The following is a 41,539-nucleotide window of genomic DNA, read 5'->3' on the forward strand; positions in this document are numbered from 1 at the left end:
CCCCTCGCCCGCGCCCGCGCCGTCCCCTGCGCCGTCGCCCTCACCGGCCCCGGCCCCGGCGCCCGCGCCTGCTCCCTCGCCGGCGCCTGCACCTGCGCCGACACCTTCTCCCGCACCCGCGCCTGCGCCGGCCCCTGCACCCACGCCGGCGCCTGCTCCCGCACCGGCACCGACGCCTGTTCCGGCGCCTGCCCCCGCGCCGGCTCCTGCGCCGGCGCCCGCTCCCGCACCGGCCCCTGCCCCTGCACCCGCCACGCTGGCCTGCACCGACCTCGCGCTGTGCGACGACTTCGAGTCGACCAGCGCCGGCGCGGTGCCGAACCCGGCGCTGTGGAGCGTCGGCGGGCCGAACTGCTTCGACAACAGCGGCAAGGCAACGATCGACGGCGCGGTCTCGCACGGCGGCAAGCAATCGGTGCGCATCGACCCGGGCAGCAGCTACTGCGGCCATGCCTTCATCATCAACACGAAGGCGGCGACGATGGGCTCGGTCATCTACGGCCGCTTCTACATCCGGCTCGCGACGGCGCTGGGCGACCCGCACGTGACCTTCATGTCGATGCACGACGCGATCGAATCGGTCGACGGCAGCATGCAGGACCTGCGCATGGGCGGCCAGAGCGGCATCCTGATGTGGAACCGCTCGAAGGACGATGCGACGCTGCCGTCGCTGAGCCCGACCGGCATCTCGCTGAGCGCGAAGCTGCCGGCCGCCACCTGGACCTGCATCGAGTTCGGGCTGAACTCGGCGATGGGCACGATGCAGACCTGGGTCAACGGCACGGCCGTGGCCGCGCTGCAGCTCGATTCGATGCAGACCGCGGATGTCGACCAGGCCTGGCTCGCGAGCCGGCCTTCGTGGAAGCCGCAGGTCACCGACCTGAAGCTGGGCTGGGAGTCGTACGGCGGTACGGGCAACACCGTGTGGCTCGACGACGTTGCGCTGCACACCAGCCGCATCGGGTGCGGATCATGACGATGTGGCGTTCGATGTGGCGTGGGTTGATCGGCAGCGCGGTGCTGCTCGCGGCGCCGGCCTTCGCGGCGGACGAGTTCCTCGACCCCGCGCAGGCCTTCCGCACCAGCGTGCAGCTGCGCGATGCGCAGACCATCGAGCTGCGCTTCGACGTGGCGCCGGGCTACCACCTGTACCGCGAGCGCATCACGGTCGGCGAGGCGGTGGCGGCTGCGCCCGGCACGGCCGCGCTGGCCGAGCCGGTGCTGCCGCACGGCAAGCAGGAGTACGACGAAGGCTTCGGCAAGTACGTCGAGACGCTGCGCGGTGCGGTGACGGTGGCGCTGCCGCTGCGCAGCGCGAGCGGCGATTTCGGCGTGGCCATCAGCTACCAGGGCTGTGCCGACAAGGGGCTGTGCTATCCGCCGCAGAACGCCGGCATTTCGGCGCGCGTGAAGGACGGCGCGCTGCAGCAGGTGGCTTGGCTGCCTGAGGGCCTGCCGGCCGCGGCAACGCCGGCTGCCGCGACTGTCGCCACGGCAATGCCATCGGCTGCCGCTCCGGTGGCGGCGACCGGCTCGGCCGGTGCACGCGTCGAATCGGCGCTGCGCTCGGGCAGCCTGTTGACCGTTGCCGGCGTGTTCCTCGTCGCCGGCCTGCTGCTGTCGTTCACGCCCTGCGTGTTGCCGATGGTGCCGATCCTGTCGTCGATCATCGTCGGCAGCAGCGGCCCGGTGTCGCGGGCACGCGGCTTCGGCCTGGCGCTCGCGTACTCGCTGGGCATGGCGCTGGTCTATACCGCACTGGGCGTGGCCGCCGGGCTGGCCGGCGAAGGTTTGGCTGCGGCGCTGCAGAACGCGTGGGTGCTGGGCGCCTTTGCGCTGCTGCTGGCGCTGCTGTCGCTGTCGATGTTCGGCGTGTACGAACTGCAGATGCCGAGCGCGATCCAGGAGAAGCTGAACGCCGGCGCAGGCAAGCTGCGCGGGGGGCAGCACGTCGGCGTGTTCGCGATGGGCGGGCTGTCGGCGCTGATCGTCGGGCCGTGCGTCGCGGCGCCGCTGGCCGGCGCGCTGGTCTTCATCAGCCAGTCGCGCGACGTGCTGATCGGCGGTCTCGCGCTGTTCAGCCTGGCGGCCGGCATGAGCGTGCCGCTGCTGCTGGTGGGCGTGTCGGCCGGCTCGCTGCTGCCGCGCACCGGTGCGTGGATGGAAGGCGTGAAGCACCTGTTCGGCGTGCTGCTGCTCGGCGTGGCGCTGTGGATCGTGTCGCCGGTGCTGCCGGCGGCGGTGGTGATGGGCGTCGTCGGTGCCGGGTTGCTGGTCGGCGCGGTGTGGCTGTTCGACGGGCGCGGCGCGCAGCCTTCGGGCAGGCACCGCCTGCTGCGCGGCGTGGCGCTGGTGCTGGGGCTGGTCGGCGTGGCGCAGGTGGCGGGAGCGTTGTCGGGCGGTGGCGATCTGCTGCAGCCGCTGGCGGGCTTCAGCGCCGGCGGCCCGCGCGGTGGTGCGACCCAGGCAGCGGTCGACGGCCCCGCCTTCAAGCGCGTGCGCAACGTGGCCGAGCTCGAGGCGGCGCTGGGCAGCGCGAGCGGCAAGACGGCGATGCTGGATTTCTATGCCGACTGGTGCGTCTCGTGCAAGGAGATGGAGCACCTGACCTTCAACAAGCCGCCGGTGCAGGCGCGCATGAACAACGCGCTGCTGCTGCAGGTGGACGTGACGGCGAACAGCGCCGACGACAAGGCGCTGCTGAAGCGCTTCGGGCTGTTCGGGCCGCCGGGCATCGTGTTCTTCGACGGCGCAGGCCGCGAGAAGGCGGGCACGCGGGTGGTCGGGTTCCAGCCGCCGGCGGAGTTCGGCGACGCGCTCACGGCGGCTGGGCTATGATCGCGCCCTTCTTTTCACCCAACGCCTCTGTGCAGCTGGAGTTCAACATGCCCCGCGCCTCCGTCACCGCCTGACCGACGACCCGCTCATGTAGCCGCATCCCCCGCGGCCATCGTCGTCGGTTCATTCCCCTGAACCCTCGGAGACGACGATGAACCTCCACTCGCTGGACCTCACCAAATACCCGCGCACGGCGCACCTCGAAGGCAGCCGCCTGCAAGACGGTGACGACGCGTCCGACCAGATGCCGCTGCGCGCATTGGCCGGCCGCCACGTCGTGATCGAGGAGAAATTCGACGGCGCGAACTGCGGCCTGTCGTTCACCGACGGCGGCGAACTGCTGCTGCAATCGCGCGGCCACTACCTGACCGGCGGCGGCAGCGAGCGCCAGTTCAACTGGCTCAAGCCCTGGGCGCATGCCCACGCAGACCGCCTGCTGCACGTGCTCGAAGACCGCTGGCTGCTCTACGGCGAGGCGATGTACGCGAAGCACTCGGTCTGGTACGACCGCCTGCCGCACCTGCTGCTGGAGTTCGACCTGCTCGACCGCCGCAGCGGCCGCTTCCTGTCGACCAAGCGGCGCCACGAGATGCTGGCCGGGCTGCCGGTCGTCTCGGTGCCGGTGCTCTACGCGGGCCCGATGCCGACCGATGCGAAGCTGCTGCGCAAGCTCATCCAGCCCTCGCTCGCGAAGAGCTCCGGCTGGCGCACACGCTTCGAGCAGCAGGTGCAGCGCGAAGGCCTGCCGCTCGGGCTGACCTGGCAGCAGACCAACGACAGCGATGCGTCGGAGGGCCTGTACCTGAAGGTCGAGAACGACGACCACGTGGAGGCGCGCTACAAGCTCGTGCGGCATGATTTCCTGCAGACCATTCTCGACTCGGGCTCGCACCACCTGCAGCGGCCGATCCTGCCGAACCTGCTGGCCGACGGCGTGGACGTGTATGCGCCGCGCGTGGACGTCGACTGGGCATCGCTCGGGCTGCGCACGATCACGTCGATCGAAGCGCTGAAGGCATTCAAGCCCACCCAGGCGAACGGAGGCTGAGCCATGGACTGGAAACAATTGCAGGCCCTCATCCCCGCGCCCGGGGCAAGTTTCGACTGGGCCGCCTGGTGCGAGCTGATCCCGGGGCTGGTGGCGTTGGAGCAGACGCCGCAGGACCCGCGGCACCATGCCGAGGGCAACGTCGGCATCCACACGCGGATGGTGCTCGATGCGCTGCTGGCCGATGCCGCCTGGCAATCGAACGAAGCCGAGCGCCGGGCGGTGATGTTCCTCGCCGCGCTGCTGCACGACATCGCGAAGCCGGACACCACGGTGATCGACCCGGTGACCGGCGCGATCGGGCAGCCGGGCCATTCGCGGCGCGGCGCGGTCGACGTGCGCACGCTGCTGTGGCGCGCCGGCGTGCCGTTCGCGCTGCGCGAGGCGGTGTGCCGCATCATCGCCGTGCACCAGGTGCCGTTCTTCGCGTTCGCGAGCCGGCGCGGCGAGACACCGGAGTACATCGTGCGCCGGCTCTCGTGGGAGCTCGACGTGAGCGAGCTGGCCGCGGTGGCACGCGCCGACATGGTGGGCCGCCGCTGCGAGGACCAGGCGGGGCACCTGGCCGACATCGAGCTGTTCGGCGAGCTCGCGCGCGAGCAGGGTTGCTGGGACCGGCCGTGGGCGGCCGCCGATGCGCACACGCGCCTGATGTATGCGCGTGGCATGGCGATCGACCCGGCCTATGCGCTGCACCGCCAGCCGGGCAGCGAGGTGACGGTGATGTGCGGCCTGCCGGCGTCGGGCAAGGACACCTGGGTGGCAGCGCATGCGGGCAGCCTGCCGGTGGTGTCGTTCGACGATGCGAAGGCCGAACTCGGGCTGAAGCATGGCGAGAACGACGGGCGGGCCGCGCACCACGCGATCGACAAGGCGAAGTCGCTGCTGCGCGATGAATCTGCTTTCGTCTGGAACGCGACGCACCTGTCGAACGACATGCGCGGCAAGACGCTGGACCTGCTGTACGCCTACGACGCGCAGGTGCGGCTCGTGTACCTGGAGGCGCCGCAGGCAGTGGTGCTGGCCCGCAACCGCCAACGCGACACGACGCTATCGAACAAGGACCTGCTGCGCATGCTGCACCGCTGGGAGGTGCCGATGCCGTGGGAGGCGCATCGCGTCGAGTACCTGGTGGACGACGGCAGGGCGGCGGCGGGCAGAATCCGCTGAGCAGGTTGTCGATTCCGGCCGGCCTCGTTCGTCGCCTTCAGACATCACCCTCTCACGGAGACCCTCATGTCCAGACTCAGAGTCGCTGCCTTCTCGGTGTCCCTCGACGGCTTCGGTGCCGGCCCCGACCAGAGCCTGCAGGCGCCGCTCGGCGTCGGCGGCGAAACGCTGCACGAGTGGTTCTTCGGCACCACGACCTTCCAGCAGATGCTCGGCCAGGGAGGCGGTGAGGCCAATGTCGACGACGGCTTCGCGAAGCGCAGCTTCGAGAACGTGGGCGCGTGGATCCTCGGGCGCAACATGTTCGGCCCGGTGCGCGGGCCGTGGCCCGACGACCAGTGGAAGGGCTGGTGGGGCGACACGCCGCCGTACCACGTGCCGGTGTTCGTGCTGACGCACCATGCGCGCGCGCCGCTGGAGATGAAGGGCGGCACGACCTTCCACTTCATCACCGGCGGCATCCACGAGGCGCTCGAGCGTGCACGCGATGTGGCGAAGGGCCAGGACGTGCGCGTCGGTGGCGGCGTCGCGACGATCCGCCAGTACCTGCAGGCCGGGCTGATCGACGAGATGCACCTGGCGATCTCGCCGACGCTGCTGGGCCGCGGCGAAGCGCTGCTCGCGGGCATCGACCTGACGGCACAGGGCTTCCGGTGCACCGAGCACGTGGGGACGGCGAAGGCGCAGCACGTCGTGCTGACCAAGGGCTGATTCGGTGACGCGGGTTCGCCAGGGATTGCTGTTCGCGCTGCTGGCGCTCGCCGCGCTGCGCGTGTCAGCCTACGACGCATCGGACGCCGTGCAGGTGGCTCGCGGCACGCTGCCGCTGATCCTCACCGTGCCGCACGACGGTGGTGACTATGTCGGGCATGTACCGGCGCGGACGAAAGGCGCACTGTCGCGCGATGCGGGCACGCGAGAGCTGGCCGAGCGCGTCAGCGATCTGCTGCAGAAGCGGCTGGGCGCCCGGCCGTACCTCGTCGTGGCGCGGTTCAACCGGAAGTTCGTCGATGCGAATCGCGCGGAAGCGGACGCGCTGGAGTCGCCCGATGCGCTGCCGGCCTGGCAGGCGTATCACGAGAACGTCGCAGCGTTCATCGCGGAGCTGAAGACCAAGTTCCCCGCGGGCGCGTTGCTGGTCGACGTTCACGGCCAGTCGGATGAGCCGGATGTCGTGTTCCGCGGCACACGCGCCGGCCTGACGGCGCGGGCCCTGCTGCAACGCAGCGGCGCCGACGCGTTGCAGGGGCCGGGCAGCCTGATCGGACGACTGGCGGCGCGGGGCTATCGCGTGGTGCCGGAGATCGGCGCCGCGCCGTTGCGCGAAGACCCGCGGTTCAACGGTGGCTACACCGTCTTCACCTACGGCAGCCAGCACGACACCGGCATCGATGCGATCCAGCTGGAGTTCGGGCGGAACCTGCGGTCTCAGCCCGCACTGCCGGAGGCGTTGGCAGACGCCATCGCCGCCTTCCTGGTGGACTACGGCTACCTGCCGACGAAGCCCTGAGGCTTGCATCCTGTTGCAACAACCGATGCCCTGATCGGCGAACCGTCAACGGGTCGTCAATTCTCCTGACACCGCGCCTCACACAATGGCGCATGACACGCCGACACCTCACTCCTTCCAACGCGGCCAGCGCATTGCTGTGCGCGCTTGTCTTGTCTGCTTGCGGCAGCGGCGACGACTCCGACACGGCGGCACCGCCTGTGGGTGCACCGGCACCGGCTCCTGCTCCGGCACCATCGCCTGCACCATCGCCTGCACCATCGCCTGCACCTGCACCTGCACCTGCACCTGCACCTGCACCTGCACCTGCACCTGCACCTGCACCTGCACCTGCACCTGCACCTGCACCTGCACCTGCACCTGCACCGGCTCCGGCACCAGCTCCCTCCAACAAGAGCGCCGGATGTGGCAAAGCCGCCCAGTTCGCGAGCGGCAAATACACCCTCACTTCAGATGGCGTGACGCGCGAGTTCTGGGTTCGGGTTCCGTCCGGCTACAAGAGCGACAACGCCTATCCGTTGATCGTCGGCCTGCATTGGCGTGACGGCAGTGCCACCGACGTCTACAACGGAAACAGCTGGGCCAGCGGCAAGCCCTTCTATGGCTTGACGGAGCTCTACGGAGAGAGCGCGATCTTCGTGGCGCCCGCAGGCTTGGACGCCGGCTGGGCCAATCCGAATGACCGCGACATCCGCTTCGTCGGCGCGATGGTCAACCAGCTCAAGCAGGGGATGTGCACCGACACGAGCCGCACGTTCGCGACTGGCTTCAGCTTCGGCGGAATGATGTCGAACGCGATCGGTTGCCAGATGGGGGATGTCTTCCGCGCCGTGGCGCCGATGTCGGGATCCGTCTGGAGCGGCTGCGCCACGTCATCGAACAAGACCGCGGCGATCCTGCTGCATGCCAAGGAAGATTCCGTCGTCGGCTACCAGTTCGGCGAAGAGGCGCGAGACAAGTACATCGCCAAGAACAGCTGCACGCAGGCCACCACCAAGATCGGTGTCAATGGCTGCGTGATCTACCAGGGGTGCACCGACAACAAGCCGGTGGCCTGGTGCGGGTACACCAACGGCGGGCACTGGCCGCCGGGGTTCGCCGCGACGGAAATCAAGTCGTTCTTCGACCGCTTCTGAAACGCCGGGGGCGCGGCACCTGGCTGCGCCCCCGGCCGGGCAGGACGGGTAGCTCGCCTACCAGCCCACGCCGTAGTAGTCGTACACGCGGCGGCCATAGCTGTCGTCGTAGGTCGGCTCGTCGTTCTGCGGATAGCGCGGTGCGCCTTCGAGCTGGCGCTCGGACAGCGGCACGACATAGCCGTCGAGGTTGGTGTCGTACTTCAGCATCGCCCACGGCACCGGGTAGCGGTCGGTGCCGACTCCGAGGAAGCCGCCGAACTCGAGCGCGGCATAGCGCACCTGGCCGGAGCGCTTGTCGATGATCAGGTCGTCGATCGAGCCGAGCTTGTCGCCGTTGCTGGCGTAGACGGCGGTGCCTTCGACCTTGTCGGAAGAGATGACGGGATTGCTCATGAGAGTCTCCTTCACTGCGCTGCCGCGGGCGACATGCCCGTGGCGTGAACCTCCATTGGTCCATGCGCGACCCTTGCCGAACATCAGCGCAGGCGCGGCCCGGCTGTAGGAATCTTCCTCCCGGCGTGACCAAGGTCACTGGCTGGCCTTCTCCGCCTCAGCAGAATCCGGCTTCGTGAAGACGCAAACGTCTGCGCACAGAGAGGGGCGTATCTGCATGCTGAATGACCAAGCGGCGCACAGCCGAACTGCCGCGTCGGTGGGCGGGACCGCGGTTGAACATCCTGCACCGCCCACGGACAGCTCGGATGCCCTGATGCGCCTGCTGGTGCGTGAGCCTGCCGCTGCTCAGCCCATTGACTACCACGGCGTGGTCGTGGGTCGTCTGTTGGGTCTGATCGACGCAGGGCAGGTGCCCCTGGTGGCACTGGCCGATGCGCAGGCCCAGGCAGCCATGCCGGCGCGTAGCATCGTCGACCTGCACCACAACCACGTCGGCGGCAGCGTGCTGCTGATGTTCGAGCAAGGCGATCGCACGCGCCCGATCGTGATGGGGGTGCTGCGCGAACCGCGCGCCGATGGCGTGTCGCAGAGGCCACCCGCCCTCGAAGTCAGGTACGACGGCGGACGCGTGCTGCTGGATGCCGACACCGAACTGGTCTTGCGCTGCGGCAAGTCCCACCTCACTTTGCGCCAGGACGGCCGCGTTGAACTGCACGGCGAGACCATCGTCACGCGCGCTGCCGGCGCCAACAAGGTGCAGGGTGGGTCGGTGCAGCTGAACTGACAGGCGCCATGCGCAACGGCTTCAGCCCGGCAGAGGTTTCGTCCCTGCAGAATGCGCCCGTGCTCGCGGAGCACGCCGACGAAGCTGCATTTCTCTGGCGGGCGCGCGAACGTGCAGCCCTGGGCCCGCACTACCGCTTCGGGCAGTTGGCCCAACTCGACGAGCGCGTGCTGGCACACCTGCAGGGCTTGCACGTCGCTGGCGCGACCGGACAACAACTGGCACTGCACGCGCTGGGCGATCTCGATGCCGGCACGCTGTTCGTCGCAACGCATCTCGCTTTCGGCCGCCAGGATCCCGACGCCATGGCACACACGCTGTCGATCGCCAGCAGCGATCCAGCCTGGGCGCAGCCGTTCGTTGCGGCGCTGTCGTGGCTCGACCCGGTGGCGCTCGAGTCGCTGCTGGATCGCATCGCGTTGTCGCCGGTGGCCGCGCATCGCGCCATCGCCCTGGCGGCGCGGGTGGCTCAACGCGCGGTCGTGCGGCAGCAACTCGTCGCGGCGCTCGACGATCCGCATGCGGGCCTGCGCGCCCACGCGTTGCGTGCGGTCGGCGAATTGGGCCTGGTCGAGTTCCAGGCCCGGATCGAGACGTCGGCCGCGGACCCGGACGCCGCCTGTCGTTTCTGGACCGCGTGGTCACGTGCACTGGGCGGCGACGAAGATGCGGCCGAGCGCGCTTTCGAGGCCGGCATCGAGGCGCATGTGCCTGGTCCGGCCCTGGAAGTCTCGATGCGTGCCGGCCGTGCCGGGTGGGCTCGCGAATTGATCCGCCGCCTGGCGAGCGACAGCGGGACTCAGCGACAGGCCATCGTCGCTGCAGGCGCCCACGGGGACCCGGCCACCGTGCCCTGGCTGCTTCAGCTCTGCGACGAAGACGCGTTGGCGCGTGCCGCGGCGCAAGCGCTGGCGATGATCACCGGCGTCGACCTGGAAGACCCTCTGTTGCGGCGCGACGCGCCCACGTCGGAAGAGGAACACGCGGACGATGCCGATGCCTGGTGGGCCAGTGCCGATGCGTTGCGCCGCTGGTGGCGGGTCGAGTCGGGGCGGTTCCGTGCGGGTGTCCGGCACCTCGGGGGGCGCCCCGTCAGCGAAGAGGCCGCCGTGCAGCTGCTTCGCGACGGAACCCAGCTGCAGCGCCGCAGTGCGGCGCTCGAAGCCGCCCGGCTGCGCCGGGGCACCGCCGTGTTCCCCGTGACCGCGCGTGCCGACTGGCAACACCGGCGGCTCGCCGCATGAAGTTCACCAATGTGACGGCGTTCCCTGCCACCTGGACCATGGGCTTCCAGCGCGATGGCCGGGAGTTGCTGGTTGCGATCGTGAAGGCCACGTTCCGGATGCCGAGCCGGCAGGGTGAGGGGGCGACGGTTCATGACGAGCAGCAACCGCTCGTGCGTGCCGACGAGTTCGTCGACGAGCCCGGCCTCAGCGCGCCGCTGCGCGAGACCGACTTTGCACACATGAAGCCGGCCTGCGACGTGTTGCTGCTCGGCCATGCCCGCGCACCGGGCGGCGGCATGGCCAGGCGCCTGGTGGCCGGCCTGCGCGTGGGAACGATGAGCAAGCAATTCACCGTCGTCGGCGACCGGCAATGGCGCAAGAGCCTGCTGGGCGTCGTCAGCGCGAGTGAAGCCGTGCCCTTCTCGGCGATGTCGGTGGGCTACGAGCGGGCCTTCGGCGGCATCGACAACACGACCCTGGCGCGCACCGGGCGGGTCGACACGTTCATCGCCAACCCGGCGGGCCGCGGTTATTGGCGGCACACCGACCACATCGACGGCCAACCCCTGCCCAATACCGAGGAGACCACCCGCCCGGTGTCGCAGCATGACGGCGACTACCGGCCGATGGCACTCACGCCGATCGGCCGCCACTGGGCGCCGCGCCACCGCTACGCCGGCACTTATGACGATCGCTGGCTCGACGAGCAGGCACCGTTCTGGCCGGATGACTTCGACGAACGCTACTTTCAGGCCGCGCCCGCAGACCAGGTCATTGCACATCCGCAGGGTGGCGAGGAGGTCGTGCTGCAGCACCTCACTGCGGACGGCCTGCGCGCATTCCAGCTGCCGCGGCTGGCCGTGCCGGTCACCTTCGTTCCGCATCGCGGCCGCGACGTCACGCGCGACGCGGTGCTCGACACCATCGTGCTCGAACCCGACGAGGAGCGCTTCACGCTGACCTGGCGTGCGAGCATCGCCCTCGGCAAAAGCGTGTTCGACGTGAAGGAAACCATCATTGGCGAGATGACGCAAGCCTGGCATCGCGCGCGGCGCTTCCCGGACAAGACCTACCACCGCAGCCTGGCGGATGCCGTGGCCGCCAAGCGTGCGAGGGCGCGCCGATGAACCTGCAACTGTCGCTGCGGGCCTCCGGGCTGGTCACTGCGCTTGGCTACAACGCGCCGTCGACGCTGGCGGCCTTGCGGGCGGGGATCAGCGGTGTGCGCACGCAGGCGTGGGCCGACCTCGAAGGCGGAGAGCCCTACCGGTGTGCGCGCGTCGATCTGCCGCAACGCTGGGGCGGCGTGGCGCTGCTGGCCGACCTGCTGAGCCCGGCCATCCACGAGTGCCTGCAAGGGAGCGGCGCCGGCGGGCTGGCCGAGATTCCCCTTCTGGTCGGGGTGTCGCACCCCTCGCGACCCGGGCGCGCGGCGCAGATCGAGACGCAACTGCTGGCGGCGCTGGCGGAACGCCTCGAGACCCGCCTGCACCCCGATTCGCGAACCTTCGCTGCCGGCCAGACCGGCTGCGCGCAGGCCCTCGCGCATGCGCGCGAGCTGATCTCGGGCGGGCGCGCGAGCCACGTGCTGGTGGCGGGGGTCGACAGCTACATCGATCGCGAAACGCTGCGGGCCTACGATCAACAGCGCCGCTTGTTGTGCACCGGCAACTCGAACGGCTTCCTGCCGGGCGAGGCCGGGGCGGCGGTACTGGTGTCCGCACATACCGCCGGTGCCGCAGAGCCGTATGTCGCGAGCGGCGGCCAGGCCGTGGAGGCGGCCACCATCGAGAGCACCTCGCCGCTGCGCGGCCAGGGCCTGGCGCAGGCGGTGCGCCAGGCCATGTCCAGTGCCGGCGCGACGATGGGCGACATGGCGTTCCGCCTGAGCGACCTGTCCGGCGAGCACTACAAGTTCAAGGAAGCGCTGCTCGTCGCGATGCGCCTGGACCGCAGCGAACGGGCCCAGCCGCTCCCGATGTGGCACCCGATCGAGCATCTGGGCGAAGTCGGTGCGGCCATCCTGCCGTGCCTGCTTGCCTGGGCGGCCCACGCGATGCGAGAGGGCTATGCCCCGGGGGGGCGCGCGCTGTGCCACGTCGGCAGCGACACAGGCGAGCGAGCCGCACTGGTCGTGCGAGCGGCGTGATGCAGGAAACCGGAACGCAGCAAAGAGACAGGAGCGAGCCAGCATGAGTGCGAATGTTTTCGCCAACGGGCGAGAGATTTCCGCGGAGAAGGACGACACGCATGTCTCGGGTGCCATGCCCGATGTCTGCCTGTCACCGCCCGGCCCTCCGGCGGGTCCGATCCCGATCCCCTACCCCAACTTCGCGCAAGCCAGCGACACCTCGCAGGGATCGCGCTCGGTCAAGATCAAGGGCGGACAGGTCGGATTGAAGAGCACGTCCAACTATGCGAAGTGCAGCGGCGACGAGGCGGCGACGCGCTCCTTCGGCATGAGCGTGACCGATCACTGCCTGCAGGGCAAGACGATCTCCCAGGCTTGGTCGTTCGACGTCAAGATCGAGGGCAAGAACGCCGCGCGCCTGCTCGATCTGTCCACCAGCAACAATCGATGAGGGAGCCCGAGCGATGAGCATGTCCATGATCCTCTATGGGGGCGCCCCAGCCTTGGCTGCGCCGGTCCCCACTTGCAGCGAGCTCCAGAAGCGCAATCTCGACGAGCGGGCCCATTTCATCGCAACCAGCCCCCCACGCGTCAGCAAGCCCAAGGCGGACGGCAGCAAGCCGAAGAAGACGCCGTGGGAGATGGCCAGCGGCTCCGGCATGACCTATTCGTCGGCTCACAGCACGGTGCCGGGTGCCTCAGGCACCAGCACCTACACCAGCAACAAGCTGTCGGACACCTACCTGCACCAGACCGGACTGGGGGGGACCAGCGAGCAACGCAATGGCCTCAACCAGGAGATCCGCGAGAGCGAGAGTCCGGAGCATGCTGCGGCCAAGCAGAAGGCCGGTGCGCTCTGCGATGAGTACGTCCACCCGGGTGGCGGCAAGGGGGCGCATGCGGAGTGCAAGATATTCAATGAGCTCACCAACGCGGTCACCAAAGGCACCCTGCGCGGCGGCAAGGTGCTGCTGAGCATTGACTGGCGCTCGCAGGGCAACGGCGGCATCGAGTACTCGGGGATGCCGTGCTCGGACTGCTACAAAATGCTGTGCCACGCGGCCAACGAGTGCGGCATCGACATCCACATCTGCGACTACAAGAACGAGCCGGTGGTGATGCGCAAGACCGACTGCGACAAGGCAGGTGGCCACCGTCGCCTGGCCAAGTTGGTCGATGGCAGGCCGACCGGCGGAAGAATGGATGTGCCGCCGGGCGTACCACCTCGAAGAATCCTGATCGCGTGAATGCCATGAACCTCCCAGACCACCTGCTGCAAACCGGTATCGATCAGCTCCCGCTCGACTACAAATGGGACGTGAGCATCGGCAACAGATTCCAGGGCGCTCGCTCCGAGAGCAAGCCCAAGCTCGCCGAGGCCATCCGCGCCATCAGCACCAAGGCGTCGTACGGGCTGGTGATCGCCGCGACCGAGTGGGTGGCCGTGCGCCTGTCACGGCATATCGACGTTTCGGACTCACTGCAGCGCATCGAGGCCTCCTGGGCCGCGATGATCGATGCACGCTATGCGAATCTGCCGGAGCCCGATGAACCCGATGTCGATGCGCGCTTCGTGCTGACGGGGCCGCTGTGGACCTCGGCCGCGATGATGGGCGACTGCTTCGAGTACGGCATCGTGCCGGATGACAACACCATCTTCTTCGACACCAGCATTGGCGTGTGCATGCTGGTAGAGCATGTGTGCGGCCGTTCGCCGGCGTTCAAGGCCTGGTTGCCCGAGACCTTGAGGCGGCTGCAGCAGCAGCACCCGGATGTCGCGTTGCCGGTGTCGGCCCAGCCGCCCGCTGGCGTCGACTTCTTCCGCCCCGCTGGCGCCGGCTCGTTCATTGCAACGCTGTCACCGCAACGCAATCCCTACCTCAGGTCGGCGGCTGAGCTGCAGGCCGATGGCGTGGCCAACCCATATCCGGGCGTCTCTTGAACCGGCCAGACTGGATCGCGCTGGACGAATCGTCCCGGCACAGCCTGCGCTTCATCTGGGACGATGCCCGTGCCGATGCCGACTTTCGTGCCGACGACACGGCGCTGCTCGATGCGGCAGCGCTGCTGTCGATCCGCGCACGCATGGCCTTGGCCGTCGGCCTCTATGAATGGCTGGTGTGGCGCTTCGACGGCCTGCACAACCGAGCCGAGCCGAGGCAGGTGCTGCAGGCGGCGTGGTGCGGTACGGTGGATCCGCGCTACCTGAAGTACTTCGAGTTGGTGCGCCAGGACTGGACCGGGCCGATTGACGGTGCGCTGTGGTGCGGCATGACCCACCTCAGCCATGGCGTGAACAACGGCCATGCTTATGAGGGCGATCTTTACGCCGCGCTGGGTTTCCTCTACCGGTTGGCGGTGCACGTGCTTCCGCTGCGCAATACGCTCGATCGCTGGCTCGAGCCGGTGCTGGCCCGGCTGGCGCAGCAGCATCCGGTGCAGCCGATCGATCCGCTGGCTGACTTGTTCGATCAGCGCATCGCGGAGCAGCTCGGTCCGCTCGTGGGGCGCGCTTCACTTGACCCGTCGCTGCCTCTCGACGTCCCGCGCGATCGGCAGTTTCTGGCCGGCTGCCTGGCCGATGCGGCCGCACACGGCAATCCCTTTCTCTCGTCCCCACAGGACTTGATCGACCTCGACTTCGCAGGGGAGTACTACGCCCTTCCCTGAACGAGGCTGGAAGGATGCAACGGGTGCGCCGATGTCAGCGGCGCACCCATTCCCTCAGAGACTCACCAGCCGAAGCCCAGCGTGTACTTCCCGTTGGTCGCGCCGGTGCCGCCGCTGTAGAACTTCACGCGCACATAGCGCGCCGACGCCGCGGTGCCGGTGTTGCTGACGCTCGCTGCATCGACGGCGCCCGACCCCTTCTCGCTCGCAGCCAATTGCGTGCCCGACGAGTTGTAGATGTAGAGGTCGTAGTCGCTCGACGCGTTGGGCGTCAGCGTGGCGGTCAGCGTCTTGCCGGCCGGCAGGTTCACGAGGAAGTAGTCGCCGTCGGTCGACGCACCGATCGCGCCGTTCCACGTGCCGGCCGCGGCCACCGTGTTGGCGGTGCCGATGTTGTCGTTCGGCTCGGTCTCGTTGTTGCCCGGCGTGACCACGCTCGCGATCTTCAGGAACTGCGCCGTCACCGGCCCCCATTGGCCCGATGACACCTTGGCGCGCACGAACACCAGGTGCTTGCCCAGCGCCAGGCCGGTGGTGCTCAGCGTACCGCTGAGCGACTCGGTGGTCTGGTTGAAGCTGCCGTCGGTGGGCGTGAGCGGGATCGCGACCGCACCCGACACCCAGGGCGGCGTGTCGATGTAGGCCTCGGCGCCGGTCACGTTGAGCACGGTCTCGGTGCCATTGCTCTGGTTGAAGCGCGTGTCGGTGGCCGAGGCCGTCAGCGCCACCGGCGTGCCGGCGAGCACACCGCCGCCGCTGGCATCGCTGCCGAGCGTCACCGTGGTCACGTCGGCGCCGGCCGGCGTCTGGTACGGCGCGCGCACCACCTTGGCGGCATAGATCAGCGCCGGCAGGTTCTTCGGCTTGGTCGTGCTGTTGTACGTGGTGCAGCTCTCGAAGAAGCTGGAGCCCAGCTCGATCGTGTAGGCCGCCACGCCGAGCTCGCCGTAGCTCGGGCCGTCACTGGTGCCGTCGGTGGCGTAGAGGCCGATCGACTGCTCGGGCGTGTAGCCGTTGAAGTACGCGAGGCGGCGGCCCAGCGTCTGCAGCGCGGTGGCGTTGGCCGTCGGCGTGCTCGTGGTGCCCCAGGGCCACAGCACCAGCTGGCTGTAGCTGTGCACGTCGATGTGGATGCCCGACGTGTCGACCGGTGCGCCATCACCCGGGTTCGGGCCGCGGCGATCGGGGTAGATGCTGCGGATGTAGTTCTGCACCGCCTGCGTCTCGGGCTCGGAGCCGGCCGTGGGGCCGCGGTAGGTGAGGTCGCACTGGCTGCCGCTGGAGCCCGAGCCACCGGTGCTGTTCCAGCCGAACGTGAAGTTTCTGTTCAGGTCGGCACCGCGCGTGTTGCTGGTGGCGCCGCAGTAGGCGGTGTTGGTGTTCTTGCGCCATGAGAGCCCGCCCTCGGCCTTCTTGCGGCCATCGGGGTTGGTCTGCAGCAGCAGGTGCACCTCGTGGTGGTCGACGATCCAGGTGGCATCGGGATCGGTGCCGTAGCCGTTGAGCAGCCAGCGCGCGAACTCGAGGTTGAGCGGCGCGGTGGTGTATTCGCGGGCGTGGATGGCGCTGTTGACGAACAGCTTGGGCTTGGTGCCGCCGACGGCGCTGTTGGTGATCTTCAGCACCCGCATGTCGTAGCCGCCGGAGCCGACGGTCTTCTGCCAGGAGTCGCCGATGTCGATCCAGCTTGCGAGCGTCGGGTAGGTGGTGGTGAAGGCCGACGCGGCGGTGAAGGTTTCCTCCACCGTCTCGTAGCAGCTGTAGCCGGGGATGGCCTGGATGGTGGCATCGGCCGCGGCGGCGCCGGTGATGCCGGTGCTGTCTGTCGACGCGCCTGGGGCCGTGGTGCGGCTCTTGGCGTCGGCGGCGGCCTGGATGGCGGCCAGGAAATCGTCGCGGCGCTGGATGAACTCGGGCGCGTTCTCGATGCGGAAGCCGAAGCTGCGCAGTGCGGCGATGTCGGCGGTTTCGAGCTCGAGGACGAGGAAGCCTTGCTCGTAGTTGGATTCGAGCAGGTTGGCGTGGAAGGTGACGGCGGCCTTGCGCAGCATGGCTGCGTCGGGGTAGAAGGCCTTGTAGATGTTGGTGCGCTGCTTTTCCTGCTGTCGCAGCAGGCGCATTTCGGTGGCGGAATCCTGCGGTGCAACTTGCCCGGGAAGGCGTGCAGGGGACGAGGACTGCGGGGATGACGATTGAGAGAAAGCTGACGGTACTGCGGAAACTGCAAGGAACAACGCGGCAAGTGCCGCCCGCGATTGCGGACGTACGTTGGTCATGGAAAGCTCCCTTGTGGTTTACGGTACCAGCCCAGCTGCGTGGGCTGGATCGGCGCACGCTCTCGGCTGGGGATCACCCATCGGAGCGCCGAATGATTCTGGGGGACTTCTCCCTGTTCTGCGAGGGGAGTAACAAGATGAACAAGGTTATTTATTGGGTGTTGGCAATGGCCGCGTGTTGCGGTAATTCGCGTGCGTGCGAAGGCAACGATGCGCAATGGGCGAAGGAATTTGCTGCATTGCGAACAGTGCGCGGGCACTTTGATGGTGGAAGCTGGGCAGCGGATGTGGACCGCTGGCAGGGGCGCAAGCATCAGCTGATGCAATGCCTGGCTGCTGGGTTGTCAGCAGCGGGAACGCCGGTGGAGCGGGTGCGGGAGCGGATGGGGGAGCCGGATGCGCGGGTGAATTGCCCGTCGGCGGAGTGCGAAGGGGTGCTGCGGTTGATGGAGGCGCGGGCGGAGGGGGCACCATTGGTGGCGACGGCGCGACAGCTGTGGGTCTACCAATGGCGCGGGCAGCACGACCGATTGGTGTTCTCGGTGATCGCGGGCAAGGTATCCGATGTGGCGTGGGCGTACGCGCTGGAGTGACATCAGGGGAGAGTCAGATGGACATCGAACCGCAAGTCCGCCGCTGCAATGATCGGATCGATTTCGATGCATTGCTCAGGCCGCAGCTGAAGTGCTACGTCTACGTGCTGCGCGACCCGCGCGACGGTCAGGTGTTCTACGTCGGCAAGGCAGGCGGCTCAGGCGAAGGAAATCGGCGCGTGCTCGATCACTTCGAAGAAGCGGAGAAGTTGCTGGCAGTCGACATCACGACGCTGCACGGCGCCAAGCACCTTCGCATCATCGACATCTGGCGCGCAGGCCGGGCAGTGGAGTGGGCGATCGTGCGCTGGGGCATGGGGCCCGAAGAGGCACGGCATGTCGAAGCGGCCTTGATCGACGTGATGCAGAGCCTGCCGGGACAGTCGGTGGGTGGCGGAGCGCTCACGAATATGAAGCGTGAATGGACATCGCTGGGCTGGTTGACGCCGCGGGACGTTGCCGACATGGCGGCTCGGGCGGTGGCCCCGCAGTCGAACTACAGCATGGTGTTTGTCTTCCCGATCCCAAAGAGTCTGAAGCGCACGCCGCCACCGTCGCTCTATGAGATAACGCGCGAGGCATGGACCGTGGGGCCGGAGTTCCGCAATGCCGCAACGGCACTGGCGGTCGGCATAGCGGATGACATCGCACGCGCGGTGTTCGAGATCCATCACTGGGAACTTGCCAAGTCGATGCCGGGCAAGCGCGCCTTCGTCGGCGCCGAATTGCCTGGGCACGAGTTCGTCGACAAGAACTTCGCGGCTGTCATCAGCCCTGCGAAGGGGTATTGGATGCGGCCCGGGTACCTTGTCGTGGAGTTCAGGCCCGGGGAATTCCGCTACTTGCGGGGGCACCGGGATCGGCAGACATGGCGAGCACTGGCGTAGAGGACTTTAGGCTGCCTCTACCCGCTCGCAGTAAGCCGCGAAGGTGCGTTGCCACGCGGGCCGGGCCATGCACCGGTCGCGGTACGACACGAGCTTCGGATACGGCGCGATCAATGACTCGTCCTTGATGCCCGACGAGAGCACGTGCGTCATCAGGATGTCGGCGACGGTGAAGCTCTCAGTCGCGACGAACTCGCGGTTGGCGAGCCAGCGCTCCAGGTTGCCCAGCACCCGGTTCGCCCAGCCGACCAGGAACTCGCGGTGCTTGCCGCAGCTGCCATCGGCCGACCAATCGAGCACCACCAGGCTGAGCAGCGGCATCTCGACCGAGTTCATCGCGGCGAAGCACCAGCGCATCACCTGCGCCTCGCCGGCGCGGTCGGCAGGGATCAGGCGGCCGGACTTCTTGGCGAGGTAGAGGACGATGGCGGCGGATTCGGACAGCCGCAGGCCGTCGTCATCGATCGACGGGATCTGCTCGAAGGGGCTGAGCCGGCGATAGGCCTCGGTGTTCAGGTCGTGCGCGGGGTGGTCCATGCCGGCGATCTCGAACGGGAGCTGCATCTCTTCGAGCGCCCACAGCACGCGCAGGTCGCGGGTGTGGCCGCGGGCGAGGGCGTTGACTTTGGAGAAGCCGTAAAGCTTGAGCATGGGGGCCGTCCTTCGCTGAGGGTGCCGCGGAGGGTAGCGGCATGACATGTGGGATGCGCGAACCCCTTTTGCGACTGCCGGAATGGGCAGCGGCAAGGCCGAGTTCAAAGCGGAATCGAAGCCGCAGATGGCGGCGCTGCTGAAGCAGCAGGCGGCGGCGGGTGTTCATCGCCGGGCACACCGACAACCAAGGCGGCGCGGATGCGAACGTGGTGCTGTCTCAGCAGCGGGCGCTGGCGGTGGTGAGCGCACTGGTGAAGGATTTCGGGATCGATGCGAAGCGGCTGGAGGCCAAGGGCGTGGCGAGCTTTGCGTCGGTGGCGAGCAATGGGAGTGAGGAGGGAAGGGGGAGGAATTGGCGAGTGGAGATGGTGGTGCAGTAGCGCCGAAGTGAGCAAAGCTGCGCTACCGATCCTCAATYGCCATGACGGTGCCAGCGGGCCCTTCTTCGTCGGTAGCTAGACTCCGATTTATCACCATATAAGCGTACGCACCTTGAATATCGCTGGCGACTCCAATCACCTGCCATACTGGCATTAAGACAATACAGACCCCATACTAGCGAGAGAACATTTTCTTCAATCGCGAGACGAGGAGAGCCTCCGACTTTGTTTCACACTCCCAAATAACTTCGACCCGCCAACCAAGTTCTTCGAGACGGATTTTTGCCGTCAAGTCCAATTTTTCATTACGCGCAAACTTCTCCAACCAAAATTCTGTCCGAGTCTTCGGAATGCTGGCTTTTGGACACCCTTGATGAGAGTGCCAAAAACATCCATGAACAAATAGTGCAATCTTCCACTTTGGAAACACCATGTCCGGTACACCAGGCAGATCGCGCCGATGCAATCGAAAGCGAAGGCCAATGGCATGAGCGGCGCGCCTAACGCGAATCTCCGGCGATGTATTCTTGCTTCGGACAYGCGACATCAGCCACGATCGACGCTCCGAAGTCAATCTATCCATGCCTAATTCGATCCCACCGCCGATTTCATCCTAAATTTCTCGGCGATCACTGAGAATATTGCTTTTGAAATTATCGGAGACACACTGTTGCCGATCATCCTGAAAGAATGCCAAACCGTCGGGTGGAATCGATGCGAATCCGGAAATCCCTGCAGTCGAGCACCCTCACGAACAGTAATAACACGATTTTCGTCGGGATGTAGTGGCCGGACAGATTGAAAAGACCCTCTATCCGCTCCAGTTCCTGCTCGTAGAGTTGGGCATTGACTATCCCAGTGCAGACGAGGATGACGACCGATCACATCGAACTCCCCCTGTGCAACCTTCGAAAATCTTGTTTGTACTTTAGAGGTGTGGCGGGTAGGTCGGTGGCTCGTGAATCGCCCACCCTTTGACCTCAGCATCGAAGAATATGAGGAATGCCTGCCTGGCTTGGTTATTTTCCAAGTATCAAATCCATCTTCACAATCGCCGATAAATCCTGCGCCAACGAGGTCACCTATCGCAGCCCTGACTGTCACGGCCGGTCGTCGCATGCGGTCTATGTCGCCCAGGGAAATCTTAGCCCCCTCTTTTTTTAGAGTGCCGATGACAAACAATCGCTTTCGATTAGTTGCCGCACCGAAATCAGCCGCATTCAATATTATCGGACCAAGGAGATCATAGGCATCAGATACCAATGCGAGCGCAGAATCCAACAACTCCCTCGCATCGGAATATGCTAAGCCACGAACGTTCTCCATCACAAAGAACTTCGGTCGTATTTCAGAAATCACTCTGAAGTAATCAACCACAAGTTGACGACGGGGATCTTTCGAATTCCGCAAACCGATATCACTAAAGCCTTGACAAGGAGGCCCGCCTATTATTCCGTCAATTTTCTCACCGGCCTCTTCCAGTACATTTTCTCGCGTCAGCTTGGAGACGTCGGCTAGGAGCAACTTCGATTGAGGGAAATTAAACGAGTAGGCAGAAGTCAGGATGGGATCTATATCGAATGCAGCGGCAACATCGAAACCCGCCTGCCTGGCTCCAAGCGAGAATCCACCACACCCAGAGAACAAATCAACCAGAATCATTTATTTAATACCCAACAAGCCAATGTGAATCAGGATACAATCTGCGCAAAAGAGGGATATTCTCTATAATATCTCTGAAAAGCAATAAGCTGCTCCTCTTCCAGATCAAAACCCAGCGCCTCGATATCAGCGCGAGTCAATTTTGTTCGGCAAGGAAGTTTTGATTGAAGGGCAACTGCCTCTCGAATGGTGAGATGGGGTGCCTGGATTTGGCCCGCGGGTCTGCCTGGCCAGCCAGCACCATTGACCTCGTCACGAGCCGTCCTCGCTGCGCCCTTGGCCGGAAGCACGCCACCAACGGTAACCATTGGTGCGTTATCTCGATAGATTGCCCGAAACGAGGGCACGAAGCCTCCGGGGCGAGAGATATCGGCTGCGACAGAGGTCATAAAATCAAGACAAAGATTGGCGAGAGTATCTTGCATCGCATCATCCTTGCAAGCGAGCTTTGAAAGATCATCTGGTACGGCGGCGCCCAATATATCACGCAACCTTGCCGGCCTATCTGGAGGATTGCCATACTTTTTCTCCAGCCCACTAAACGTAACGGCGAGTATGCTATTGGCCGGAGCATTCTCTATGACAGATCGCAAGTCCCCACACACGGACTCGTTTAGCTCGTAGTCGTAGTCGAGCCATATAAACCAGGGTCGACCGCGAATTTGAGGATCCTCATACAATTTCGGCAAGACATCGAACGAGAATCCATGCTTTACTCGAACGGTGGCATACGGCGCGTTGAAAACTGCACGCTTGTAGCCTATCTCGTTCGATTCTATGGACACCATATCTTCAATTTGGAGCAACCTATGCGCAAGAAGGAAATCCGCGAACCAGATTGACCCAAACCCGACGTATACCAAACGCTCGAGATCGAGAACGACTTGGAGCCTGCGGACACCTTCAAATACCAACTGTCTTTGAATACTCTTGCTGGGGCGCAGACTGTAGTTAATGGAATCGAAGGATGGCATCACTCCTCTCCCACCAAGTCTTTGAATGAATACTCGAACGACTTGATGCCGACCTCCCTATAGCTCATGTTGATACTGCCGAACTCTTTGGCAAGCTTCTTAAGCCGAGCTACTGGAACCGTATAGGCAACATTTGCGGGTGATGGCGTTGCAGGCGCAATGCTTGTCAATCTTGGAAGAGATACTGTCGCTCGCTTTGCCACCTCGTAGATTCGTATGGGCGCGGCAGCCGCTTCTCTTGCTTTCGCCTCCTCCAACGATTGCTTGCGCTGGTTCGTATATGCAATCCATTTCTTTGTAACCTCTCGCATTTGAGGACGGGCGTGCCTGAATATCTCCGACGATATATCAACACTTCTCTTTGTAGTCGTTAAAGGAAGTGCCGCTGCGTTCTCGGCAGTGAATAATATTATTCCCATAAATCCAGAGTATTGGCGATGCCATTGCGGCCAATCGTCACTACCCCACCCTGATATTGTTGTTTTGTCAGCCGCAAGTACTATGCGGCCATTGCAGACAACATACCAACCAAATCGCTTATCGCCTTCATCCTCGTTGTCCGGTTCAGAAGTATCTGGTGGCGGCGCAGCCATCCCGGCCAAAATCTCGACACTTACAGAATTTCCGTCAATCTCATCGGTGTACTCCATCCTCATGGGCACGAATTCGTCGCTGCGGCGCAACTCGATAGGCCAGTTGGTGATTAGCGTACCATTGAGGGATATTTCCAGTCCGCGGTTCAGATGAAGTGTATAGTCGCGAGCTATCGTTCGACGGAGCTCCTGTATAAAAGCTGGGCTACCGAACGACTGCTTCGCGCCCGCGGTAAGGGATTCAATAGATATTTTTACACCGGGACTACTCAGTGGCTCATCGTTATTAATATCAAAGTCCCACGGAGGCGTACTCTTTGCAACCCACTCATTCACGTTGATCGGAACGAGAAACGACTCCCTAACCCCCGCATCGGTGTCGTATGTACTACGGATGGTTATGTCTGAACCGAGCTTAAACACCGCCCTCTTCATGCCGATTCCGTAGACACCGATACTGTAATTGTCGTGCCCGTCTTCGATATGCCGCCCGAAGCTGAATGCATGATTAATAGCATCGTCAAGCGTCATGCCGCCGCAATTATCTTCGATATCGAATCTGTCCGCGCCAGCGACTATTGATATGGAGTATTTTGAAAGGTCCGCACCTTCGGCCAGCCCCATTGGGCGACTTCCTTCGCTGCGCCAGGCTCCGTCGACGCTATTGTCAATGAGATCCAAAATGCAATCTTCAAGAGTTATATCTCTAGTGATCATTCGAACGAAAAACTCTTTCGTTGGATTCGCCGCAGCCTTTCCCTTGCTTTCAGAAATCATTTCTCCCCCTTACCTAGATTGATATTTGCGAGGCGAACACCTCACCCCGTCGGATACTAGCAGCGGCTGGTTCGGCTTGGCTACGGGGTCATCTCGATGTTCCATAAACTGTAGGAGGAGAGTGCTGAGTTGTGCTTCGACTGACCGCGGCCGCCCCGCGCATGAGGATGCGAACGCGGCGTTGCGGGCTGCACTGCGCATCGGCTCGGCCGGCCTGGCTTCTTCGCACCGGCGCATGAAGATGTCACGCCCATTCACGTAGCCACACTCATTGCATGTCACAGCTCGCGCAATTGAGGCAAACAGCAACGCAGCTACCGGTGAAAGGCATATTGGCTGCTTGGTGTTCACGTTCAATGTGGAGGTGTCGACAAACATCGATCATTCGTAGTTGAGATCCGCACTGTGTGACGTGAAGCGACAGATGCCATAGGTCCTTGCATCCACGTCACCGCCGTGCGCCGGTTCGCGCCCACTCTCCCACCCGTTCCGCCTCCTCCGACAGCAGCCGCAACGCCGTGACGCTCAAGCGCCTCAGCGAATCGTGTCGGCACCGATCGATCAGCGGTGTGTGATCGTCCATGCGCAGCCAATCATCGAACTCGGCAATCTCCAGCAGCGCTCGAACCCCATCGGCAACATCGATCGTCTGCCCAATCAATTGATTGAGGTGACGCGCCTCGATGGGCCGATCGTCCGTCGACTCATCGGTCCACCGAAATTCCTCGAACTGCGAGGGAAAGGACGAGGGAGACTCCTCGTCGTCAGCGGCATCGATGCTCATGCGTATTGGCTCCAGAAGTTGAATGCGCGCGCGTGATGAAAAAGCCGCCAGTGGGCGGCCTCACGCGGGTATCTTCCGAGACGCCAATCTCGACCCAGGCTCTCGCCGGGGCGCGGCCAATGTAGCACGCGCCCTGCCGCAGAATCGGCCCGATGCGCCGCCTGCCACGTCTCCTGCTGATCGCCCTGGCGGCCGCGCCGCTGCTCGCTCTCTTGCTCATCTTTGCAGCCTGGTGGCTCACCCTCCCCACCACCCCCGACCCCTTCTACAACGCCACCTACCGCGTCCCCTTCCGCCCCGGCACGCTGCTGCGCCAGGAGCCCTTCACCCGCGGCGTGCCCGAAGGCGCCGTCGCGTGGCGCATCCTCCACGCCACCACGCGCGACGACGGCTCGCCCGCCCTCGCCAGCGCCATCGTGATGGTCGCGCGCAATGCACCCGCCGGCCCGCGCCCGGTCGTCGCGTGGGCGCACGGCAGCACCGGCATCGTGCGCGGCTGCGCGCCCTCGCTGCTGGGCGATCCGTTCGCCCACGCGCCCGCGCTGCAGCCGCTGCTGGCCCAGGGCTGGGTCTGGGTCGCCACCGACTACGTGGGCCTGGGCGCCGCCGGCATCCACCCCTACCTCGTCGGCACCGGCCAGGCCCGCTCCGCGCTCGATGCGGTGCGGGCCGCGCGGCAGATGGCGGGCGTGGCGCTCGCCGACCGCACCGTCGCCTGGGGCCATTCGCAAGGCGGCAACGCTGCGCTGTGGGCCGGCATGCTCGCGCCCACCTACGCGCCCGATGTGCCGCTGGCCGGCATCGCCGCCCTCGCCCCGGCGAGCGACCTGCCGGCGCTGATGAGCGCCGTGCAGCACACGCCGCTCGGCCGCATCACCTCGTCGTACGTGCTGCAGGCCTACAGCGACACGTATGGCGACGTGAAGTTCGACGCCTACGCACGCGGCTGGCCGGCGCTGGTGGCGCGCGACATCGCGTCACGCTGCATCGCGGGCGGCAAGGCGGCGTTCACCGCGCTCGAGGCAGTGGCGGCCGGGGGCAGCATCTTCTCCACGCCGCCCACGGGTGGCGCGCTGGGCCAGCGGCTGGCCGAGAACACGCCGCTCGGGCCGTGGGTGCAGCCGGTGCTGGTGGCGCAAGGGTTGGCGGATGAGGTGGTGCTGCCCGAGCTGCAGTCGCGCTTCGTCACAGCGCGCTGCCAGGCGGGGCGGGTGATCGACCACCGGCGGTATGCGGAGCGGGATCACCTGTCGCTGGTCGCGGCCGATTCGCCGCTGGTGAAGGATTTGATGGCGTGGACGCAGGCCCGGTTCGATGGCACGGCACCGACCCCCGCCTGCCGCAGCACCGATCAGTGAGCCGGCAGCCGCCTGCGCCACACCTCCAGCAACGCCACGCCCATCGCCAGCGCCAGCGGCCCGATCACCAGCCCCGTCGCCCCGAACGCCACCAGGCCCCCGACGATCGCGATGAACGCCGGCAGCGTGTGCAGCCGCAGCTGACGGCCGATCAGCACCGGGTACAGCAGGTTGTCGACCAGCGCGACGACGATCGATCCCCACAGCGCCAGGATCAGCGCCTTCTCCCAGCTGCCTTCCAGCAGCAGCAGCCCCGCCGCCGGGATCCACACGATGGCCGCGCCCAGCACCGGCAGCATCGAAAGCACGAACATCACCAGCCCCCACAGCACCGGCGCCGGCAGCCCGAGCCACCAGAACATCAGCCCGCCCAGCAGCCCCTGCGCGGCCGCCATCAGCACCGTGCCCAGCACGCTGGCACGCACCACCTCGGCCACGCGCTTGAAGATGCGGCTCGTCTCGCGGCCTGTCAGCGGCAGGATCGATCGCAGCCAGCGCAGCGCCAGGTCGCGGTCGCGCAGCAGGTAGAACAGCGCGAAGAAGGTCACCAGCAGCTGCACGCTGCCCCACAGCGATCCGGTCAGGAAGCCCTGCAGCCGCGGTGCCAGCTGCTTGGCCATCTCGTCGCTCGAAGGCATCTGCTTCGTCGCCCAGGCCACGGCGCGCGCCAGCGTGGGCCTGTCGCGCACCAGCTCGTCGATGCGCTGGCGCACTTCGTCCGAACGCAGGTGCTCCCAGCCCTCGCGCGCCTTGTCCACCACCACCGGCGCCACGGCCGCCGCCGGCACCAGCAGCACGGCAGCCAGCAAGGCCGTCGTCAGGCCGGCGCTCAGGTTCGGGCGGCTCTCCATGCGCCGGGCAATGCGCCGGTGCAGGCCGTTCGCGACGATCGCCAGCGCCACCGCCCACACCAGCGCCGACATGAAGGGCTCGGTCATGCGCCAGCACAGCAGCAGCACGATCAGCGTGATGACGGCCAGCGCGAAGACCGAGACGCGGTTGCGGGTCAGGCCGGCTCGGGGTGGCGCGTCGGCGGGATGCTCGGGGGTGTCGTTGTCGGGATCGGGACGGTCCATTCAGGGGCGCGGGCAATCGGTGTTCCTGCCAGCCCCATGAGCAGCCTCGTGTTCGCTGCCCTGCGCAGCGTCGGCGAGCAACACGTCACGCCGGAACGCATCGAGCACTGCGCAAGACCTTGTCCGCCGCGGATCGAGCTCGGTTGCTGAAAGACCTGCCGCTCGCTCCCGCGTGGATGCATCCGCATCTGCGGTTCATCACTACTCAATGACTCGAAGGCAACTGCTCAGTAAGCCAACGTGCAATGTGCGTTGATTCCGTCATAGATCAACACGCCACGATCCAAGACGTTACGCCCGATCACGCCGTCATAAGGAAGGCCGTCAAAGGGCTTGTTGCTCCGACTGGTATCAGCAGAGGATCGTGCACCCAGAACGGCAAAGTCGCGTTCGGTCCCGACATGATCTTCAACTCAAGGTCGAACACCGGCACACGATTGAGGCTGCCCATGGACTGGCTCAGATGAAAGGTGAGAGGGGCAAGGTTCCAAGCCGCATCGATATGCCGACAGTCAACGCAAGAGTTTTCTGCGCCTGTATCCAGCAGCATGCGGATGCGAGCTTCCACAGGTGGATTGAGCAAGCTCGCGGTCGCAAGACGATGGCGCGAGCTGGGCAACAGCGCAACGTGGACAATCGCCCCGAGTGTCGACTTCGGGAACGCGGTGGCAGGCATGCAGACTATGTGCGCTGGATGAGCTCCAGATCGCTGCGAAGCACTTCCTTGACCAGAAAGTCACTCGCGCCGAAGCGTTCATATCCCGCCGTGATGGCTGCGTCTTCCGACTCCAGCACGTCGACGATTTCGGCTTGGCGGATCAACGCGTACTTCCCCTCATCGTTTTGAAGAAGGCGGGGAAGTTGTTGCTCATAAGCAAGCACATTTCGCTCGAACAGTGTCATCGTTTCTCCTGGTGGGGCAGGTACCGGCATTTTGCGTTGCGTTCCATGGCATGGCAACAAGGCCGGGGCCGCAGGCCCGTGCCATCTTCACGACACAGCTCGCGCCATCCACCGCACCCACCCCCTCGCCTCCCCCAACCCCAACACCTCCCGCACCCCCGGCTCCATCGTCGCCAGCATCCCCTGCCGGAACGCCCAGCGCGTGCCGAAGGGCACCGTCAGCTTCACCACATCCCGCAGGCACAGGCGCGCCAGGCGTTCGCCTTCGGGCGTGCGCGCCATGCAGCGCGCCTCGTACTCGCGCTGCAGCTGCTGYCACTGCGGCAGCGTCTCGGGCAGGTCGCTCATCCCCATCTCCAGCCCCACGCGCTGCCAGAAACCCAGCAGCAGCGCCGTCTCGTGCGCCTCCAGCTTCACCCGTGCATGCCGGTCGTTCCAGCGCAGCGGCTCCAGGAAGAACGTCGCCAGCACATAGCGGTAGTCGCTCGCATCCGCCGGCACGTGGCGGTGCACATCTCGCAGCCGCTGCACCGCCGCCTGCCCCGCTTCGCTGTCGAAGCCATGGCAGATCAGCTCGCGCAGCGTCTGCCGCGTGCGCGCCAGCCGCGCCTGCGTCTGCGACACCAGCTGCGCATGCCCGTACAGCGTGGTCACCAGGTGCGCGATGCCCATCATGCGGATCAGCGCCAGGTAGGTGCCGATGCGAAACGTCAGCCGGTGCCGACCGTAGTACAGCGCCTCGATCCCCGTCATCAAGCCCCGGCCTCCCCCGGCTCGGCCAGCGCGATCCGCGTCTCGAACTTCGAACAGTTCATCGCGAAGGTGCTCTTGAAATTCCGCACGTTGTTGTTCGACGAGAACACCTCGCGCGTGAACGCGTGGTACCGCTCCATCGACGCCGAGTTCACGATCAGCAAGAAGTCGAACTCGCCCGACACCTCGTAGCAGGCCATCACGTCGTCCTCGGCGGCCATCTTCTTCTCGAAGTTGCGCAGCAGCGCATCGTTCTGCTTGTCGAGCTCGACCGAGACGAACACCGTCAGCGGCCGCCCCACGCGCTGCCGGTCGACGATCGCCACCTGCTTCATCAGCACGCCCGAGGCCTTGAGCTGCGCAATGCGCCGCTGGCACGTGGCCGGCGAGCTGTGCACCCGCTCGGCCAGCGTGCGCATCGGCAGCGATGCATCGTCTTGCAGCAGGTTCAGGATCTGGGTGTCGAGTCGGTCCATTCACCCATTCTCGGCCAGCAAAACGGGACAAACGCATCACGCCACGCTGAATCGCGGTGAATCCGCTCACGCGCTGCTGCCGACAATGCAGCATCCGCCTCGCCCGGAGCCCGCGATGTCCATCCCGTCAGCCACCGAGTTCGAAGCCCAGTTGCAAAGCTGGCGCCACCACCTGCACCGCCACCCCGAGACCGGCTTCAACGAGCGCCGCACCGCCGACCACGTGGCCCGCGTGCTCGAGCTGCTGGGCATCGAGGTGCACCGCTCCATCGGCGGCACCGGCGTCGTCGGCACGCTGACGGTCGGCCGCGGCACCGGCGCGATCGGCCTGCGCGCCGACATGGATGCCCTCGCCCTCACCGAAGCCGCCGAGGGCCGCGCCCACGCCTCGCTGAACCCCGGCTGCATGCACGCCTGCGGGCACGACGGCCACATGGCGATGCTGCTCGGTGCGGCGCAGTTGCTGGCCCAGCGGCGGGATTTCGACGGCACGGTGCGCTTCATCTTCCAGCCCGCCGAAGAGCACGGCCGCGGCGCGGCGGCGATGATGGCCGACGGCCTGTTCGAGCGCTTCCCCATCGACGAGATCTACGGCGCGCACAACATGCCCGGCCTGCCGGTCGGCCACATCGCCACGCGCGTGGGCGGCATCATGGCCAGCGAAGACAACTTCGTGATCCGCATCACCGGCCGCGGCGGCCACGCGGCGCGCCCGCACATGGCCGTCGACCCGCTGGTGATCGGCGCCGAGATCGTGCTGGCGCTGCAGACCATCGTCGCGCGCTCGGTCGATCCGGGGCTGCCGGCCGTCGTCTCGTGCACTGAGTTCGTCACCGACGGCATCCGCAATGCGCTGCCGACGCACGTCACGATCAAGGGCGACACGCGCAGCTATGCGCCCGAGGTGCAGGCTCTTCTCGCACGGCGCATGCGCGAGCTGTGCGAGGGCATCTGCAGCGCCCACGGCGCACGCTGCGAGGTCGACTACACGCACGAGTTCGCGCCGACGGTGAACTGGGCGCAATGCGTGCCGGTGGCCGTGGCCGCCGCTGTGGAGGTGGTGGGCGCGGACCGCGTCGACGACCAGGTCGCGCCGATGATGATCTCGGAAGACTTCGGCGCCTTCCTGCGCGTCGTGCCCGGCGCCTTCGTCTTCATCGGCAACGGCGATGGCGACAGCCCCGGCGCCGTGCCGCTGCACAACGCGCGCTACGACTTCAACGACGCGCTGCTGCCGATCGGCGCGCGCTTCTTCGCGGAAATCATTCGCCAGCGGCTGCCGCGGCGGGAGGCCTGATGCTGTTCCTCAACCCACGGGCCGAACGCCGGCCGTATGACGACGCGCTGCGGGCGATCCTGAATATCAAGTCAGGGCGCGAGGGCCGGCGCTGGCTGCGCGCCTGGTCGCTGTTGAACGAAGGCGCCACGCCGCTGTGGCCGCTACCGCGGTTGGCCGCGCAACTGGGCATCGCCCACCTCGCGGTGAAGGATGAATCGACGCGCTCGCCGCTCGGCAGCTTCAAGGCGCTGGGCGCACCGCTCGCGCTGCTGCGCTTGATCCTGCGGCGTTGGCCCGATCGCGGCTGGCAAGCGGCCGACCTGCTGGCCGGGAAGCATGCCGAGGCGCTGCGCGAGCTGGTCGTCATCAGCGCCACCGACGGCAACCACGGCCGCGCGCTCGCGGCCGCCGCGCAAAGCATCGGCTGCCGCTGCGTGATCGTGCTGCACGCCCACGTCAGCGCCGAACGCGAGGCGCCGATCGCCGCGTTCCGCGCCGAGATCGTGCGCATCGCCGGCGACTACGACGCCTCGGTGCGCGAGGCCGCACGGCTGGCCGCGGCGAACGGCTGGACAGTCGTCTCCGACACCTCGTACGACGGCTACGAAGAGATCCCGCGCGACGTGATGCAGGGCTACGGCAGCATCGCCGACGAGGTGCTGGAAACAGGGGGGCCGCCATTCACGCACGTCATCGTGCAAGGCGGCGTCGGCGGGCTGGCCGCGGGCATCGTCAGCCACTTCTGGGAGCGCTTCGGCGCGCAGCGGCCGGTGTTCATCGTCGTCGAGCCCGAGCAGGCCGATTGCCTGCTGCAGAGCGCACGCAGCGGGCAGCCGGCGCGCGCCAGTGGCTCGGTCGATTCGGTGATGGCGGGGCTGGCGTGTGGCGAGACCTCGCCGCTCGCGTGGCGCTTCCTGCAGCCGGCCGTCGATGCCTTCATCACGGTGAGCGACGACGCGGCCGTGCAGGCGATGCGCACGCTCGCCGAAGGCAGTGCCGGCGATGTGCCGGTGCTCGCCGGCGAATCGGGCGCGGCCGGGCTGGCGGGCTTGATCGCCGCGGCCGGTCAGCTGGGTCTCGACGCGAACGCCCGCGTGCTGCTGCTGAACACCGAAGGCTCGACGGCGCCGGGTGTGTACGCGTCGCTCACCGGCCGCTCGGCGGGCACGGTGCTGGCCGCGCAAGCCGCCTGGCGCTCGAACGACGGCATCGACGAGGCCGCGCTGATCGAGCGCATCGAGCAGCACGCGCGCATCGGCGCGATCGACGGCGGCGGCGTCTGCCGCATCGCGCTGACCGATGCCGACCGCGCAGGCCGCAAGCAGCTGGTGCGCTGGATGCAGGAAGCCGGGCTCGAGGTGCACGTCGACCAGATCGGCAACCTGTTCGGTGTCCGCGCCGGCACGCACGACCTGACACCGGTGATGACCGGCTCGCACATCGACACCGTCGCCACCGGCGGCCGCTACGACGGCATCTACGGCGTGATGGCGGGGCTGGAGGTGGTGCACTGGCTCGACGCGCACGGCATCCGCACGCGCCGCCCGCTGGTGGTGGCCGCCTTCACCAACGAGGAGGGCGTGCGCTTCATGCCCGACATGATGGGCTCGCTGGTGCATGCCGGCGGGCTGCCGCTGCAGCAGGCGCTCGACACGATCGGCACCGATGGCGCGCGCCTCGGCGACGAGCTGCAACGCATCGGCTTCGCCGGCGCGATGCGCTGCGGCACGCTGCGCCCGCATGCCTTCGTCGAGCTGCACATCGAGCAGGGGCCGGTGCTGGAGGCCGAAGGCATCGCGATCGGCGCGGTGCACGACCTGCAAGGCATCTCGTGGCAGTCGATCGCGATCCAGGGCCAGTCGAACCATGCCGGCACCACGCCGATGCACCTGCGACGCGACGCCGGCCACTGCGCGGCGGCGATCGCCGTCTTCGTGCGCGAGCTGGCGCTGCGCTTCGGCGGCTCGCAGGTCGGCACCGTCGGCGCGATCGAGTTGCACCCGAACCTGATCAACGTGATCGCATCGCGCGCCACGCTGACGGTTGACCTGCGCAACACCGACGAAGCCACGCTGCAACGCGCCGAGTCCGAGCTCGCCGGCTTCATGCAGCGGCTGGCGGCCGAACAGGGTGTGGCGATCACCGCGCGTTCGCTGGCCCGCTTCGAGCCGGTGCGCTTCGACGAGCACCTGGTGGGCCTCATCGAGCACGCCGCCGCGGCCCGCGGGCTCACGCAGCGGCGCATCACCTCGGGCGCCGGGCACGACGCGCAGATGATCGCGCGCATCGCGCCGTCGGCGATGATCTTCGTGCCCAGCCGCGGCGGCATCAGCCACAACCCGCGCGAGTTCACCGCACCCGGGCAGCTGCGCGACGGCGCGAACGTGCTGCTGGATGTGCTGCGGGCGCTGGCCGATGAGGCCTGACCCGCGCCAATCCGTTCGCCCTGAGCCTGTCGAAGGGCCTGCGCGCATGGCACCAAGGCTTCGACAAGCTCAGCCCGAACGGATTGGGCTCAGCCCGAACGGATTGGGCTGAGCGCGAACGGATGGCGGCTCAGCGCGGCACCAGCGTCGTCCCGGTGATCTGCTCCTGCGCCTCGACCAGCGAGGGCACGAACTTCGCGCCGTGGCCCAGCGCGCTGGCCAGCGTCAGCGACTGGTGCACCGCCTCGCCCAGCCAGGCCGGCACCGTCAGGCTCTCGGCCAGGTGGGTGTAGTAGCGCAGGTCCTTGCGCGCGTTGTCGAGCTCGAACGACAAGCCCTTCACGTCGCCCTGCAGCGTCTTCGCCATCGCCTGGAACAGGCCGGAGTTGACCGCACCGACCGTCGTCACCGCCACCAGCTGCCCCAGGTCGACGCCCGCGCGCCGGCCGACCGCAAACGCCTCGGCCGTCGACGTGCAGATGGCCTGCGCCATGAAGTTGTAGAGCAGCTTGACGACATGCCCCGCGCCCGGCGGGCCGACATGGTGCAGGTTCTCGGCAAAGCAGCGCAGCAGCGGCTCGATGCGCGCAAAATCCTGCGGCTCGGCGCCGACCATCACGGTCAGCCGCCCGGCTTCGGCATCGGCAGCCGAACGCGCGAGCGGCGCATCGATCAGCAGCACCTGCTGCGCGGCACAGCGCTCGCGCAGCGCGGCGGTCGAGGCCGGCTCGCTGGTCGAGCAATCGATGACCACCAGCCCCGGCTTCGGCCGCGCGAGCAGCCCGCCGTCGCCGGCGAACAGCCCCTCGACCTGCGGCGTGCCGGTGACGCAGATGAACACCACGTCGCAGCGCGCGGCCAGCTCGGCCGGCGTGTCCACCTGCACCGCGCCGCGCTCGACCAGGTCGGCCACCCGATCGCGGTTGCGGTGCACGGTGAGGTGCAGCGCATGGCCCTTCAGTTGCAGGTTCTTCGCCATGCCATGGCCCATCAGGCCGCTGGCGCCGATGAATCCGATCTTGCTCATTCGCTTGTCTCCTGGTGTCTTGTGGATGGGACTGTTGGCAGAATCGACCGCTCATGACGCGCCGCCCCGAACCCCCGCCGCTGCCCGCCGAGGCCCAGGACGTCGCCCGCCTGCTCGGCGAAGACATCATCTTCGGCCGCCTCGCGCCCGGCAGCCGGCTGGTCGAAGACCCGCTGATGGCGCGCTTCGGCGCCACGCGGCATGGCGTGCGGCGTGCGCTGGCCGAGCTGGAGCGCATCGGCATCGTGGTGCGCGAGAAGAACAAGGGCGCGAGCGTGCGCGCGCTGGCCGCCACCGAGGTGCGGCAGATCTACGAGGTGCGCGAGCTGCTGCAGCGGCAGGCGGCGCTGCGCATCCCGCTGCCGGCCGATCCCGCGCTGGTCGCGGCGCTGGAGGCGCTGCAGCAGCAGTTCATCGCGGCGCTGCGGGCCGGCGACCACGGCACCGTGCACCGCATCAACGACGAGTTCCACCTGACGCTGTTCGGCGGCTGCGGCAACCCGTACCTGATCGGCTCGATCCGCCACTACATGTGGCTGAGCCTGCCGGTGCGGGCGCAGCGCACCGCCGCCGCCGGGCACGCCGAAGCCGCGGCCGACGAGCACCTGGAAATGATCCGGCTGCTGAAAGGCAGCGACAACGCGGCCCTGGCGGAGTTGTGCGTCGCGCATCTGCAGCTCGCGAAGCGGGATTACCTCGAAGCGGCCGATCACCAGCGGTGATGGACCTGGGCTTTTGCGTGCTTCTCGTAGATCGAATCGACAGCTTTCATCGTCTCGGCTGACAGTGCCGGCAGGTCGGCCGCGCGCATGTTCTCCTCGATCTGCTTCGGCCGGCGGCCGCCCGGGATCGCACACGTCACCGCCTCCTGCATCAGGATCCAGCGCAGCGCGAACTGCGCCAGCGACTGCCCTGCCGGCACCAGCGGGCGCAGCGCCTCCACCGCCGCCAGGCCGCTCTCGTAGTCCAGCCCCGAGAAGGTCTCGCCCTTGTCGAACGCCGCCCCTTCGCGGTTGAAGCTGCGGTGGTCATCGGCAGCGAACTGCGTCTGCCGCGTGAGCCCGCCCGACAGCAGCCCCGACGACAGCGGCAGCCGCGCGAGGATGCCGACGCGGCGCGCCAGCGTCTCGCGGAACAGCAGCTCGGCCGGCCGCTGGCGGAAGATGTTGTAGATGACCTGCACCGACTGCACGCCGGGGAAGTCGATCGCCTTCAGCGCCTCCTCGACCTTCTCGACGCTGACGCCGTAGTGGCGCAGCTTGCCGGCGCGCACCAGGTCGTCGAGCACGCCGAACACCTCGGGCAGGTAGTACACCGGCGTCGGCGGGCAGTGCAGCTGCAGCAGGTCGAGCGCCTCGGTGTCGAGGTTGCGCAGGCTGCGCTCGACGAAGGCCGTCAGGTTCTCGCGGTTGTAGCCCTCGGCCACGTGCGGGCTGAGCCGCCGGCCGGCCTTGGTGGCCACGTAGAACGGCTCGCTGCGCTCCTTGCGCAGCCGCGCGATCAGCCGCTCGCTGTGGCCGTCGCCGTACACGTCGGCGGTGTCGAAGAAGTTCACGCCCAGGTCGAGCGCGCGGTGCAGCGCGGCCATCGATTCGTCGTCGTTCACCTGGCCCCAGGTGCCGCCGATGGCCCAGGCGCCGAAGCTGATCGTCGACACCTTCCAGCCGGTGCGGCCGAGTTCGCGGTAGTTCATGGAAACGTCTCCAGTGGGTTCCTTCCGGGATTATCGATAATTTTTCAATTGCGAACCTTTCTCATCGCGGGTCGCCGGCGATTTATCATCCGCGGTGTCGGCGAATGTCGCCATCGTTTCATCAATCGCCAGCCATCGCGCTCTCGCACGGATCTCCGTCCTGCCCGTGGGTCGCCCAGCCAGCACACTGCCCGCGACCGGGCCCCGGAGTATGTTTTCCATGGCAGTTCAACCCTTCCTGCGGCCGATGGCCCGCCCGCTCACGGCCGTCGCGCTCGCCATCGCGGCCTGGCCGTTCGCCGTGCGCGCGCAGCAGGCCGATGCGCCGGCCGCAGCCGCCCCTGAAGTCACGCTGGAGCCGGTGCAGATCAGCGGCAACTGGCTGGGGAGCGGCCTGCAGAACAGCGTGAAGAGCTTCGCCGGTGCACGCACCGTCGTGAAGAAGGAAGAGATCGAGCAGACCGGCGCCGTGTCGATCGGCGAGGTGATGCGCCGCATCCCCGGCGTGCAATCGACCGAGAACTCCGGCAGCGCCGGCAGCGCGATCTCGCTGAACATCGGCGTGCGCGGCCTGACGGGGCGCTATTCGCCGCGCTCCACCGTGCTGCTCGACGGCATCCCGCTGGCGGTCGCGCCCTACGGCCAGCCGCAGCTGTCGTTCGCACCGGTGAGCCTGAACAACATCGAGTCGGTCGACGTGGTGCGCGGCGGCGGCGCGGTGCGCTACGGCCCGCAGAACGTCGGCGGCATCATCAACTTCAACACCCGCTCGATCCCGGCGACCGAGGCGCTGAGCGGCGATGCCACGGTGCGCTACAACAGCTTCGGCGAAGGCGGGCACAACACGCAGTACAGCCTGTTCCTCGGCCGCGAGCTGGACAACGGCCTCGGCCTCGCGCTGCTGTACTCGGGCCTGGACGGCAGCGAATGGCGCGCCGCCAGCGACGAGAAGGTGAACGACCTGGCCGTCAAGTTCCGCCAGCCGCTGGACGGCAAGGCCGAGGTCTACGGCAAGCTGTCGTACTACGACGTCACGTCGCGCACGCCCGGCGGCCTGACGCCGGCGCAATACACCGTGGACCCGTTCCAGAACACCCGCCCCACCGACTACTGGAGCGGCGTGCGCAAGGGCATCGACCTGGGGTACCTGAACCCGCTGTCGGCCACGCAGGAGGCCGAGGTGCGGCTCTACTACAACGAGAGCTCGCGCGCGAGCGTGCTGATCAACGCCGCCGGCACGGTGCTGACGCACCAGCCGCGCAACTACCGCGTGCTGGGCGTGGAGCCGCGCTACACGCAGCGCCTCGCGTTCGGCAGCGTCGCGCACGACGTGACGGTGGGCTACCGTTTCATCCGCGAGCGCGGTGACGACAACAGCTTCACCGCGCCGCTCGCGAGCGGCGCGGTCAGCGCGACCACCCGCTTCGAGAACGAGACCGATGCGCACTCGGTGTATGTCGACGACCGCATCGCGATCGGCAGCTGGCGCATCACGCCGGGCGTTCGCTTCGAACACATCAGCACCACGCGGATCGACGGCACCGGCAAGACCTTCGAGACCGACAACGACAAGGCGCTGCCGTCGCTGAACGTGGCCTGGCTCGTGACTCCGGAGTGGACGCTGTTCAGCAACTACAACACCTCGTTCGGCCCGGTGCAGAACATCCAGCTGAACTCGCAGACGTCGAACAACCCGCTGAAGCCCGAGGTGGCGAAGACCTTCGAACTCGGCACGCGCTGGAAGAGCGCGACGCTGAGCGCGGAACTCACCGCCTTCCGGCTGCGCTTCGACAACCAGATCCAGCAGGTCGCCGGCACGACGGCCCCGAACGTCGTCTTCCAGAACCTGGGCGCCACCAAGCACGACGGCATCGAGACGGCACTCGACTACAGCTTCGACAAGGACAGCGCCCTCGCCGGCCTGAACGTGTTCGCGAACTACACGCACACCCGCGCGCTGCAGGAATCGGGCGACACGGCCGGCAACGAGGTGCCGTTCTACTCGCGCGACACCGACACCGTCGGCGCCCGCTACCGGCTGGCCGCGTGGTCGTTCAGCCTGTCGAGCACGCACCAGAGCTCGCAGTTCTCGGACAACGCCAACACCTGGAACGAATCGGCCACCGCCGGCACGGGCCTGGTCCCCGGCTACCGCCTGTGGAACGCGCAGGTCGGCTGGAAGCTGCCGACCGCCACCGCGATCGACGTGCAGCTCGGCGTCAACAACCTGACGGACAAGCGCTACTACACGCGCAACGTCGACGGCAACGCCGGCCGCATGGTGGGCGCACCGCGCACCACCTGGGTCCAGGCGCGCGTGGCGTTCTGATGTCCGCCGCCGTGCAAGTGCCGCAGGCGCCGTCGCGGCGCCAGGGGTTGCGCCGCGTCTGGCTGCGGCTGCACCGCTGGCTCGGGCTCAGCGTCGGCTGGGTGCTGGCCATCGTCGGTCTGCTCGGCGCAGTGCTGGTGGTCGCGCAGCCGGTCGATCGCTGGGCGCACCCGAACCTGTTCCAGGCTGAAACCCCTGGCGGCGCCGCGGTGCCGCTGGAGCCGATGCGGCAGCGGCTGGTCGCGGAGTTCGGCAGCGCCAGCGTGCTGACCTTCCGCCCGCCGCACAGCGCCGACGAGACGCTGTGGGTGCTGGTGCGCGGCAAGCGCTGGAGCGGCACCGTGTACTTCGACCCGTCCACCGGCCGCGAGCAGGGCCGGCGCGGCGACAGCGAGGGCTTCGTCGGCTTCACGTTCAAGCTGCACAGCTCGCTGCTGCTGCAGGACACCGGCAAGGCGATGCTCGCCTGGGGCGCGCTGGTGTACCTCGCGATGCTGGTGACCGGCGTGGTGCTGTGGTGGCCGCGGCGCTGGCCGCCGTCGTGGCGCATCGAGCTGCGCCAGGGCGTGCTGCGCGGGCTGTTCGACCTGCACCGCAGCGGCGGCATCGTGATGGGGCTGGTGATCGCGGTATCGGTGGCGAGCGGCGCGTACATGGCCTGGCGGCCGCTCGGCGAGTTCGTCACCTTCCTGGCCGGCGGCACCTTCGCGCGCCCGCCGGTGCTGCCGAAAGAGCCGAAAGACGCACCGGGCGGCCCGCCCGCCACGGTCGACGAGCTGGCCGCGCAAGCGCGGCGGCAGTTCCCGAATGACCCGATCGGCTACATCCAGCTGCCCGGCCCGGACCGCCCGGTGCGCGTGCGCATGCGGCTGCCCGACGATCCGCACCCGAACGGGCTCACCTCGGTGTGGCTGCACCCGCACACCGGCGCGGTGCTGGCCGTGCAGCGCTGGAGCGACCTCGATCCCGGCAGCCGCGCGGTGGCCTGGGTCTACCCGCTGCACGTCGGCGAGCTGGGCGGGCTGCCGCAGCAGGTGTTGATCTTCTTCAGCGGCCTCGCGCTCGGCGGCCTCGGGCTGACCGGCGTGTGGCTGTGGTGGCGCCGCCGGCCTTGACCTCCCTGCGGCTCGTCAGCCGGCGCTGAGCCGCGCAGCGGTCATTTGTCTGGGGTGTCCTCGGCGGCTTCTGCATCGTTCCTGCAGAACTGTTCGCTAGCGTGTCCGGTTCCGACTTGGACACGAAGGCGCACGGACATGAGCGACGAGATGGAGACCCAGCTGATGCGCTGGCCCTTGCGGCTGCTGCTGCAGGGGCTGGACGCACGCGACGAGGGCGCGGTGCGCCGCTGCCTGGCCCATGCCACGCGCCAGCTGCAGCACCCGTGGCAGGTGGTGCACGACGGCGACGCCGAGGTCGTGCTGGTGGCCGGCCTCGAGATCGACACGGTGCGCGGCATGCTCGAGCCGCCGCTGGTGACGCTGCACCTGGCGCCGCCTGCGCAGGATGCGCGTGCGCTGGCGTGGCGCACCGGCCGCGCCCCCGGCACGGTGCTCGCGAGCCCGCTGCAGCCCGACGCGCTGGTCGAGGCACTCGAATGCGCCGAGCACCGCTTCGCCGGCGAGGCCCCGGCCACGTTCACGCAGTTGTCCGCCGGCTGCCGTTTCCGGCTGCGCCGCTGGCCGCCCAGCGGCTTGATGTGGGAGGACAACGACAACCTGCGCCTGGCGAGCTTCATGCTCACGCGCTCGCTCGATCTCGAGAAGCTGATGCGGCTGAGCAATGTCGCCGCCGACAAGTGCGTGGCCTTCATCACGCGGATGGCCAACGCGAACCTGCTGCACCTCGAGCCGGTGGGCGCGAGCGGCGAGCCCGCCTCGCCTTCGCCGGCCGCGGCGCCGTGCGCCGAAGCCCCGGCGCGACGCCCCACCCGCGCCTCGGGCGGCCTGCTGAACGCGCTGCGCCGGCGCCTCGGCCTGGCCAGCCGCTGAACCCCAAGGAGACATCGATGCAGCACTCGGACATCCCGCAGATCGCCCTCCCCACCCTCACCTTCGAAGCGCCGCGCCCGCCGCGCGATCCGGTCGCCCTGGCACTCGCAGGCCTGTGCCGGCAGGCAGGCGTCGAGGGCTGCGCCCTCGTCGACGCCTCGACCGGTACCGTGGATTCCACCAGCGGCCGCACCCGCAGCGGCGGGGTCTGGGAATCCGCCACCCGCTACTGGCAGCTGTACCACCGCCAGCGGCGGCACTTCGCGCCGTGGGGTGGCCTGCGCTCCGCGGTGTTCGTGCATGCCACCGGCTCGATCGCCGTGCTGCCCTGCTGCGACGAGCCGCCGCTTGTCATCATTGTGTGCGCCCACTCCGGCAGCGTCGACTGGCCCGAGTGCGAGCGCCTGACCCACGCGCTCGGCGCGGCCTTGCGCTCGCTGCTCGACCGGCCGCTGGTGCAGATCGCCGCCTTCTGAACACCCCGTTCATCGTGATTTCGATATGCCTCAATTCGAAATCACGATGAACACGTACCAATTCATGCCACCTCACGCAAGCATTGCAAGCGCGTGAAACCGGTTCCAGTCCGACACGGGCTGCCCTCCTACCATCCGGGCGAACTTCAGCCCCCTCAGGAGGACAACCCATGTTTCCGTTTCGAAGCAGCAAGCTCTGCCTCGCGCTGATCGTCGGCGCCGGATTCACGCAGCTCGGCCATGCGGCCGACCTCGCCGCCGGCCGCTACACCGTGCGCTCATCGTTCAGCGGCCTGTGCCTGGCGGTCGACGGCGGCTCGACCGCCGAAGGCGCGAACGTCGTGCAATCGACCTGCGACACCTCGCCCGCCCGCCAGTTCGACCTGCAGCGCGACAGCCAGGGCTACTACCGGCTGGTGAACGTGAACAGCGGCAAGGTCGTCGACGTGCAGGACATCTCCACGGCCAACGGCGCCAACGTGCACCAGTGGACCTGGCTGAACGGCGACAACCAGCGCGTGACGCTGCAGGACCTGGGCAGCGGCAAGTACTACGTGCGCTTCAAGCACAGCAACAAGTGCATGGACGTCGGCAATTCGAGCCGCGCGCCCGGCGGCAACATCGGCCAGTGGGAGTGCAACGACGGCGAGAGCGAGAAGTGGACCTTCGTGCCGGTGGCCGGCGCGCCCGCTCCGGCCCCTGCGCCCGCCCCGGCCCCGACGCCGGCCCCCGCCCCGTCGTCGCGCTACAGCGTGCGCTCCAACTTCAGCGGCCTGTGCCTGGCCGTCGCCGGCGACTCGACGGTCAGCGGCGCCGACATCGTGCAGATGTCGTGCAACAGCTCGCTCGGCCGCCTGTTCGACCTGGTGCGCGACACCGAGGGCTACTACCACCTGACCAATGCGAACAGCGGCAAGGTCGTCGACGTGCAGGACGTGTCGACCGCCGATGGCGCGAACGTGCACCAGTGGCAGTACGTCGGCGGCGACAACCAGCGCTTCACGCTCGACAACCTCGGCGGCGGCCTGGTGAACGTGCGCTTCAAGCACAGCAGCAAGTGCCTGGACGTCGGCAACTTCAGCAAGGCCGAAGGCGGCCACATCGGCCAGTGGAGCTGCAACGGCGGCGAGACCGAGAAGTGGACGCTGGTCGCGGCCGCCCCGGCGCCGTCCCCGGCGCCTGCGCCGGCCCCTGCGCCCGCTCCGGCACCTGCCCCAGCTCCTGCCCCCACGCCGGCTCCGGCGCCCGCACCTGCTCCGGCAC

General features: G+C 67.2%; 43 protein-coding genes and 1 pseudogene. 28 read left to right on the top strand and 16 right to left on the bottom strand.

Features of this window, described 5'->3' with window-relative positions:
• The 6 genes from AC1DXV_RS05815 to AC1DXV_RS05840 form a co-directional block, all read left to right on the top strand.
• On the top strand, positions 1 to 976 hold a 976-nt coding region (locus AC1DXV_RS05815; protein WP_477932823.1), incomplete at its 5' end, for a hypothetical protein.
• Positions 973 to 2,838, top strand: a complete 1,866-nt coding sequence (gene dsbD, locus AC1DXV_RS05820) for a protein-disulfide reductase DsbD (RefSeq protein ID WP_477932825.1) — start codon at positions 973 to 975, stop codon at positions 2,836 to 2,838. The genes AC1DXV_RS05815 and dsbD, both read left to right, overlap by 4 nt.
• Before the next feature lie 151 nt (positions 2,839 to 2,989).
• The gene (locus AC1DXV_RS05825; protein ID WP_477864740.1) at positions 2,990 to 3,886 is read left to right on the top strand and encodes an RNA ligase family protein; all 897 of its coding nucleotides are present in this window, start codon (positions 2,990 to 2,992) and stop codon (positions 3,884 to 3,886) included.
• Positions 3,887 to 3,889: 3 nt separating this feature from the next.
• On the top strand, positions 3,890 to 5,056 hold the full coding sequence (locus AC1DXV_RS05830) for an AAA family ATPase (protein WP_477864739.1): 1,167 nt from the start codon (positions 3,890 to 3,892) through the stop codon (positions 5,054 to 5,056).
• A gap of 66 nt (positions 5,057 to 5,122) precedes the next feature.
• Positions 5,123 to 5,767, top strand: a complete 645-nt coding sequence (locus tag AC1DXV_RS05835) for a dihydrofolate reductase family protein (protein ID WP_477864738.1) — start codon at positions 5,123 to 5,125, stop codon at positions 5,765 to 5,767.
• Between the two features lie 4 nt (positions 5,768 to 5,771).
• Complete coding sequence (locus AC1DXV_RS05840; protein WP_477864737.1) at positions 5,772 to 6,566, top strand: N-formylglutamate amidohydrolase; 795 nt, start codon at positions 5,772 to 5,774, stop codon at positions 6,564 to 6,566.
• 108 nt (positions 6,567 to 6,674) lie between these two features.
• On the opposite strand, the gene AC1DXV_RS05845 is transcribed toward AC1DXV_RS05840, so the two are convergent.
• Positions 6,675 to 6,944, bottom strand: coding sequence for a hypothetical protein (locus AC1DXV_RS05845; protein ID WP_477864736.1), 270 nt, complete (start codon positions 6,942 to 6,944; stop codon positions 6,675 to 6,677).
• An 80-nt stretch (positions 6,945 to 7,024) separates the two neighbouring features.
• On the opposite strand from AC1DXV_RS05845, the gene AC1DXV_RS05850 reads away from it, so the two are divergent.
• Positions 7,025 to 7,702 carry a CE1 family esterase gene (locus AC1DXV_RS05850; RefSeq protein ID WP_477864735.1) on the top strand — a complete coding sequence of 226 codons (678 nt, stop codon included), beginning with the start codon at positions 7,025 to 7,027 and terminating at the stop codon, positions 7,700 to 7,702.
• Positions 7,703 to 7,759: 57 nt separating this feature from the next.
• On the opposite strand, the gene AC1DXV_RS05855 is transcribed toward AC1DXV_RS05850, so the two are convergent.
• Positions 7,760 to 8,098, bottom strand: coding sequence for a PRC-barrel domain-containing protein (locus tag AC1DXV_RS05855; protein ID WP_477864734.1), 339 nt, complete (start codon positions 8,096 to 8,098; stop codon positions 7,760 to 7,762).
• 316 nt (positions 8,099 to 8,414) lie between these two features.
• Here AC1DXV_RS05855 and AC1DXV_RS05860 point away from each other — a divergent pair, with 316 nt between their 5' ends.
• The 8 genes from AC1DXV_RS05860 to AC1DXV_RS05895 are packed head-to-tail and all read left to right on the top strand — an operon-like array spanning position 8,415 to position 14,912.
• A complete protein-coding gene (locus AC1DXV_RS05860; protein WP_477932827.1) occupies positions 8,415 to 8,885 on the top strand; it encodes a DUF6484 domain-containing protein in 471 nt (156 codons plus the stop codon).
• Between the two features lie 8 nt (positions 8,886 to 8,893).
• A complete protein-coding gene (locus tag AC1DXV_RS05865; protein WP_477864732.1) occupies positions 8,894 to 10,129 on the top strand; it encodes a TIGR02270 family protein in 1,236 nt (411 codons plus the stop codon).
• Between the two features lie 38 nt (positions 10,130 to 10,167).
• A complete protein-coding gene (locus AC1DXV_RS05870; RefSeq protein ID WP_477864731.1) occupies positions 10,168 to 11,238 on the top strand; it encodes a DUF2169 family type VI secretion system accessory protein in 1,071 nt (356 codons plus the stop codon).
• Complete coding sequence (locus AC1DXV_RS05875) at positions 11,235 to 12,260, top strand: beta-ketoacyl synthase N-terminal-like domain-containing protein (RefSeq protein WP_477864730.1); 1,026 nt, start codon at positions 11,235 to 11,237, stop codon at positions 12,258 to 12,260. The genes AC1DXV_RS05870 and AC1DXV_RS05875 overlap by 4 nt, the downstream gene beginning before the upstream one ends.
• A gap of 43 nt (positions 12,261 to 12,303) precedes the next feature.
• Positions 12,304 to 12,693, top strand: a complete 390-nt coding sequence (locus AC1DXV_RS05880) for a PAAR-like domain-containing protein (RefSeq protein ID WP_082541799.1) — start codon at positions 12,304 to 12,306, stop codon at positions 12,691 to 12,693.
• A 19-nt stretch (positions 12,694 to 12,712) separates the two neighbouring features.
• Positions 12,713 to 13,489 (top strand): hypothetical protein, encoded by a 777-nt coding sequence (locus AC1DXV_RS05885; protein ID WP_477932829.1) that lies wholly within the window; start codon positions 12,713 to 12,715, stop codon positions 13,487 to 13,489.
• A complete protein-coding gene (locus tag AC1DXV_RS05890; RefSeq protein WP_477864728.1) occupies positions 13,486 to 14,184 on the top strand; it encodes a hypothetical protein in 699 nt (232 codons plus the stop codon). The genes AC1DXV_RS05885 and AC1DXV_RS05890 overlap by 4 nt, the downstream gene beginning before the upstream one ends.
• Entirely contained in the window at positions 14,181 to 14,912 is a 732-nt protein-coding gene (locus AC1DXV_RS05895) for a hypothetical protein (protein ID WP_477864727.1), read from the top strand. The genes AC1DXV_RS05890 and AC1DXV_RS05895 overlap by 4 nt, the downstream gene beginning before the upstream one ends.
• A gap of 62 nt (positions 14,913 to 14,974) precedes the next feature.
• Here AC1DXV_RS05895 and AC1DXV_RS05900 read toward each other — a convergent pair whose 3' ends face one another.
• The gene (locus tag AC1DXV_RS05900; protein ID WP_477864726.1) at positions 14,975 to 17,032 is read right to left on the bottom strand and encodes a M14 family zinc carboxypeptidase; all 2,058 of its coding nucleotides are present in this window, start codon (positions 17,030 to 17,032) and stop codon (positions 14,975 to 14,977) included.
• Positions 17,033 to 17,280: 248 nt separating this feature from the next.
• Between AC1DXV_RS05900 and AC1DXV_RS05905 the strand changes: the two genes are divergently transcribed.
• Together AC1DXV_RS05905 and AC1DXV_RS05910 are read left to right on the top strand one after the other, a co-directional pair.
• Entirely contained in the window at positions 17,281 to 17,781 is a 501-nt protein-coding gene (locus AC1DXV_RS05905) for a hypothetical protein (protein ID WP_477864725.1), read from the top strand.
• 17 nt (positions 17,782 to 17,798) lie between these two features.
• Positions 17,799 to 18,668 (top strand): LEM-3-like GIY-YIG domain-containing protein, encoded by an 870-nt coding sequence (locus AC1DXV_RS05910; protein WP_477864724.1) that lies wholly within the window; start codon positions 17,799 to 17,801, stop codon positions 18,666 to 18,668.
• 6 nt (positions 18,669 to 18,674) lie between these two features.
• Here AC1DXV_RS05910 and AC1DXV_RS05915 read toward each other — a convergent pair whose 3' ends face one another.
• Positions 18,675 to 19,319, bottom strand: a complete 645-nt coding sequence (locus tag AC1DXV_RS05915) for a glutathione S-transferase family protein (protein WP_477932831.1) — start codon at positions 19,317 to 19,319, stop codon at positions 18,675 to 18,677.
• A 161-nt stretch (positions 19,320 to 19,480) separates the two neighbouring features.
• Here AC1DXV_RS05915 and AC1DXV_RS05920 point away from each other — a divergent pair, with 161 nt between their 5' ends.
• Positions 19,481 to 19,702 carry an OmpA family protein gene (locus tag AC1DXV_RS05920; protein ID WP_477867962.1) on the top strand — a complete coding sequence of 74 codons (222 nt, stop codon included), beginning with the start codon at positions 19,481 to 19,483 and terminating at the stop codon, positions 19,700 to 19,702.
• A 175-nt stretch (positions 19,703 to 19,877) separates the two neighbouring features.
• On the opposite strand, the gene AC1DXV_RS05925 is transcribed toward AC1DXV_RS05920, so the two are convergent.
• The 5 genes from AC1DXV_RS05925 to AC1DXV_RS05945 all read right to left on the bottom strand — a co-directional run bounded on the left by AC1DXV_RS05925 (position 19,878) and on the right by AC1DXV_RS05945 (position 24,492).
• Positions 19,878 to 20,285 (bottom strand): very short patch repair endonuclease, encoded by a 408-nt coding sequence (locus AC1DXV_RS05925; RefSeq protein ID WP_477932833.1) that lies wholly within the window; start codon positions 20,283 to 20,285, stop codon positions 19,878 to 19,880.
• A 2-nt stretch (positions 20,286 to 20,287) separates the two neighbouring features.
• Positions 20,288 to 21,364 carry a DNA cytosine methyltransferase gene (locus tag AC1DXV_RS05930; RefSeq protein WP_477867958.1) on the bottom strand — a complete coding sequence of 359 codons (1,077 nt, stop codon included), beginning with the start codon at positions 21,362 to 21,364 and terminating at the stop codon, positions 20,288 to 20,290.
• A gap of 29 nt (positions 21,365 to 21,393) precedes the next feature.
• Positions 21,394 to 22,338 carry an O-methyltransferase gene (locus tag AC1DXV_RS05935; RefSeq protein WP_477867956.1) on the bottom strand — a complete coding sequence of 315 codons (945 nt, stop codon included), beginning with the start codon at positions 22,336 to 22,338 and terminating at the stop codon, positions 21,394 to 21,396.
• Positions 22,338 to 23,708 (bottom strand): ATP-binding protein, encoded by a 1,371-nt coding sequence (locus tag AC1DXV_RS05940; RefSeq protein ID WP_477932835.1) that lies wholly within the window; start codon positions 23,706 to 23,708, stop codon positions 22,338 to 22,340. Before AC1DXV_RS05940 ends, AC1DXV_RS05935 begins: the two co-directional genes overlap by 1 nt.
• 448 nt (positions 23,709 to 24,156) lie before the next feature.
• Positions 24,157 to 24,492, bottom strand: coding sequence for a hypothetical protein (locus tag AC1DXV_RS05945; RefSeq protein WP_477867954.1), 336 nt, complete (start codon positions 24,490 to 24,492; stop codon positions 24,157 to 24,159).
• A gap of 152 nt (positions 24,493 to 24,644) precedes the next feature.
• On the opposite strand from AC1DXV_RS05945, the gene AC1DXV_RS05950 reads away from it, so the two are divergent.
• Entirely contained in the window at positions 24,645 to 25,850 is a 1,206-nt protein-coding gene (locus AC1DXV_RS05950; protein ID WP_477932837.1) for a lipase family protein, read from the top strand.
• Here AC1DXV_RS05950 and AC1DXV_RS05955 read toward each other — a convergent pair.
• The 5 genes from AC1DXV_RS05955 to AC1DXV_RS05975 form a co-directional block, all read right to left on the bottom strand.
• On the bottom strand, positions 25,844 to 26,926 hold the full coding sequence (locus tag AC1DXV_RS05955; RefSeq protein WP_477867310.1) for an AI-2E family transporter: 1,083 nt from the start codon (positions 26,924 to 26,926) through the stop codon (positions 25,844 to 25,846). The two genes, AC1DXV_RS05950 and AC1DXV_RS05955, sit on opposite strands and share 7 nt — an antisense overlap.
• 301 nt (positions 26,927 to 27,227) lie before the next feature.
• Positions 27,228 to 27,602 (bottom strand): hypothetical protein, encoded by a 375-nt coding sequence (locus AC1DXV_RS05960; protein WP_477867312.1) that lies wholly within the window; start codon positions 27,600 to 27,602, stop codon positions 27,228 to 27,230.
• Positions 27,603 to 27,607: 5 nt separating this feature from the next.
• Positions 27,608 to 27,829: a hypothetical protein gene (locus AC1DXV_RS05965; protein ID WP_477867314.1), complete on the bottom strand. Its 222-nt coding sequence runs from the start codon at positions 27,827 to 27,829 to the stop codon at positions 27,608 to 27,610.
• A gap of 87 nt (positions 27,830 to 27,916) precedes the next feature.
• Positions 27,917 to 28,582 (bottom strand): oxygenase MpaB family protein, encoded by a 666-nt coding sequence (locus AC1DXV_RS05970; protein ID WP_477932839.1) that lies wholly within the window; start codon positions 28,580 to 28,582, stop codon positions 27,917 to 27,919.
• Complete coding sequence (locus AC1DXV_RS05975) at positions 28,582 to 29,058, bottom strand: Lrp/AsnC family transcriptional regulator (protein WP_047507213.1); 477 nt, start codon at positions 29,056 to 29,058, stop codon at positions 28,582 to 28,584. The genes AC1DXV_RS05970 and AC1DXV_RS05975 overlap by 1 nt, the downstream gene beginning before the upstream one ends.
• Before the next feature lie 115 nt (positions 29,059 to 29,173).
• On the opposite strand from AC1DXV_RS05975, the gene AC1DXV_RS05980 reads away from it, so the two are divergent.
• The 3 genes and pseudogenes from AC1DXV_RS05980 to AC1DXV_RS05990 all read left to right on the top strand — a co-directional run bounded on the left by AC1DXV_RS05980 (position 29,174) and on the right by AC1DXV_RS05990 (position 32,763).
• The gene (locus tag AC1DXV_RS05980; RefSeq protein WP_477867318.1) at positions 29,174 to 30,355 is read left to right on the top strand and encodes a M20 aminoacylase family protein; all 1,182 of its coding nucleotides are present in this window, start codon (positions 29,174 to 29,176) and stop codon (positions 30,353 to 30,355) included.
• A pseudogene (locus AC1DXV_RS05985) lies at positions 30,355 to 31,491 on the top strand (diaminopropionate ammonia-lyase); the annotation flags it as partial. The gene AC1DXV_RS05980 and the pseudogene AC1DXV_RS05985, both read left to right, overlap by 1 nt.
• 18 nt (positions 31,492 to 31,509) lie before the next feature.
• Positions 31,510 to 32,763 (top strand): Zn-dependent hydrolase, encoded by a 1,254-nt coding sequence (locus AC1DXV_RS05990; protein WP_477867320.1) that lies wholly within the window; start codon positions 31,510 to 31,512, stop codon positions 32,761 to 32,763.
• A gap of 130 nt (positions 32,764 to 32,893) precedes the next feature.
• Here AC1DXV_RS05990 and AC1DXV_RS05995 read toward each other — a convergent pair whose 3' ends face one another.
• Positions 32,894 to 33,790 carry an NAD(P)-dependent oxidoreductase gene (locus tag AC1DXV_RS05995; RefSeq protein ID WP_477866491.1) on the bottom strand — a complete coding sequence of 299 codons (897 nt, stop codon included), beginning with the start codon at positions 33,788 to 33,790 and terminating at the stop codon, positions 32,894 to 32,896.
• A 53-nt stretch (positions 33,791 to 33,843) separates the two neighbouring features.
• Between AC1DXV_RS05995 and AC1DXV_RS06000 the strand changes: the two genes are divergently transcribed.
• A complete protein-coding gene (locus AC1DXV_RS06000) occupies positions 33,844 to 34,512 on the top strand; it encodes a GntR family transcriptional regulator (RefSeq protein ID WP_477866489.1) in 669 nt (222 codons plus the stop codon).
• Here the strand turns inward: AC1DXV_RS06000 and AC1DXV_RS06005 are convergent.
• Positions 34,500 to 35,483 (bottom strand): aldo/keto reductase, encoded by a 984-nt coding sequence (locus AC1DXV_RS06005; protein ID WP_477866487.1) that lies wholly within the window; start codon positions 35,481 to 35,483, stop codon positions 34,500 to 34,502. The genes AC1DXV_RS06000 and AC1DXV_RS06005 overlap by 13 nt on opposite strands.
• A gap of 220 nt (positions 35,484 to 35,703) precedes the next feature.
• On the opposite strand from AC1DXV_RS06005, the gene AC1DXV_RS06010 reads away from it, so the two are divergent.
• The 5 genes from AC1DXV_RS06010 to AC1DXV_RS06030 all read left to right on the top strand — a co-directional run.
• Entirely contained in the window at positions 35,704 to 37,812 is a 2,109-nt protein-coding gene (locus AC1DXV_RS06010) for a TonB-dependent receptor family protein (RefSeq protein ID WP_477932841.1), read from the top strand.
• The gene (locus AC1DXV_RS06015) at positions 37,812 to 38,927 is read left to right on the top strand and encodes a PepSY-associated TM helix domain-containing protein (RefSeq protein WP_477866483.1); all 1,116 of its coding nucleotides are present in this window, start codon (positions 37,812 to 37,814) and stop codon (positions 38,925 to 38,927) included. Before AC1DXV_RS06010 ends, AC1DXV_RS06015 begins: the two co-directional genes overlap by 1 nt.
• Positions 38,928 to 39,065: 138 nt before the next feature.
• Positions 39,066 to 39,800 carry a hypothetical protein gene (locus AC1DXV_RS06020; protein ID WP_477866481.1) on the top strand — a complete coding sequence of 245 codons (735 nt, stop codon included), beginning with the start codon at positions 39,066 to 39,068 and terminating at the stop codon, positions 39,798 to 39,800.
• A 17-nt stretch (positions 39,801 to 39,817) separates the two neighbouring features.
• Complete coding sequence (locus tag AC1DXV_RS06025) at positions 39,818 to 40,276, top strand: hypothetical protein (protein ID WP_477866479.1); 459 nt, start codon at positions 39,818 to 39,820, stop codon at positions 40,274 to 40,276.
• A 170-nt stretch (positions 40,277 to 40,446) separates the two neighbouring features.
• Positions 40,447 to 41,539 (top strand): RICIN domain-containing protein (locus AC1DXV_RS06030; protein ID WP_477932843.1); only part of this gene is annotated, 1,093 nt, incomplete at its 3' end.

Source organism: Rhizobacter sp. P3_C12 (assembly GCF_056402735.1).

Coding starts and splice junctions, on each gene's coding strand:
- dsbD (WP_477932825.1), top strand. CDS start 973: ATGACGATGTGGCGTTCGATGTGGCGTGGGTTGATCGGCAGCGCGGTG.
- AC1DXV_RS05825 (WP_477864740.1), top strand. CDS start 2,990: ATGAACCTCCACTCGCTGGACCTCACCAAATACCCGCGCACGGCGCAC.
- AC1DXV_RS05830 (WP_477864739.1), top strand. CDS start 3,890: ATGGACTGGAAACAATTGCAGGCCCTCATCCCCGCGCCCGGGGCAAGT.
- AC1DXV_RS05835 (WP_477864738.1), top strand. CDS start 5,123: ATGTCCAGACTCAGAGTCGCTGCCTTCTCGGTGTCCCTCGACGGCTTC.
- AC1DXV_RS05855 (WP_477864734.1), bottom strand. CDS start 8,098: ATGAGCAATCCCGTCATCTCTTCCGACAAGGTCGAAGGCACCGCCGTC.
- AC1DXV_RS05860 (WP_477932827.1), top strand. CDS start 8,415: ATGCGCCTGCTGGTGCGTGAGCCTGCCGCTGCTCAGCCCATTGACTAC.
- AC1DXV_RS05865 (WP_477864732.1), top strand. CDS start 8,894: ATGCGCAACGGCTTCAGCCCGGCAGAGGTTTCGTCCCTGCAGAATGCG.
- AC1DXV_RS05870 (WP_477864731.1), top strand. CDS start 10,168: ATGGGCTTCCAGCGCGATGGCCGGGAGTTGCTGGTTGCGATCGTGAAG.
- AC1DXV_RS05875 (WP_477864730.1), top strand. CDS start 11,235: ATGAACCTGCAACTGTCGCTGCGGGCCTCCGGGCTGGTCACTGCGCTT.
- AC1DXV_RS05880 (WP_082541799.1), top strand. CDS start 12,304: ATGAGTGCGAATGTTTTCGCCAACGGGCGAGAGATTTCCGCGGAGAAG.
- AC1DXV_RS05885 (WP_477932829.1), top strand. CDS start 12,713: ATGTCCATGATCCTCTATGGGGGCGCCCCAGCCTTGGCTGCGCCGGTC.
- AC1DXV_RS05900 (WP_477864726.1), bottom strand. CDS start 17,032: ATGCGCCTGCTGCGACAGCAGGAAAAGCAGCGCACCAACATCTACAAG.
- AC1DXV_RS05905 (WP_477864725.1), top strand. CDS start 17,281: ATGATTCTGGGGGACTTCTCCCTGTTCTGCGAGGGGAGTAACAAGATG.
- AC1DXV_RS05910 (WP_477864724.1), top strand. CDS start 17,799: ATGGACATCGAACCGCAAGTCCGCCGCTGCAATGATCGGATCGATTTC.
- AC1DXV_RS05915 (WP_477932831.1), bottom strand. CDS start 19,319: ATGCTCAAGCTTTACGGCTTCTCCAAAGTCAACGCCCTCGCCCGCGGC.
- AC1DXV_RS05930 (WP_477867958.1), bottom strand. CDS start 21,364: ATGATTCTGGTTGATTTGTTCTCTGGGTGTGGTGGATTCTCGCTTGGA.
- AC1DXV_RS05935 (WP_477867956.1), bottom strand. CDS start 22,338: ATGCCATCCTTCGATTCCATTAACTACAGTCTGCGCCCCAGCAAGAGT.
- AC1DXV_RS05940 (WP_477932835.1), bottom strand. CDS start 23,708: ATGATTTCTGAAAGCAAGGGAAAGGCTGCGGCGAATCCAACGAAAGAG.
- AC1DXV_RS05945 (WP_477867954.1), bottom strand. CDS start 24,492: ATGAGCATCGATGCCGCTGACGACGAGGAGTCTCCCTCGTCCTTTCCC.
- AC1DXV_RS05950 (WP_477932837.1), top strand. CDS start 24,645: ATGCGCCGCCTGCCACGTCTCCTGCTGATCGCCCTGGCGGCCGCGCCG.
- AC1DXV_RS05955 (WP_477867310.1), bottom strand. CDS start 26,926: ATGGACCGTCCCGATCCCGACAACGACACCCCCGAGCATCCCGCCGAC.
- AC1DXV_RS05960 (WP_477867312.1), bottom strand. CDS start 27,602: ATGCCTGCCACCGCGTTCCCGAAGTCGACACTCGGGGCGATTGTCCAC.
- AC1DXV_RS05965 (WP_477867314.1), bottom strand. CDS start 27,829: ATGACACTGTTCGAGCGAAATGTGCTTGCTTATGAGCAACAACTTCCC.
- AC1DXV_RS05975 (WP_047507213.1), bottom strand. CDS start 29,058: ATGGACCGACTCGACACCCAGATCCTGAACCTGCTGCAAGACGATGCA.
- AC1DXV_RS05980 (WP_477867318.1), top strand. CDS start 29,174: ATGTCCATCCCGTCAGCCACCGAGTTCGAAGCCCAGTTGCAAAGCTGG.
- AC1DXV_RS05995 (WP_477866491.1), bottom strand. CDS start 33,790: ATGAGCAAGATCGGATTCATCGGCGCCAGCGGCCTGATGGGCCATGGC.
- AC1DXV_RS06000 (WP_477866489.1), top strand. CDS start 33,844: ATGACGCGCCGCCCCGAACCCCCGCCGCTGCCCGCCGAGGCCCAGGAC.
- AC1DXV_RS06005 (WP_477866487.1), bottom strand. CDS start 35,483: ATGAACTACCGCGAACTCGGCCGCACCGGCTGGAAGGTGTCGACGATC.
- AC1DXV_RS06010 (WP_477932841.1), top strand. CDS start 35,704: ATGGCAGTTCAACCCTTCCTGCGGCCGATGGCCCGCCCGCTCACGGCC.
- AC1DXV_RS06015 (WP_477866483.1), top strand. CDS start 37,812: ATGTCCGCCGCCGTGCAAGTGCCGCAGGCGCCGTCGCGGCGCCAGGGG.
- AC1DXV_RS06020 (WP_477866481.1), top strand. CDS start 39,066: ATGAGCGACGAGATGGAGACCCAGCTGATGCGCTGGCCCTTGCGGCTG.
- AC1DXV_RS06025 (WP_477866479.1), top strand. CDS start 39,818: ATGCAGCACTCGGACATCCCGCAGATCGCCCTCCCCACCCTCACCTTC.